Source organism: Treponema bryantii NK4A124, from assembly GCF_000421345.1.
Taxonomy (GTDB): domain Bacteria; phylum Spirochaetota; class Spirochaetia; order Treponematales; family Treponemataceae; genus Treponema_D; species Treponema_D bryantii_B.
The window spans coordinates 115,343-173,013 of sequence record NZ_ATWV01000004.1; the positions used below are offsets into that span (position 1 = coordinate 115,343).

Genomic DNA, 57,671 nt, shown 5'->3' on the forward strand with positions numbered 1-57,671 from the left:
TTCTGGCCCACGAATGGTTCGGCTACGGCCGCATGAAGACCTTAAAGATCATCGTAAACGACGGAAGCGGTACAGCAGAACTCATCTGCTTTAACAGGGCCTTTCTGGAAAAAAGTCTTGTACCCGGCACAATAATTACAGTTACCGGAAAGTTTGAAGTAAAATACGGAAAATTGCAGAGCACGGCCTTTGAGGTAATAAAACACACAGAAATCCCGGTGGTTGAGTGCCCGTCACAAGATTTATCTTCCATCCCTCCAAAGGAAAGCGGCATAATTCCGGTTTACCCGCTCACAGAAGGCCTTACCCAAAAGGCAGTTACAAAAGCCGTCTCACAGGCCCTTCAACAATATGCACTGGGAATAGAAGACGAGCTTCCGGCTGAACTAATCAAAGAGAGAGCCCTCCTTTCTAAACAGGAAGCCCTCCGCTTTATTCATCGGCCCACAGAAATGTCCCAGGTGGCGGCCGCCCGCCGTACACTTGTTTACGAGGAACTCTTTCAATTTCAGAAAATTATTGCAGAGCGGGTTTATAAGAGAAAAGGCCATACGGTGGTTGAGTGTTCGCGAAGCGAACGTATCGAAACCACCGCAGAACTCAACAAATCCACAGGCTCACAGAGTGGTTTCGATACGGCCTCCGGCCTACTCAACCACCCCATCATCGATATCTCTAACTTCACCGACAGCCTTTCACCCCTTCAGCTGGACTTTTTTAATTCTCTGCCCTTCCCGCTCACAGACGACCAGCGCAAGGTAATCTACGAAATGGATGCAGAAATAGACCGCAGCTACACAGAGCGCGAACGAGTCTTAAATCAGCTGGACCGCGGCATGCCGCCTCCAACTACGCCAACCTTTACAATGGCCCGCCTTTTGCAGGGCGACGTAGGTTCCGGTAAAACTCTTGTTTCGCTTTTTGTCTGCCTTAGAATAATCAGCTGGAAGGGACAGTGTGCCTTTATGGCTCCTACAGAAATTCTTGCCCGCCAGCACGCAGAAACCACCGCCCGCCTGCTTGCTCCGCTTGGAGTACGCACAGCCTTTCTTACGGGAAATCTAAAAGCCAAGGGGCGAAATCAGCTGCTGAAGGCCCTTAAGGAAGGCGAAATTGATATTATTGTCGGCACTCATGCACTTTTTTCAAGCAATGTAGAATACAAGGACATGGAGCTGGCTGTAATTGATGAGCAGCACCGCTTTGGAGTTTTGCAGCGTCAGGCAATTATTGAGAAGGGAAGACAAACCGTCGGTGGCTATACTTTTGAGCCTAACCTTTTAATGATGAGCGCAACACCTATTCCGCAGAGCCTGGCCCTCACAGTTTTTGGCGACCTGGATATTTCTTCCATTCATACAATGCCGGCCGGCCGAAAACCTATTACAACTTACCTCGTAAAAGAAGGCAACGAAATTAATGCTTACGAAGCTGTTCGCAAAGAGCTTGCAAAAGGCCATCAGGCTTACTTTGTTTATCCCGCAATAGACAGTGATGAAAATATAAAATCTGCAGAGCGCATTTTCGCCCACCTGCGCGACCATATCTACCCGCAATACAAATGCGCCCTTGTTCACAGTAAAATTGATGAAGAAGAACAGGTAAACATTCTGCGAGCCTTCCGTGACGGAACAATTCAGGTATTGGCCGCTACCACGGTAATTGAAGTTGGAGTTGATGTACCTAATGCTACCTGCATGGTAATAGAAGGTGCCGACCGCTTTGGAATGGCCCAGCTGCATCAGTTACGAGGTCGTGTCGGCCGCGGAGATGCCCAGTCTTACTGTTTTTTGATTTACAGCAAGGATATTACAGAAACAGGTATAGAACGCATGAAGGCCCTGCGCCAGTCCACAGACGGCTTTTTCATTGCAGAACAGGATCTTAAAACCAGAGGGCCTGGAGAACTCAACGGTACTGTTCAGGCAGGAGAACTTGGCTTCCGCATTGCAGACCTTTCCCGTGACATGGAAATTATGGAACAGGCGCGAAATGATGCAATTTCCTGCACCAGCAGTCAAAGTGCATCAAAATAACACAAAAAAGAGAGCTTTTCGTTCCACTGTGTCAAAATGATACAGCTTTTTCGGCTCATTTGGTGATTTCGATACGGCTTCGCCTACTCAATCACCTTTATTTCATTATTTTCAACATTTTTTCCTTGACGATTGCACTTGGCACGATACTTGCTATTATATTAATGTATAAGGAGATTATGCCATGACACGCGATGAAAACATTCTTGCTATGTATCTTAAAGAAATCAACAAAGTTCCTATGATTTCCCATGAAGAAGAAGTTGAGCTTGCTCAGAAAGCTCAGGCTGGTGATAAAGCCGCTAAAGATAAGCTTGTAAATGCTAATCTCCGCTTTGTAGTAAATGTTGCAAAGAAATATCAGAATCATGGTCTGGACCTTTCAGACTTAATCAGCGAAGGAAACCTTGGTCTTCTTACAGCAGTTGATAAGTTCGATGTAACAAAGGGCTATCATTTTATTTCTTATGCTGTATGGTGGATTCGCCAGAGCATTCTTAAAGCAATCTGCGAAAAGAGCCGCGCTATCCGCCTGCCTCTTAACCGCGCAAATGAACTCGTTCAGATTGAACACGCACGCAAGGTTGTTGGAACTAAGAAAACTGAACAGCAGGAATACGAAGAAATTGGTGCTATGCTCAACATGGAGCCTTCACACGTTCGCGATATGATTAACATCAGCCGTGAAATGATCAGTCTTGATGCAGAAACTAATGATTCTGAAAATGGACACACAAAGGTTGCAGATTTCTTCGAAGACAGCGCTTACGACCGTCCTGAAGAAAAGGCTATCGAAAAGTCTATGCACGAAGAAATTGATAACGTTATTAATACTCTCCGCCCTAACGAAGCCCGCGTAATCAGAATGCGCTACGGCCTCAACGGAGCAAAGCCAATGTCATTGAAGGAAGTTGGCGAAGAATGCTCTCTCACAAAGGAGCGTATCCGCCAGATTGAAAAGCATGCCATTGTACGCCTCCAGCATCCGACACGTGCCAGAAGACTGGAAGCATACGTAGCATAAATTATTTCATTGCTGCCAATTTAGCATTTACTTCAATAGTGTGTTTCTCAACATCGAACTTGTAGAGGTCGTCGAAGCCGAAGCCCTTAAGTTCTGTTACCATTTCGTCCCACATCTTGTCGAATGCTTTGTCGTCAGCTGCGAAAATCATACGCCATGAAGCGTCACAAACTGAGTGGTTTACGCTGTTGCGGATTACAGAAATATCTGCAGAATCAGATGGTAAGCTTACACTAACGCTTGGGCTTACAACAAGAGCATTGTTCTTAGACATGTAGTTTGTAGCATCTGTAGCATCATACTTCTTTTCCCAGTCGCGGCGCATCTGAGTCATGTTTCTTTCTTTATAAGACTTCCAGTACTGTGTGTTATAAAGTTCTCCAGTCTTAGGGTTTGTACAGATTGAAGAACCAATCCACTGGTTGATTGCGTTGTTACCATCGCTGTATCCGCCGCCACCAAATTCTGCTGGAACAGGAAGGTTATCCATCAAAGCATTGTCATTCTTAATGATGTATTTTCCATCAGCTCCAATGTCGTAGTTAAAGCCTTCGAGACCTGCATGCTGAATAACCAGAGATTCTGGACTTGCATACCAGTCGAGGAATTCCATGATTCTCTTATACTTAGCATCATCAACCTTTGAGCCTACACCGAATACACGGCCGCTTCCAAAGTAAGAGTCTGAATCTGCATAGTATTTCTGATCTTTAACAGGAATGAAACAGAATGCTGAACCGTCTGTATAGCGGTCTGTTGTGTTCCAGAAACCAATTTCCCATGTATACCAGATAAAGTCTACCTGACCATTAGAAATCTTAGCACAAACTGAGTTCCAGTCCTGAGTACCGGAATCAGGGTCAACAACCTTAAGTCTGTAAGCATCGTTAAGGAACTTAAGCATCTTATAATATGTTCCGCTCTTTTCTGTAAGTGGATAGAAAGTTTTTCCATCCTGTTTGAGGATTGCAGAACCCTTAATTTTTTCACCATACCATGTAGTAAGCTGTACAACGTTTGCAATACCAATCATACCGTCACCACCGTCCCAGTCAGGCCAGAGTGAAAGTGGATATGCAGGATCGCCCTTTTCATTTGTAGGGTGAATCTTTCTGATTTCTACAAATGCTTTAAGAAGGTCATCAAGATTCTTCAATTCAGGAGCGCCAATCTGGTTATACAAATTCCACTTAAGCTGTGGAAGAGAATAGATTCTTTCCTGTGTAACTGTTGTAGGAGAAGTATCTGTCATTTCTGTTGGAATACCATAGTATTTACCGGCAGAGTTTCCTGGCAGACCTTTATTGAAAGTTGTAATCTGATGATCAAATTTCATGATGTTTGGACAATTCTTGATTTCTGAAGAAATATCTTTAATCAAACCTGCCTCAAGACAATCATTGAACTGAGTTGCATCAAGAAGAACAATGTCTCCAAGATTTCCAGAGCTTGCACGCAACTGATAGATGCTGTCACCTGCAACCTGAGGTGCAATAATATTCAATTCAATATTGAATTTATCTTTTACAATTTTTGCAAACCAGCCGCTCTGCATACCCTGATAGTTTGCAGCAACATCATAAATTTCAAGAGTCATAGGTTTTGAACTGTCTGCTCCCGAAGCCTTTTTTCCGCCTCCACAGCTGCAAAGCATAGCGGCACAAAGAGCCATTGCTGCAACTGCAGAAACAATCATTCCTTTTTTCATTAGTTTCCTCCTAATTTTTATATAATCGAATCTAAGATTCGCATTAACCTTTTACCGCACCAATCATGATGCCTTTAGTAAAGTAACGCTGGAAGACCGGATAGACACATATAATTGGTAAAACAACAATAACCGAAACTGTCATTCGGATTGATGTTGCCGTTGACGCATGAGCCAGACTGGCCGCCATTGCAGCTGCAGAAGTAGAGTTATTTACAAGAGCTTTAAGCGAGCTTGCCTGGTTTATATACTGATACAAAGTGAACTGAAGTGTATAAAGCTTTGGATCTGTTACAAGAAGCAGAGTATCCTGGAAAGAATTCCACTGGGCTACAGAAGCAAAAATAGCAACAGTTGCAATAATCGGCTTAATTACCGGAACAATAATGCTGAAGAAAATTTTAAGAGTTCCTGCCCCATCAATTACTGCAGCTTCCTCAAGTTCTTTAGGCACACTTTCAACAAAGGTTTTACAAAGAACAATGTAGAAAGGCTGAACCGCTACCGGGAAAATATAACCCCAGAAAGAGTTTGTAAGGTGCAGGTTTTTCATTGTGATGAACCATGGAATGATTCCCGCATTAAAGTACATGGTTGCAACAGCGTAGCGGTACCAGAACTTACGCTTCCAGAGGCTCTCGCGTGTAAACATATAGCCCAGGAAGGCTGCAACAATTACAGTAAGCATTGTTCCAATTACAGTTCTCAAAATGGAAACTTTAAAGGCATTTAAAAGTCCGTTGATTTTCATAACCTGTGCATAGTTATGAAGATGAAAACCTAGCGGAACCAGAAGAACCTTACCACGTTCACTCAAATCGTTGGCACTCATTGAGTTGATGAAAATATAATAGAAAGGATAAACGCAGACAAAAGCAAAGATTGTATAAATTACATAGGTTGAAATATTTATGATATGATCTTCAAGTGTTAGTCTCTTCAAACTCATTTTTTTTCCTTAATTAATTTTGTCATTACCGGGCTTGACCCGGTAATCTTTTTTTCTAGATCCTCGGGTCAAGCCCGAGGATGACACATATTAGTTATATAAGGCTTTCTCCTCTTATTTTCTTAGAAACCCAGTTAGTAATACAAAGCAGCATAATACTTACAAAAGTCTTAAGGATACTTATGGCTGTTGAAAGTGAATATCCACCGCTACCCATTGCAAGGTTGTAAACATAAAGATCAAGAACTTCGATTTTTGACTTATTGAAAGAGTTTGCAAATACAAAGTACTGTTCCATTCCGTTTGAAAGGAAGTTTGCAAGATTCAGCATTACCAGAACAAAATAGGTTGGAAGAATGCTTGGAATTGTAATGTGCCAGATACACTGCATGCGGGAAGCACCATCAATCTTTGCAGCCTCCATCAGAGACTCATCAATTCCTGTAATGGCCGCAATGTACATAATGGCAGCCCAGCCGGCATTTTTCCAGGTAAGCCATACCCACTGCTTAAACCAGACATGGCTGGAAGACTGCAGGAACATAATCGGTTCATCAATAATTCCCATGTTCATAAGAACAGAGTTTACAGCACCGGTACTATTAAAAACGCTGAAGGCAATGGAATAAACCAGAACCCAGCTGATAAAGTTTGGAAGTGTTGTTACAGTCTGAACAAATTTCTTAAAAGGAACAGAATGAATCTCGTTTAAGAAGACTGCGAAAATCATAGGGAACCAGGAAAAAGCAAGGCTGAGACCGCTCATGGCAAAGGTGTTTGTAAGAACCTGTACAAGCTTTTTTACCTTTACAGGATTCTCTACCATTGAAATAAACCATTTAAAGCCTACGAACTTTTCCCAGGAAAGTGGAAAGGGCGGTTTATAATCGAAAAATGCATACACCCAGCCGTAAAGCGGATAGTATGAAAAAACGGCTATCAGAAGCAGAAAAGGAAGAACCATGAGAAAGTCTTTCATAGCGTTCTTCTGCTTAGCGGTCTTTATGAACTTCATAATCACCTCAAACTTTTAGTTTTAATGCCATAAGCGGCGTTTCGTAAATCGTTTTAGTAAAACGTTTTACTATTTATTAATTATACCACGCTTTTCCCATAAGTCAATTTTTTTCTAGGGGATTTTACTGATGGAAAAGTTTTTTTAATTTTTTTTCCGCAAAAACTTCCTGAAATGATAAAAGTGCATCTATTTATATGGTGTGAGGATTTTATGTTCTCAACATTATTTAAATAGGAGGCTCCAATGGGAGAAAAAGATATAACAGAAAAACATCTCGAAGCCTTTAATGATGTTTTTGCAGACATTGTTAATGTTCTTTTGTTCAAGGGCAACCAGCTCATGAAAGAACAAGATCTTGAGGCTGCTGCAAAAGACACAATGTTTAAGGCAGACGGTAAGCTTCATCAGCAGGAAAGAGATGTTTCGAAATTCTGGAAAAATGGTGAAGTAAGGATTTCTATTCTTGGATTTGAAAATCAAACAATTCAGGACATGGATATGCCGCTCCGTGTAATCAGCTATGATGGAGCGTCTTATAAACAGCAGCTGCTTGATAAAAAAGTTAAACAACGTTATCCGGTTGCTACTCTTGTGCTTTATTTTGGAACCAAACATAAATGGACAGCTCCAAAACATCTTCTGAACTGTTTTACTGTACCGGAAGAACTAAAGCCCTTTGTGAATGATTACAAAATAAATGTTTTCAACATTGCCTGGCTGAGCGATGAAACTATTGATATGTTTCAGAGCGATTTCAAAATTGTTGCAAAATATTTCCAGACTTTAAGACTAAAAAAAGATTATGAAGGTTCTAACGAAGAAATACGACATGTAGATGCTCTTCTTAAAATGTTATCTGCATTAACTGGTGACAAGGCAATTGAAGAGATATATAATGAATGTAACATAAATAAAGGAGGTGTTACTATGGGCGGATTTGTTGAGACGATTATGAACAAAGGTCGCGATGAAGGACGTAAAGAAGGACTTAATGAAGGCGTTCTTGCAGGTAAAGCAGAAGTAATTAACAATCTCATTGAATCGAAAGCAGGAAGCTTAGAACAGATTGCAGCATGGGTAAAACTTCCTGTAAAAGAAGTCAAAAAGCTTGCAGCTAAAAAACCTGCACAGGCCTAATTAATCCACAAAATAAATACGAATAAACTCGTCATTGCAAGGAGCGGCAGTTGCGCAGCTATCCACAGTCCATAAAGAGCCCGCAGATTCGATTTTCTTGTAATTTTGCAGGCACACAAATTTCCTTTCAGCCCAAATCCACAGTCCAACACGCCTTCCTATACTTGCAAGCAAGATTTACGCTGACTTTATCTATCGAGTAGAGGATGGCGCAAAGACGGAATTCTCATTGGCCGCCCTTGTTGATCTTTCAAAAAGGAAATCCGCTAGCGCGCGGACACCCTAGCCCCGCGCGCCGTCCATCCACTATCATTCGACGGCATGGCAAATTGCGTGACAATCATTGCGGAACAAAATATCCTGTATTATCGCCTCCTGCCTGAACCTTATAATTTTGCGTTCCATTTGGCGTAACCTTGAAATTGCTAATAGACCAGGTGAACTGGTCTTCATCCACGTCCTTTACGATTATCCAAGACGGAGAATATGTCGCCGGCGTAATAATGGCAGGCGGAGGATCAGCAGAAAAACCTGTAGTATTCCAACGAACTCCTATAAAAGCGCCAGATGGAACGTAAACGTCATTTGTAACATCGACATGCGCTTCATGAGACATGTTAAATTGGGATCCAGTTCCGCCGATATAGACACCGTTACCTTTTCCAGATCTCGTTTTAAAGTTTGGGTTTATACTGCCGTTTTCGTCTCTTCCTATCCATCCATATCTCATTTCAAAGATGCCGTTATTAGCCACATAAACGCCGCCGCCTCCTCCTGAGGTTGATCCATCAGATGATATATTGCCGTATATGTACATAGGTGAATTATTTTTAATTTCAAAACTGCTGTTAGCAGCCACGTAAACGCCGCCGCCGGATTTAGCCGTGTTTCCGGAAATAATATTTCCTTCATCATATACACCAGATTCAACAATTACAGAGGCGCCATTATCAACGTACATGCCTCCGCCCTGGCCACTATCACTTCTATTGGAAGAAATCGTTCCTCCACACAAGGTCATACTATTGCCTTCTGAAGTCTTTACATAAATTCCGGAGCCGTTAGGGGCTTTATTAATAGAAACCTTTCCCGCGCTCATTTTCATGCTGCCTACAGTACAGACTCCGCCACCTTTATTGTGACAATAGTTTTTTGTAACAAGCGGATTGAGGTCGCCATCCCAAGAAACATCCTCTGCAGTTCCGTTCGTAATATTATAAGTATAGCCCATATAGAAAGTTCCTTTGTTGTAAACGCCGGCGCCATAATCGTAGGCCTTGTTTATGCCACGAGTAAGAGCTGTGGTTGCGTCTATTTGATTTACAGTAAGGTTGTCATCAGAACTTCCGATACATCCGTAATCTTCAAAATAGAATGAACAACCGGACGCGACATAAACGCCGCCGCCGTTTATTGCATAATTTCCTTCAATCCAAGCACATTGCATGTCAACTATTGAAGCGCTTCCGCTGATACTAAGACCACCACCGTTTCCGCTTGCGTTATATCCGCCCTTAATTGTAATACGATTCAAAAACACAGGCGTACTTGTAGTAACTGTCAAGGTCGTGCCTGGAGACCCCGAATCAAAGCCACCGTTCAAAACGCTTGGTTTTGTATAATAAGAAGAGCTAGCCCCGATAACAATCACTCGCCGCGCGTTTATAGTTCCAGAGATTGTTTGGGCACCTTTGACCTCGCCATCAATTTTTATAGTTAAATCCGACTTCTTGCTTGTATCCCAAGCTTCGGACAAAGCCTTTGAAATGCTGGCATATGGTTTGGCTCGCGAGCCGTTTCCGTTTGTGTCATCTCCTGTACCTGTACATAAGTTAAGGCCATCCGTAGAGTTCGCGCAAGCCACATAAATCGGCGCGTTAATGACACCTTTTGCAGCGCTACTTCCCGACGCAGTGTTTAGAATTGTCCAGTCCTGATCCGAAAGCTTAAAGCAATTCAGTTTGTCATCGTCAATCGTTACTCCGGATCCTGCTGTAATCACAGCGCTTCCGCGCGTCCAGTTGTTTTGGGTAATCGTCATCTTTGAAGAAGAATTATTTGACCCAGTAGTAAATGCGCCTGCTATCGTAACAGTTCTAGTATTAGCCGTGCTAAGATAAACATCGTTTGACTTTTCGCTTCCAGGGTAAACATAGGCCGAAGCGCTTATGTTGAAGGTTCCGCCTTGGTAAATCGCGCCGCCGCTTGTTTCGGCTGTGTTCAAAGCGCCGTCTTCGCCGATTGTTCCCGCGGTCATTGTGAGCGTTCCTGCGTTATAAATCGCGCCGCCGCTATAATCTGACGCTTGATTTTTTGTAAAGATTGCAGAGCCATCTATAGTGACTGTTTTTGAAGCGTCAACATAAATCGCGCCGCCAGAGAGAGCTTTGTTAGCCGTAAAGGTTCCGCCGCTTATAGTTGCATCGGCAGTACATTTTATCGCTCCGCCAGTGTTGCCATTGTTATAAGAAATGCTTCCGCTGCCAATCTTTAGAGTTCCTGCATTATATATCGCGCCGCCGCCTTCATTTGTATTGTAATTACGTATTATTCCATAACCGTTATCAATTGAAGATTCAATCAATGTAGTTCCATCAGTGTCAAAGCCGCTGTAGCCAATATAAGCGGAGCCCCAATTGTAAATGCCGCCGCCGCCAGTTTGTTGAGCCCTATTAGCGTAGTCATCAAAGCCGCCAGTGCCGGCAACTTGAATTCCAGCATCAGTAGAAAGCTTGTCGCCAATAAGCGCCTTTCCGTACATAAAGAGAGTGGCGCCCGTATTAACATACACGCCGCCGCCAGAATTCGCAGCGTAGTTGTCGTTAATCTTTGCGTAGTCGCCAAGTTTGACGGTTCCCGCTGTAATGTAGATGCCCGCTCCAGAAAGCGCGGCTCCATAAGTGATTGTCAAGTCTGTGATTGTCACATTTTTTCCGCTTGCATCCACCTTGAGCGCAGAACCATCGGTCTTATTTGTAGTGTACCTGGTAGAGAAGCGTTGTATCTTGGCGCTGCTTGTTTCGGCGCCCACAGCCTTGTAGCCCTTAAGCGTTATGTCAACGCTTGGAGAAGAGATTACCTGCTGCGCGCCCACAAGGGTTCCCGCAATAGTTATCGTGTTTGGCTCGGTTGCCAGGGCCAAGTCGTCGGCGGCCAAAGCGGCGGCAACGCTGGCGTATGGGCTGGTCTTGGTGCCGTTTGCGCCGCTTGTTGTTCCGTATTCAAAGCCGTCCGGTTTTGTTGAGCCAGTGCCAGAAGCGCCGACTACGTAAATCGGAGAAGTGATGTAAACGTATTTGGTTGTAGAAGCGGTATTATCTTTTCTTTCCCAGCTGGCATCGTCTTTTGTTAGGCTAAACCGGGCTTTTACTGCATCCGAAAGAGCCGAAGATGAACTTAAAATATTTGTTCCACGCGACCATGAAGCAGGGGTAATTGACGCAACTGTTCCGCTGCCTGAAAGACTTCCTACAGCAATAGTTCTTTCGGCAGTACCAAGACAAACATCGTTTACAGTTTCGCTTCCTGCGTATACGACAGCGCTGCCGCTAATAGAAAAACTGCCGTCCTGGAAAATCGCGCCGCCTTTAGCGCCTGAATCTACAGTATTTTGAAGTCCGCTTGTGCTGCCACCTATCTGGCCTGCGCTCATTGATAAATTACTTTTATTAAAAATAGCGCCACCGTTTCCTTTTGCATGATTTCCTTCAAATACAACTTTGTTTGCCGCATTTTGAGGCTCTTCTATAAGCACCTCACCCGCGTCGTTGTTATTATACAAACCGCCGCCATGTGTCGTGCTGAAATTGTAAGAAATGCTTCCACTCGCAATTCTGACTGTTCCGCCATTGCGATTCAGAATTCCGCCGGCGTGATACTCTCTGGTAGTGGAAATGTTTCTTCTGACTCCACCGCCGTTAGTCATATCACTCTTTACAGGATTTCCACCAGAAAACCCGCTGTAACCGATATAAACAGCGCCGCCATTATTATAAATTCCGCCGCCATGCTTAACTGCTTTATTGGCAAAAGTTGCTGGGCCCGCGCTTGTTCCGTCTGTTGCAATTGTCGTAGACGTCGCATCATCTCCAATTAAAGAGGAGTCGTACATAAAAAGTTTTGCGTCACCACCAGAAAGATACACTCCGCCGCCAAACTCACTGGCAATATTACCGGTAACCTTAGCTCCTGTGCCGAGCGCAACGCTGCCCTTTGTTATGTTAATTCCGCCGCCGTTTGTCGCTCTTCCACCTGTAATCGTAAGGTCCTGGATTGTAACGGTCTTTCCATCTGCGTTTACTGTAAGCGCACTTCCCGCTCCAGACGTTCCACCCGCGTCAATCTTTGCGCTTGAAGATGTGGCTCCTGCAGCCTTATATCCTTTGATTGCAACAGCAGAAAGACTGCCTGTTCCGCTTATAGACTGAGCGCCACTTACTGTACCGTCTACAATAATTGTGTCGTGGCTTGCGTCCAGTAAGCCGAGAGCAACTGAAATTGAAGCAAATGGATGAGCCCAGTTACCGATTGTATTATCATCTGTTGGATCGATGGCTCCGTCTGATCTTTTACATTTTGCAGGATTGCTTCCTGCAACGTAAATGTCCGCGTCGATTTTTGCGGCGTCGTTAGTTGCTGTCTTCGTATATTTTTTCTTATCCCAGCCTTTATCGGTAAAATCGAATTTTCCTATTATTGTATCATCAAGGGCTGTCAGGGCCCCATCAACACCCAGAAATTGAAGTCCTCTTCTCCAATGCTCAAGTGTTATAGCAGCAACGTTACCACTTGCTGTAAGATTGCTTCCAACTTTTAATACAGCATAAGAACTAATTGAATCACCACTACCATACATTGAAGCTAGATGTACGTCGTTTTTACATGGCGCTTTAACAAGAGTACCTGACTCTGTAACACCGTATGGAACCGATGCTGATCCTGATATGATAAAGCTGGTGTTGCTGGAATCACTAACGGTAATACCTCCACCCCAACTGGCAGCTTTATTTTCCTTTACAGTTCCCCCAGAGAAAACCGCAGAAACATTTGCTGTGACAGAGACTCCTCCACCTGAATTAGCTTCGTTATAGCTAATTTCACCTCCAGAAATCTCTATATTAGACTGATAATTCTGTATTCCTCCACCTGGACTTCCTGAACTTTCTGAACTATCAGTAACACAGGAAGCCTTGTTATAGGAAATATAACCTGAATTTATTTTAAGATTTGATTTTTCACTGCTAGAACTTCCTTTATTATTTATTCCACCACCACCATAATATGAAGCATTTCTCTTTACACCACCAGTGAGTGTTTCTGGCACCGGATTTCCTTCTTCAATTCCTTTATAACCAAGATATATAGAACCAGCATTATAAATTCCCCCGCCATCAGCACTTGAATAGTTTGCACATCCAGTTTCTCCTGTTGCAGGAGTATCAAGAGAATCACCAATTAAAGCACTTCCGTACATAAAAAGTTTGGTATCTTTTTTAACATAGACACCGCCACCGTACTTAGCTCTGTTTCCAGTAACCTGAACACCATCACCCAATTTAAGAGTTCCCGTCTGCAGGTATATTCCACCACCGTAAGAGCTGGAACTTTCTTCTGTACCCAGCCCGCCAGTAATCTTCAGATTTTCGATAGTTACAGGAACTGATGTACTCAAGGTCAAGGCGCTGGTGTTAGCACCATTTGCATCAATTTCAGGAGCAGCAGACGGGTCAGATTCATCAACTGTACCCTTAATGGTAAGTGCCGAACATTTGTCTGAAGTGAGAGTCGATGAAACAACTTGTGCAGGAACACTTCCTATTATCAAAATTGTATCTTCTTCTCCACCTGCTAAACTTGCAGTTGCATGCTGGAGAGTTCTATAAGGTGCGCTCTTTGTACCACTTGCACCTGGGCTGTCACTTCCATCTGCTTTTATATAAATAGGAGCCTTAAGCTTTGCAAACAAGACATTGCTGCCAGACTTACTAAAATTAAAATCTCCATCTGTCAGCTGAAAATAGTCTTTGTAACTTTCTATAGTTCCACTTTCTGCTTCAAGGATTTCGAGACCTCGCTGCCAGCCTTCTGGAGTAAGGGCTATTTTAGAACTTGCCTGAAGATTAAGCCCGCTTGTTTCAATATAAACAGGAGAATACTTTCCGCCTCCATCCGGGCCAGCATGTTTTACAAAAACATCATTCTTCTGCTGGCTTGCAGTTCCGCTTACTCCGTAAGGAATTGAAGCGCTTCCTCCGATTTTCAATTTTGACTGTATATAAGTACTTGTGCCAGCATCATAATCTGAATCAACATAAAAAGCACCGCCGTCGTTATTGGCTACACTTCCGCCGGTCATGGTAAACTCTGCGGCTCCAGTAAGACGTACTGCTCCGTACTGGGCGCCGGCTTTGCTGTTGCCGGAAATCTCGCCGCCTGTCATTTCTACTTCGGCACAGTCGGCGTAAATTGCCATACCGCCGGTACCGCCATTATCAATTGAGTTTGATTTTATTTCTGCACCGGCTTTAATAATCAGCTTTGGTTTGTGGCTTGCATCTGTTCCCTGAATATAAATACCGCCGCCCTGATCGCTCGCTGAGTTACCTGAGATTACAGTTCCGGATTCAAGTGTTACGTTTGCACTATCTTTTGTAATGCTGATTGCACCGCCATTTCCACCGCTGCCCTTTCCGCCTGCAAGCTTAATATTTCTAAGTGTTACAGGAACCGTGGTGTTTACTGTAAGAATTGTCCCTGCACTATTTCCCGCTGCAGGCTCGAGCACAGCCAGATTTGTTCCAGAGCCTTGCCCTATAATTTCAATTGATCTTGCCTCTGTAGAAGTAATGCCGGCAGGAATCTCAAGATTTGCTTTTTGAGGCTGAGCTGCTTTTTCTGCAGTAGGTTTTGCTGTAGTAACTAATATCCGGTAGTCTCTTGTATTTCCATCTCCACTTGTATTTGCCTTAATGATTTCGAAGGCCCGGTTAAGTGTTTTTACCGGAGCATAAGGACTTCCAACTCTGGAATCATCCGGCTCAACAGTAACTCCTTCCGGAGCGCCTACATAAATTGTAGAAGAAGCAAACTTCTGCACAAGCGATGTTGTAAGCTGAAAACTGCCCCCGCTTATAATCGACTCTGTTCCGGGAGCATTTCCACTTTCCCAGACTTTTGTTTCCATATTATCAAATACATTTATGGTCTGATATGAAATATAGGCCTGGAAATCTTTATTAAGACTTGTGTCATGCTTGTAGAAAATCATTGTGACATCATAGGAACCCGATGCTATTGTCATGTTTTCTTTTGTTTTAATTTGAGTGAGAGATACATCCAGATTTGGAGATTCCCCTTCTGCCCAGGGCTGCCACGGTTGTAAAAGACCGTTTGCTCCAGATGTGAAGAGCTTAAGCTCTGTTATTCCAGCACCAGATTCTGGAGCTGTCATATTAAGATTAATAGTTCCCCTACCAGTGCTGGTCTGCAGTGGACTTAAAATGAAAGTTTTTTGAGTTGCAGGCTGAAGCGTTGTTTCCGAAAGAGTGAGTGTATATGGATGGCCTGAAGAAGTATTAATATCAATCAAAAGATCTTTTGGAGCAACGTAAGAATCTGTGCCCGGTGTACCGCTTGCATTTTTGCGAAAACCTGCCGTAAAGGTCCAGGTTTTATTGATTTCCAGCTGCAGGGTATAATCTTTACTTACACTTGAAACAGGTATTACATCTTCTTTGACAATACCATCATTTGAAGTTGCAGTTACGTAATATTCATAATCACTTCCGGTAGGAAGCTGAGCATTTGCCGAGCGGCTATTTTGATTTACCGGCTCCGGCTCTTTGGGTTCAACGAATTCTACCGGCACGGCTCCTTTTAATTTAAGGGAACCGCCGAACTCTATTGTTACAGGCTGATTTGATTTAGAAGTATTGCCGGCAGCAGGGCTTTCTTCAGCCGGAGTTTTTTTGGCTGCCTGTGCGCTTGCAGTCTGCACTTCATCATCTGAACTTACTGTATTTTCAAAAACGTTATTGCAGGAATTAAAAGTTAAAAGAAATGAAAGAGAAATAAGGAGAAAAAGCTTAGAGACCTTACGCATAGCGGCCTCCTGCCCCCCCCTAGAAGTTAGTATAGTGTTTTTCATATAGAACAAACTCCCCAAATATTGATGTAAAATTATACATTATATAGTTAGAATTGTCATCTTTTTAATAAAGTGCTAAAATAGCGAAGCATTTTCATTATTAGACGGCCGGCGACGGCCAGATTTCAAGGAGGGTACATTATGGTACCAGTATTAATTAAAGATTTACTGTCTTCTAAGCCAGAGGGGCAGAAGGTTACAGTATGTGGTTGGGTTCGCACAGTCCGCGACTCAAAGGGTCTTGTTTTTATTCAGGTGAACGATGGAAGCTGTTTTTCTAATATCCAGCTCACCTTTGACCGCAATAATCCTTCTAATAATGCAAATGTAAATGAAATCGAAACTGAACTCAAAAAGCTCAACACCGGAGCAAGTCTCCGCGCTGAAGGTCTTCTCATTGAATCTCCTGCAAGCGGCCAGGCTGTTGAAGTAACTCTCGAAAGCCTCAAGTGTCTTGGTCAGGCAAATCCTGATGAATATCCATTGCAGAAGAACAAGATGTCTATGGAGTACCTGCGCGACAATGCCCACCTCCGCGCACGTACAAATACTTTCGGTGCTGTTTACCGTATGCGTAACCAGATGGCTTTTGCTGTACACAGCTTCTTTCAGGAGCGCGGCTTCCAGTACATCAACGCGCCGGAAATTACCTGCAGCGACTGTGAGGGTGCCGGCGAAATGTTCCAGGTAACAACCCTCAGCCTCGAAAAAATTGCTGAGATGGGTGTTAAGGCCGGTGCCGGTGGAATGAAGATTGAAGACGCTCATAAAATTGTTGATTATAACAAGGACTTTTTTGGAAAGAAGGCAAGCCTCACAGTAAGCGGCCAGCTCGAAGCAGAAACTCTTGCAACTGCTCTTAGCCGTGTTTACACCTTTGGACCTACTTTCCGTGCAGAAAACTCTAACACTCCACGTCACCTTGCTGAGTTCTGGATGATTGAACCGGAAATGGCTTTCTACGACCTCAACGACGACATGGACATTCAGGAAGACTTTGTAAAATATCTTTTGAACTGGGCTCTCACTAAGTGCCGCGAAGACCTTGCCTTCTTTGACAAGAGAATTCAGCCGGGCCTTATCGAAAGTCTTGAAAAGGTTGCAAAGGCTAAGTTTACAAGAATCAGCTATACACAGGCTATTGAAGATCTGGAAAAGGCAGCTGCTAACGGCGCTAAGTTTGAGTTTAAGCCTTACTGGGGCTGCGACATTGCAACAGAGCACGAGCGCTATCTTACAGAAAAAATCTACAACGGCCCTGTAATGGTTTTCAACTATCCAAAGGAAATCAAGTCTTTCTATATGAAGCAGAATGACGACGGCAAAACTGTAAAAGCTGTTGATGTTCTTGTTCCTGGAATCGGCGAGCTTATCGGCGGTTCTGAACGCGAGGAAGATTACGGCAAGCTTAAGGCAGAAATCGAACGCCGCGGCATGGATGAGTCTATTTACGACTGGTACCTCGACCTCCGCAAGTTCGGTACAGTTCCACACTCAGGCTTTGGCCTTGGTTTCGAACGCCTTCTGCGCTACGTAACCGGTATGGAAAACATCCGTGATGTTATCCCTTACCCACGCGCTCCAAAACTGGCAGACTTCTAATCATATTCGTCATTGCGAGCGTAGCGAAGCAATCTATATAAACGAACCCCGGTTTTCTAAAGAAATCCGGGGTTTTATTTTCCCTATTCCCAAAAATCACTTATAGGACTATTATATAAATATGACCTCTTTAAAGGCATACTTCAAAAAGATTTTTTCTCGCTTTGGGCAGATGCTGTACTTGACTATTTCGAACTTCACCAAAAATGCTTTGTGGGAAAGTGCTGCAGCTTGTGCCTTTGGTTTTATTTTTTCTTTTATTCCGGTTACCATGATTATCTTTACGGTACTGGTCGGAATCCTTCGTATTTACCCGAACATCTACAACTTTATAATCAGTTTTACCGAGCAGTTTGACTCTGTTGTAAAAATTACTCCTGTGCTAGACAGGCTGCTGAAAATCAGGTCTTTCAGTTCCTTTAATATTTTTCTTGCTGTGTGGGTTATATGGATGGCCCGCAAGCTTTTTAATTCTATCATCATCGCCATGAATAAGGTTTTTCGCTCGGTTTCGCGTCGTAAGTCATGGTTTAATCAGATTCTTACTTTTATCATTGAATTTTCTATTACACTGATTATTGCAGTTGTAATTATTGCAGCCTTTGTTTTTTCACAGATTATTTCGCTGCCATTTTTCCAGACTGTCCTTGCATATTTTCCTCTGCTTGAAAAACAGAGTTCCTCTAATCTTGCAACTTTTGTACTCTACTTTATTCTTTTTTTAAGCACAGTGATTGCCTACCGTGTAATTCCTGGAACAAAGCCGCTGCTCCGCCGCTGTATATTTTATTCAGCTTTAAGTACTGCGGCTTTCTTTATTGTTTCCTGGTTCCTCAACATGTTCATGAACGTAACAAACTACAACGCTGTTTATGGAACCATCAGTTCGCTGGTTGTTTTAATGATGAAGGTTTATCTCTTCTTCATCATCTTCCTTTTCTGTGCTCAGATGATTTATGTATCTCAATTCTTTGAAACACTTTTACGTTCAGAAATCTACCAGCTGCCCGGCTACGACTCAAAGGGTATGGGAAATTATCTGCGCCGTTTCCTCTTCATCAACCCGTCTGAAATTCAGACAGAAATGAATACTGTTTATCTTAAGGCCGGCCAGGTTCTCTATACCAGAGACCAGAAGGTTTCTTTCGTTTACTTTATAAAAATTGGTGCTGTTTCAGAAGAGTCGGATAAGGGCTTTACTCTGCGTTCTCAGGGAAGTTTTTTGGGAGACGTTCAGTGCATCTTAAACCAGAATTACCAATGCACCGCAACAGCCCTTGCAGACTGCGAGCTTATCAGTTTTACCTCAGAAGAATTTATGCAGATTATTGAAAAGAGTCACCACGCTGCCCGCAAAGCCATTTCGAAAATCTCGGAATACACTGCCACAGCGTATGATGAAGATTAAAAAACAAGGCGCCATGAATGGCGCCTTTGTGTATCTATAACAGTCGGCAGACACAGCCTGCCTCTGAGCCGGAACGATGGATGAACCTAAAATGGCCCGTTGTCGCAGCCCATTTTTTTAACGGTTCTTCCATTTTAGGCTTATTCCCATCCGAAAGTTGCTGGCGGTTTGTTAGTTGCATCAAAGTAGAGTGCATCGACAAACGGAAGTTCCGCAATCTTATGAACAATTGTATCAAGCAAATCTTTTGGCAGCATTGCAAAGCGGGCTGTCATTACATCTTCTGAAATTACAGGGCGCAGTACAAAGGTTGCGTGATCAGCGCTGCTTGCGTATGGAAGGTCAATTGTAAGATGCTGGAAGATTTTGTCGTACCAGCCGCTTGCATGGAGCTCTGTAAGCACGATGTTGTCTACTTCGCGGAGCTGATCTAGACGGCGGCGGTCGCAGTAGCCTTCCTGAATCTTCAGGTCGCTGTCTGCAATCTTTGGATTCTGATAAAGCTTAATACAGGTACGGTTAATATATTTTGCAGCATTTGTAATTGTTGATGAACATTCTTCAATCTTTTCACGCTTGCCAGGGAAGTGATAGAAGCCATCTCCTTCATCAGCAAAAGTAAGAAGAGCTGGAAATCTGTATGTGCGGAAATCTCCCTGAACACCAACAGAGCGAACTGGAAGAATGCTACGCTTAAGGCTGGCAGTACAATTCTCGCAGAACATATCAAGTTTAATTTCATCGAGTTCTTTCTGTGCAAGAGGAAGCTCTTCTTCATTCTTAGCATCTGGCTTTCCGTCGTTACAAAGAACGTTGATAGAAAGTCCAGGACCTGGGAAAGGATGGCGCATAACAAGTTCATCTGAGAGTCCGAGTTTCTTTCCGATAGCACGAACTTCGTCTTTGTAAAGATCGCGGATAGGCTCAATAATCAGGCCCTTAGCAATGAGCTCCTGAATACCTGCAACGCGGTTATGATGGGTTTTGATTGTGTGAGAGTTCTTTGTTCCACCCGATTCAATAATATCAGGATAAAGAGTTCCCTGAGCAAGGAGCCAGCTGTCATCAAGATTCTGGCGGGCTGTTACCTCATTACGAACGGTGATAAAGTTTTCACCAACTGCCATACGCTTTTTCTGTGGATCTGTAAGCCCGGCAATTGCCTTAAGGAAGCTCTCGCTCGCATCTTCTACGATGAAGTTTGTAAAACCGAACTTGCGGTAAGCTTCTGCAACGTTATGACTTTCATTTTTGCGCATAAAGCCGTTATCAATATGAAGTCCAAGAACGCGGTCCTGGCCAAGGGCTTTATTCAAAAGTGCAAAGGTGATTGTTGAATCAACTCCACCGCTGAGGAAGAGAAGAACGTTACGGCCGTCTGCATCCTTTTTGATATTTTCAAGAATGATATTTAATACAGTGTCCTGATCCCAGTTCTTTTCCATACCACAGAAATCTGCAAAGTTCTGGAAAATCTGATTTCCGCAAGGAGTATCTTTTACCTCGCAGTGGAACTGGAGTGAAAAGCGTTTTTTAGCAAGATTCTGAGTTGCAGCAAAAGGACAATCTTTTGTGTTACCAACCATTTCAAAACCGTCTCCCATCTGGAAAACAGTATCCTGGTGGCTCATCCAAACCTGCTGGTCGCCTTCAATTCCCTTGAAGAGTGGGCACTTGCTGTTTGCTCCACCAACGCCGTCGGCAAAACGGAGAGTTGCAAAACCAAACTCGCCAACCTCACCTTTTCCAACTTTTCCGTTATAGCCAAGCTGAACAATGTAGTGACCGTAGCAAAGTCCCAGAATAGGAATATCAAGATTTAAGATTTCAGAATTGAATTCCGGAGTTTTCTCATCATAAACTGAAGAAGGACCTCCAGAAAAAACAATACCCTTCGCACCGGCGAGCGAACTTACGTCTGCCGAAGGAAGGGCAATCTCAGAATAATAGCCAAGCATACGGAAACGCTTAGCAATCAAATGTGCATACTGCGAACCAAAATCTAATACAACAATCTTTTCACGTGACATAGAAAGATTATAATGATTTTTACTGTGAATTGGAATATGTATATAATGCCAGTTCCGGATACAACCCCTGGATTAATCTGAAATGACCATCCTGTGTCCAGAGCGGAACATCATATTTCATTGCACAAAAAGCTATCATTACATCAGTTATAAGAATATATATAATTAGGTGTATAAAAAGAACAAGGCGTCATCTCTGACGCCTTGTTTACATTTAAACACCCTTTTATTTATTTACAAATGTTAGATTGAGTTTATCCACAAAGGTAGAAATATTCTCCTATAGCAGCATTTCCATTCGACTTATAAACCAGATATTGTTTTCCTGCTGTTCCTAAATCAATTTCAATTATCCCCTGATTGCATGTGTAAGTTCCTGTTATTGTATCTGAATCATCATCGTGCTTGTAGCTAAATGATACTGCTCCATTGTTTCCAAGAGTATATTTGATATAATCATTCTCATCTCCAACTAAATAAACACCCTGCAAACCAGTTGTTGTTGTAGTTTTGGATAACGTCATACTTTCAACAAAAACTCGTGTTTCATTTCCAAAAGTCAATAAATAAACTGGATAGTTATCCCAATCCTTTGTTGTTCCATTATTTTTTGTAAGGGTTGCAAGACAGGTATTGCTTGAATTAGCAGGTGGCATAATGACAACTGTTATATCATCATGATACCACACTTTATCACTATACACTTTACCATCTGTTTTTGAATCTTGAAATTCAATTGTATACGAAGGATCTGCTGTCATATCCCTATCAGTACTAATAGTTTTTCCCAAAAAATCTTCGACTGTTGTCGTGCTAAGGCGAGCAAAATCATCAAGTGTAATAGCCGGAATATCCGCACCTCGGCCTACATCCCATTCATAAGAAGTCTTGTAGTCGGCGCTCTTCAATTTGAACTTGAAATTTACAAACTCCATAGTTTTTCCAAGATGTTTGTTGAAGACCCAATCATGAACCTCACCTGTAGAATCATCTCCAAGTCTATAGGTGCAGATAGTGTCATAGGTTTCGTCTGCAGTCTTAAAGAGTAAGTCAATTACAAGATTTGGATAACCGCCAACTTTTGACTGAGTATAAGAAAATGTAGGTTTTGTAGTAAATTTAAATTTTCTTGTACCTGAGTTATATGTTGCTTTTGGAACATTTGTTACTACAGGAGAATCCAATCCTTTTACAGAAGAATTGATTTCTACCGAATCCGATTTGTTAAGTTTGTTCCAATCTGCATCATAGAATTGGGCATAGTAAATATAAGTTTTATTTGCTTCAGTAAAATAGTCTGTTGCAGTATTTGCTCCTGCGCTGGCATTTTCTGTACAATACCAATAATCTTCAAGAGTAGAACCCGGTTCTGAACGAATAAAGTAAATAACCGAACAACCTTCCGGTGCCTGAACGGTAACTTCAATTCCATTATCTCCCTGAGTGGCCGAAATATTCTTGCCGTCTCCATCATCTGAACCATTGCTACAGCCAACTACGAGAAAAGATAAAACTAAAAAGGGAATAAAAACTTTTTGTGATAAGAGTTTGAATGATTTTCTAAGCATAGAATCATCCTCCTTATCAAGTTTAGGTATGTTAAAAAAGATTAAAGGAGGTAAATGAATCTGTCAAAAACATTTTGTTATAAATTTTCTGGTAACAGGTAGCTTAAAACAAATTATACAGAGCCAGTTCTGGATACAGGCCCTGAATTAATCTGAAGTGGCCGTCCTGGGTCCAGACTGGCACATCGTACTTCATCGCACAAAAGGCAATCATAACATCAGTCAGGGGAACGGTTACTCCATTTGCTCGAAGATTTTGAAGAATAAGACCGACACCTTCGAAGTCATATTCATCTGTATGCAGAAGATTAAAAGAATTAAAGAAGTGCAGCATTTTGTCTATTTCTGCATTGTTTCTTGCTCCATGTAATAATTCAGATTTTACAAGTCCGCAAATTGCAAATTTATCCGGAGATATATTTAACTTAAGAAGTTCCTCTGGCTTTCGCCAGTAGTCAATCAGAACATTTGTATCAAATAAAATCATATCATGCTCATCCTTCGCAATTCCCAAACTGCGTCTTTATCAACATCAATAGGACCAACTTCTTCTATAACATCCTTCAACTTTCTGGTCGGCGGCAGCGGAGGCGCAACATTCTTTCTGATTCTTGCAATAAATTCTTTTCGGGCTTTTTCCTGTTCCAGAGTCTGCGGCGGATTCACAATTCTGTTAGATTCCTGGACAAGTTTATCGTAGGCTTCAACAGTAATCATTACACATTCCGGCGCATTGTTCTTAACAATTACCTTAATTCCATCGCGTTTTACTTCTTCAATAATCTTTCCAGCTTCGCCCTTATTAAAGCGGCTGATAGGAACAAAGGAATTAAGCATTTTCGTTGCGGTTAAAGCATCATACATATTGACCTCCTCGTTAATCGATATTTTTATCGTTATTTTTAATGATATTTTAATAGATTATATTTGTCAATAAAATTACTGATAAGAAGATATCTGACTCATTATTCTATTTCTTTTTGGACCTGCCCGTGTTATAATTTAAATAACATCAAAGGAGGTTTTCTGATGAAGAAAATTATTATTTCAATTCTTGCTGCGGCACTGGCATTTGGTTTTGTTGCCTGTAAATCAACAAACCAGGTTCAGGACCTCAGCGAATCATTTAACAAAGTTTACGGAAATTATCTTGATGTTCTGGATCTTACAGATGCAGGCACTTATACGGTTAAGCAGGGCGACACCCTCACTTCAATTACAAAAGCTCAGTATGGCGATACTAACGGTTACTACTTCCCTTTGATTATGCTGGCTTCAAAGAATGTAGTTCAGGATCCTGAAATGATTCGTCCCGGTATGCAGCTTACAATTCCTTCTCTGGAACGCAACATCAACAATGTTGAAAAAGCAAAGGTTTTGAGCCCTTACTTCAAAGACATTGCAGGCGTTTACAAGCAGAAGAGAACTAAGGCTGCTCCAGATATCCGCGAGCACCTTACAGACATTTCTACAGAACTGGGAAATAAATAGATAAGATCGTCGGGTCAAGCCCGACGATGACACTTTCACAAGGTCCGCGATAACAAACTCTGTCTGTTACCCCGACTGCATAATGTCATTCCCCGGCTTGACCGGGGAATCTTTTTTTTACACGCTGTAATTCAAAACCTGTTCGGTGATTAAAGGAATCAACTGCTTCTTGCGGCTCACTACGTCCTTAAGGTAGTAAACACCATCTTCCTGCTTTGGGAAGGTGATGAACTGGGTGAACTTTGGATCGCAGTCTATGAGGAGTACGCTCGAAAGTTTTGTGATATCTGTAACCAGCAGGCAGGCAAAAAGCCCTTTGTTGGCTCGTCGCTCAACTGCAAGCTCTTCCATAAACTCTGCCTTGCGGTCCAGGATTTCCTGAGGGTTTCCAACTTCAATCTGACTGGCAGTATAAGTAAGCTTACCTTCAGTGTATTCCTTCATATCCTGATGGATGATTTCGCTGGCAGGGCGACCGCCAACTTTACTTCCTGCCATAAGAATCTCGTTTCCAAGTTCCTTGATGTCCAGGTCGGTGATGCTGGAAAGATACTCTGCCATGTCGCGGTCGGTGTCTGTAACTGTAGCCGACTGAAGAATGAGAGTATCCGAAAGAATACCGCAGAGCAGGAGGCTTGCAACATCCTTTGGAATCGGAATGCGGTACTCTTTGTAAAGACCTGCAATCTGAGTTGAGGTTGAACCAACCGGGCGGTTAATAAAGGTAATAGGATTTTTAGTCGGAATTGAACCGATGCGGTGATGGTCAATTACTTCCTGAATCTTATAGTGCTCAATGCCTTCAACAGCCTGAGTAATTTCGTTGTGGTCTACAAGAATTACTTCTACGTTTGGTTCCTTCATCAGGTCGTGCTCAGAAATAATTCCGATAACCTTGTTTTCATCATCAACTACAGGCAGATATTTGCAGTGGGCGTTTTTGAGGATGTCTTTGATTTTTGCGATTGTATCATTCTGATGAACAGTTACAATTTCCTTATCGCCCATAACAGAAACCGGCATGGAATAAGCAATGAGCATTGAAGTTGGAGAAGTAGAATAAGGCGAAACAATTACAGAAACGCCGTTCTTTTCTGCAAGCTCTCGCAAGCCCTTATCAATTACACAGTTGGAGGTTGTGATGAGAAGCTTTACCTTATGTTCAATACAGATTCGCTGAATGTCCTCTCGGTCAGAAGAGATTACTACAATGTCCTCGCTGGCGTGAGCTTCCAGACGTTTCGCAAAGCTTTCTGTAGAAGAAGAACCAACGTGAATAGAAGCGTTGAAAGTTTTATCTGCATCGCCGGCAATGTAAATCGGCTGGGCGTTGAGGGTTTTCTGAATCAGGCTGATGCTTGTTGAAAAGCGGTGCTTTTTTTCCGGATTTAAGATAGTGAGAACTCCGCGGGCAAAGCCGGAATAATGCAGGAGGGACTGGTAATGACCTTCTGCGTCCACAACAGGCAGAACACGAATTTCCGTTTTTTCCATCTGCCCGATTGCCGCCCAGACAGAAACATCCGAAGTTACAGTTTCTACCTTGTCCTGCATAAAATATTTTACCTTTGGAACCAGGTCCGGCAAATACTCCGGGCGAGGGATTCCGAACTTTTCAAAAATATATGCAGTCTGCGGGTTGAGATGTCCCGCACGGGCAGCCTTGTATTCAGGATGTCCTAAAAGATTTTTCAATGTTGCATAACCGACCGCAGAAACAACCGCGTCAGTATCCGGGTTACGATGCCCGATGATGTAAACTGTTTTGTCCATAAGCTGATTATAACTGAATGCTTAAGAAGGGGGAAGTCACCTCAGAATTAAATATCTCAAGACTAATAAAGGCGTAAGTTCAGGATTATGATGTTTTTTTTGAAAAACTTTTCGAAAAACTTCCTTTTTTGACATATTAAAGCAATATTATATGTGGAGATTTTTGAGAAATCGGTATTTTCCGACAAAACAGGTCGCGAGGAGACGTTTTGTCGGAATGGGCGGGCGCTTTTGCGCTGGGAATCCGATGATTCTTTAATAAGGAGATTTATTATGTCTGTAGATTTACTAAAACCCACGGAAATTGGTAAGGAACTGGAAGAGAGGCTTTTTGAATTGAAACAAGCCCTGCTCAAAGTAAAAAAGCGTCTCGAAAATGCGCCTTCTGGTCACCTTAAACTTTCGCGAAAGAAAACTCATACGGAGTTTTACCACATTACACAGCGCGGCGCATCTCGGGGTACCTACATTGCCAAAAAGAACCGCCCCCTTGCCGCACAGCTTGCTCAAAAAGAATACGACCGCCGCCTGCTTACAGAAATCCCTAAAGAAATCCGCGCCCTTGAAAATTTTCTTAAACAAACTGACAATCTTTCTCATCTGCCGAAAATCTACGAATCACTTTGCACGGAACGTCGCGGCCTCACCACCCCACTTACGCTCACAAAAGAACAGTTTGCCGCCCAATGGAAAGCCGTCACCTGGAAGGGCCGCGACTTCCAGGATGAAGACAAAAAACTTCTTACTGCCAATGGCGAAACTGTACGCTCAAAATCAGAAGTTATTATTGCAGACACCTTACACCACATGGGCATTCCCTACAGATATGAGTTCCCTCTGAAAATCAAAAAGTCGCCTTCTGAAACGCGAACCTTTTATCCTGATTTTTTATGTTTGAATCTTCGCACGCGGCAGGAGTTTTATTGGGAACACTTTGGGTTAATGAGTTCCCCCGGATACGCAAATAATGCAATTGGGAAAATTAACCTCTATGCCTATAACGGATTTTTTCCCGGACAAAACCTGATTATTACATTTGAGGCCGGAGACGAAAAATTTGATACTCAAATAGTTGAAAAAATGATTCAGACTTATTTAATTTAGTGCTATACTGTTTCTATTATGAAAACATACAAATACGAAACTCACCTGCATACCTGCGAGGCCAGCAAATGCGGCTCTTCTTCCGGCGCAGAATATATTTCAGTTTATAAAAAACTTGGTTACGACGGTATTTTTGTAACAGATCACTTTTTTGGCGGCAACACGGCTGTTTCTCATGAGCTGGACTGGCATACCCGTATAGAACAGTACTGCGCCGGCTACGAGGCTGCCCTGGCCGAGGCAAAAAAGCAGAATGCAACAGATGGCGGAGATTTTAAGGTTTTCTTTGGAATTGAACAGACTTTCCAGGGCGACGACTATCTTGTTTACGGGCTGGATAAAAACTGGCTTTTTGACCACCCTGATGTTGAAACTATGAATCATGCCCAGCTTTTTGATGCCGTAAACCGCGAGGGCGGTCTTATGATTCAGGCTCACCCTTTCAGACTGCGCGGCTACATCAACGCGATTCATCTGCACCCGCGAGAGGTTCACGGAGTTGAAGTTTACAATGGCGGCAACACCCCGGACCAGAATGAGCTTGCCCTTCACTACGCCCAGCTCTATAACTTTCCTATGACCAGCGGCTCTGATATTCACAACATTAATTTTGCCCTGGAAGAAAAAGGCGAAGGCTCTATGGCAGTTGGCGGCATGGAGTTTGACAGCCCGCTCAAGAGCATTGAGGATTATATTGAACGAATAAAAAATAAACAGGGTAAGATAATAAAATAAATATTGCCACACGGATTTGAAATGCCTAACGGCATTTCTGGTTAATTAATATAATATGATTTTGCGTTAGCAAAATCGAATCCGTGTGGTACCTTTCCTTTTTTGACAAATAGTCCTTTCGGGTTTAGAATTAAAATAATATGCAGAACAATGCTTTTGCAAAGCAGCTTGCCATAATTCTTGGAATTTTTGGCATATCTGCGAACTTTTTGGGGACGTTAATTTCGCTTTTTACAGGACTTGCTCACGTTAGTGGTGCCGAGAATTTTATTCTGGATACTGCTGTCTGCTTTGCATGTACGCTTGTTCTTGCCTTAATTTTCTATTTATTATGCTTCCGACATAAGAGTTACAGCAAGTTTAATATCCTTTCCATAACTTTTTGCGGCTTTGTAACCTTTACTGCTATGTACATTACTACGGGAAATGTTATCTGCGGCTTTCCTTTTTACATGATGATTATTCCTATGTACTACGGATTTTCACTGCCTGTAAGGAAAAGAAGTTTTTCTCTGCCTATTCTCAACCTGATTTTTTATAACGCTTTATTTGTACTCACTTTTAAGGCACCTTATTTTCCGGGACGAACAGTGCTCTCCAATACAAGCATGATTCAGCACTGTACTGCCTTTTCTTCGGCCTACCTCTTTTTGTTCTTTGTCTGCTTCCTTGTTTCCAAACAGTTTATGAAGCAGAATCAGAAGCTGGAAGATTCAGAGAAAAGCTACCGCGAGCTTTCCAGCCGCGATGAGCTCACAGGTCTTTACAACCGCCGCGCTCTGGATAACCGCGCCGAGCTTGGTTTTAAAAGCCTGATTATTTATGACATTGATTTCTTCAAAAATATTAACGACACCTATGGTCACCAGGTTGGCGATGTTGCCCTGCAGAATCTTTCGCAGATTGTTTTAAAATACTGCTCAAATGAGTTTGAGCTTTTCCGCTATGGCGGCGAAGAGTTTGTTATTCTTTCCCGCCTGCCGGATGATATTACTCTGGAGCTCTTTCAGCATGTTATGCACGATGTAAGAATGCTCTTTGTGGTTGAAGGAAATCCGGTTACTATTTCTGCGGGTATTGCTTCTTTCTGTAAGGATTATCAGAGAACTCTGAAAATTGCTGATGAAAACCTTTACCTTGCGAAGACTGATGGTCGTAATAAGATTTATATGAATGGGGAAGAAGTCTAGTAGTTATGGTGGTTTCGATACGCCCTTCGGGCTACTCAACCACCATGCAGGGGCGTTTAATTACAAAGTCGGATACTTATCGAAGTATGCCTTTGTCTCTTTAGCTACTACGCCAGAGAGAACTATGAGGGCGATACAGTTAGGAATTGCCATGAGACCGTTGAAGATGTCGGCAATTGTGAAAACTGCATTTACTGTAAAGTATGGTCCGATTGCTACTGCAAGAATGTAGAGCCAGCGGTAAACCTTAACTGGTCCCATATTTCCCTTTGTCAAATACTCAAGACATTTTTCTGAGTAGTAGTCCCAGCCGAGAATTGTTGTGAAAGCAAAGAAAGCAAGACAAAGCATGAGAAGGAACTGAACACTGTGTCCGTCACCACCGAGAACCTTTGAGAAGGCTGTTGCTGTAAGTACGGCACCCTGAGCACCTGCGTTCCATTCTGCTACTCCACCAATGATGTCGCCGTAGAATGCGATAACAATTGCAAGACCTGTCATTGTACAGATTATCAGTGTATCGATGATTGTACCTGTCATGTTTACAAGGCCCTGCTCTACAGGCTCATTTGTCTGTACGGCAGAAGCTGCGATTGGAGCAGAACCAAGGCCGGCCTCGTTAGAGAAGATACCGCGGGCAATACCCTTCTGCATTGAGTCTGTAATCTGCTTGAATACGAAGCCCATTGCACCGGCTCCAACTGCACGCCATCCGAAGGCTGACTTGAAGATGAGGGCGAAGGCTCCTGGAATCTTCATTGCATTCATGATGAGGATTGAAAGTCCGAGGAATACGTAGATTATTGCCATTGCAGGAACTACTTTTTCTGCTACCTTAGAAATACGTTTGATACCGCCGATTACTACGAGGGCTGTACAAACTGTTACTACTGCTCCGGAAATTACTGTTGCCCATGTGTAGTCGTTTCCGAAAAGTGTGAAAGCGATGTGTGAGTTTGTTGGGTCGAAGGCATTGTTTACGGCTGATGTAATACCGTTGATCTGTGTCATTGTACCAATACCCATGATACCGGCAAGGGCTCCGAATACTGCAAAGAGAACTGCGAGCCACTTCCACTTTGGTCCCATTCCTTTTTCGATTGTGTAGAAAGGTCCGCCGAGTACGTGTCCATCAGGACTTACTTCGCGGTACTTGATTGCCAGCATACATTCTGCATATTTTGTTGCTGTTCCAAGGATTGCGGCAATCCACATCCAGAAGAGGGCTCCAGGGCCACCGGCTACGAGAGCTGTCGCAACACCGACAATATTACCTGTACCGATTGTTGCTGAAAGGGCTGTACAAAGTGCTGCAAAACCGGAAAGCTCGCCTTTACCTTCGTTCTCTTTGAAGATAGAACGGAAGGCACGTCCAAATTTTGTGAACTGAATGCCACGTGCACTGATAGTCATGATAAGACCTGTGGCAAGAATTAAAACGATTGTAGGGATTCCCCACACGATTCCGTCAATGGAATCCAGGATAGAAGTGAATGTCATGTTTCCACCTTTTATTGATTTGTTTCTATTATAATATCGGATTTTTTGTTTCTATTCATCAATACATATGAAAATTTCACAAAAAAAATGAGCAAAATATATATAGAATTTTACTATTATAAGTAGTTGCAAAATGCTAAATTACCGCTATGGATAAGAAATCTCGTGGCGCCCTGCCAATGCTTAAGCTTACTCTCCCTATTGCTATGGAGCAGTTTTTCCGTATTCTTGTATCTTCTGTTGATACTATGATGCTCAGCTCCTACAGTAACGATGCGGTTGCGGCTGTAGGTCTTGTTTCTCAGTACTCTTTCTTTTTGACTATTCTTTTTTCGGTAATTGGAACCGGATGTTCTATTGTCCTTGCCCAGTATCTTGGTGCAGATAAATCTGAGGGCGAGTTGAACCATATTGCCCAGGCCGGTGCAATTATGGTTTTCTTTATGTCGATTTTTATGACTGCCCTGGTAATTTTTGGAACAGGCTGGCTGCTGGACCGCTATACTCTGGACCCGACCGTCCGCCGCTATGCATGGCAGTATTTCATAATTTTTGGCGGAATCTGCTGTTTCTTTAACGCCTTCAGCCTCTTGCAGGGCGCGATTTTGAGAAGCTACGGCTACACAAGCGAAGCTATGATTGTTTCTATCGTTGCTAACCTTACTAACGTACTTGGAAATGCCTTGTCTCTTTACGGCTGGTTTGGTCTGCCGGTTCTGGGAGTGCCTGGTGTTGCGGGTGCTTCGGGACTTTCTATGCTTGTTTCCTGCATTCTCTTCCGCGTATTTATTAAGCGCCGCAAGGATGTTGTTTTCCATATGCACGGAATTACCAAGGTGCCGCGCGAAGCCTTCCGCCTTGTTCTTAAGGTTGGTGTGCCTACTGCCGGTGAAAGCCTTTCTTACAACGTGAGTCAGATTACCATCATGGCAATGATTTCTACGCTTGGAACTTATGCTATGTCGGCCCAGGTTTATACAATGACGATTCTGCGCTTTGTATTTGTTGCGGCAATTGCGATTGGCCAGGCCACTCAGATTAAGGCCGGATATTTTGTTGGTGCAAAACAGAATGATATTGTTTACAAAAAGGTCTTCCGCTATCAGTTAGTGGCAACTACCTTCTCCATGGTTATGATGGTGGTTGTAAACCTGATAAAGCGACCGGTAATCGGAATCTTTACAGACATCCCCGAGGTCTACGGCTTTGTAAGCACCCTTTTGATTTACTCTGCTTACATTGAGTTCGGCCGTTCTTTGAACCTGATTTACGTTGGTGCTTTAAAGGGGGCCGGTGATGTCCGCTTCCCTGTTCTCTACGGCATTTTCTCTAACTGGACCTTTATGGTTTTGGGCTCTTATATTCTTGGTCTTAAATGCGGGCTTGGCCTCGTTGGCTTCTGGCTTGGTATTGGAACTGATGAAACCACACGCGGGCTTGTAATGCTTTTGCGATGGAAGAGCCGCCGCTGGCAAAAGCATGCCCTTGTAAAATAATCTTGTAAAAAAGTCTGAAAGCGATATAAAATATAATATAGAAAAATATAAGCGGAGTTCTCTATGCAATATAGAAAGAATAAAAAGGGAGAGGATATTTCTATTCTAGGCTACGGCTGTATGCGCTTTTCCACAAAGGCCGGCCGTATTGATTTAGAAAAAGCCGAAAAAGAAATTCTTGCCGCTGTTGAAGCTGGTGTAAATTATTTTGACACAGCCTACATTTACACCGGCAGCGAAGCCGCCCTTGGCGAAATTGTTGAACGCAACGGTCTCCGCCAGAAAATCAATATTGCGACTAAGCTTCCTCAATACCTGATTTCCAACAGAACTTCAATTGATAAATATTTTTCTGAAGAGCTTTCCCGCCTCCGCACTGACTATGTTGATTATTACCTCATGCATCACCTTACCGATTATTCTCAGTGGGCAAGGCTTAAGTCTCTTGGCATTGAAGAATGGATTGCTTCAAAAAAGGCAAGCGGTGAAATCAGGAACATCGGTTTTTCTTTCCATGGCACTACAGAAATGTTCAAAAAGATTCTTGATGATTACGACTGGGACTTCTGTCTTGTTCAGTATAATTATCTTGATAAGGTTTCTCAGGCCGGAGAAGATGGCGTAAAGGCGGCCGCGGCCAAGGGCATTTCAGTTATGATTATGGAACCTTTGCGCGGTGGCAAACTTGTTGGCCTTCTTCCGGAAGGTGCAAAAAAACTGATTGCTTCGAATGCCCGCGGCTGGTCTGCCGCAGAATGGGGCTTCCGCTGGCTTTACAATCAGAGCGAAGTTACCTGCGTTCTTTCCGGCATGAACAGTCTTGAGATGGTAGAAGAAAACTGCCGCATTGCCGCAGACGCAAGTGCCGGTCACTTTACAGACCAGGACTTTGCTTTTATTGACCAGATAATTGCCGAGATAAAAAGAACAGAAAAGGTTGGTTGTACCGGCTGCAAATACTGCATGCCTTGTCCTAAGGGAATTGATATTCCGGGCCTTTTCCGCGCCTGGAATCTTATGTATTCTGAATCGCGCTATTCCGGCCGTTATGATTATTTCCAGACTACAGGACTTAGAAAAGAATCTGCTTTTGCTACTGCCTGCATTGGCTGCGGTAAATGCGAAAAACACTGTCCTCAGGAAATACAAATTCGCGACATGATTAAAAAAGCTGATAAAGAAGTCAGTCCATGGTATATGAAGGCAGCGATTAGCGTGGCCAAGAAATTCCTCCTGCGAGGAAAAAAATAGGCTGTCTTGTATAAACTGGTTAATCGTTTTACAATAGCACATCATGAAACTCTTCCAGAAAGATCCTGCTTTTTATAAGGGTGTATTTTCACTCGCCCTTCCTATTGCTTTACAGAGCCTTATCAGCATCGGCGTAAACATGCTGGACACAATCATGGTAGGAAGCCTTGGGGAAACTGCCCTTTCTGCTACTTCACTGGCAAACTCTTTTATCAGTATTTATCATATTTTCTGCATGGGCCTTGGAATGGGAGCCTCTGTTCTTGTTTCCCGCTATTGGGGAATGAAAAAGGCCGCAGAAAATGATGAAGAAAAATCGTCTGACACGGCAGAGGCGACTGCCGGGGCAGCAACCGCGGCTGCAGAAGCCGACCGCGCCCTCAAACAAACAGTTTGTCTCATGCTTAGAATTACTTTGGGACTTGCGGCAATTTTCGCCCTGCTCACTTTGTTTATCCCCAGCGCCATCATGAAAACCTACACCAGCGACATCGAGATTATAAAACTTGGCGATGTTTACTTCCGCTGGTCAGTTATAACCTACTTTTTCCTGGGCACAGGCTTAGTCTCAACTATCGTGCTGCGAAGTGTGGGCCAGGTAAAACTGCCTCTTTACGTCTCTATTGGAGTCTTCTTTGTAAACCTGGGAGCAAACTACGCTTTTATTTTCGGTAAGTTTGGGGCGCCAAGAATGGAGGTTGCAGGAGCCGCTCTGGGAACTTTGATTGCCCGCCTTTTCGAAGCCGCAATGATTCTGGGCTACCTTTTTGGGGTTGATAAAAAAATCCATTTCCGCATCCGTGACCTCTTTATGAAAACTGGCTCCCTGCTTGGGGAGTACATAAGAATCAGCATTCCGGTTCTAGTGAGCGATGCAATTCTTGCAATCGGCAATAATTCTGTTGCAATGGTAATCGGTCACCTGGGAGCGGCCTTTGTTGCGGCTAACGCAATCACAAGCGTAACCCAGCAGCTGAGTACGGTTGTAATCCAGGGCGTTTCGCAGGCCGGCGCGATTGTTACCGGTCAGACTCTGGGTCTTGGAAACCGCCACAAAACCATGGATCAGGGCTGGATGTTCTTTGGTCTGGGTCTGGCACTTGGAGCAGTATCTGCCGCCTTTATTATGGCAGCCAGTCACCCAATCATCTCAACCTATAAAGTAAGCGAAGAAACCGTAAAAATCGCAGAACAGCTCATGGCCGCCATCAGCATCATCATAATTTTCCGCGCTACAAACTCCATCATGACCAAGGGCGTTCTCCGCGGTGGCGGCGACACAAAAATGCTCATGATAGCCGACAATATCTTTCTCTGGGTCCTCGCAATTCCTTTCGGTATTCTCGCCGGCTTCGTCTTCCACTGGCCGGCCTTCTGGATTTACATCGCCCTAAAATCAGACGACATCGTCAAAACCTTCTGGTGCCTCGGCCGCCTCAAAAGCGAGAAGTGGATTAAGAAGATAAGTACAGGGAAATATAAAACTATTTGATTTTCTATTTTGACAATAATCACATATTATATTATACTTAGTATATAATGTGGAGGTTATTATGGCTTTAGCAGATTTGGGTAGAAATGTCAGAAGGTATATGAAACTTCAAAAGCTTTCTATTCCTCAACTGGCAGAAAAAAGCGGATTGGGAACGGCGACTCTTTCTAATATTCTTAATGAAAAAGCGTCTCCAAATTCTTCGACATTAATAAAAATCTCAACAGCACTTGGAGTTTCTTTTCCTGAATTACTTGCTGAAACTCCAAAATTAAAGACATTAAGATTCAGAACTAATACAAAGCTGACAGCAAGAGAAGTTGCTGAAAGAGATCAGCTGGAAATAGATTCTGCTATCTGGCTTAAGAATTATGTTTCTCTTGAAGAATTAACCGGGAAGAAATCAAATTACAAACTCAAGAAAGTTGTTTCTAAAGATCCTAAAGAGGCTGCAAAAGAAGTCAGAAAAATCTTTAATATCAAAGAAGAAGCACCTGTGTATGATATAGTTTCTCTTATAGAAAATGCTGGAATAAAACTATATCTTCATGATTTTAACTTTCAGAAAACTTTTGGTCTTTCTGTAAATGAAGAAGATGGTGGTCCTGCAATAATAGTAAATAACAATGAGAATATAAGTGTTGAACGCAAGATATTTACTATAGCTCATGAATTAGGACATCTGATACTTCATAAAACTTCTTTTAATGGTGAGTTTGCAGAAGAAAACGAAACTGAAGAAAAAGAAGCTGACACCTTTGCCGCAGAATTCTTGATGCCGGAAAAAGCATTTATAAAACAATGGGAAGCTCATAGCGGTATCTCCTGGGTTGATGCTGTATTACAGATAAAGCAATATTTTGGTGTAAGCTATAAAACAGTTTTGTATCGTTTGAATTCTCTTATAGGAGATCGTTTTAAGCCTGGTTATTTGTATATAGAGTTTGCAAAACTATATCGCCAGAAATATGGTCATGATTTGAAAAACAATTATGAGCCTAAATCTATATCTGAAATGGTTCCTGCAACTGATGAGCCGGCAGAACTTTCTTCTTTCAGCTTTACAGAAGAAAGATTTGAAAGACTGGTTCGTCTAGCCTATGAACAGGAAAAAATTACAATAAGTCGTGCAGCTGAAATCTTGAATCTTTCCGCAACAGAGATGAGGGAGAGAGTTGCTGAATGGCTGTAATTGCAATTTGTGATGCAAACATACTTATAGATTACTCAAAATCTGATATCTCTATCATAAAGAAAATATCAGAATACTATGAACAAGTTTGTGTCCCAGATATTATTCTTCAGGAAGTTGGAATTATTTCTGATGAACAAGCAAAAGCTCTAGGAATTACTATTGTTGAAACTCCGCTTGAATTAGAAGAAGTTCCTTCGCTTTCTTATCAGGATAGAACCTGTTTGTATTATGTAAAACAGAATAAATGGGAATGTCTTACTAATGACAAAGCTCTGCGTAAACATTGTGAAGCAGCAGGTGGAACTGTAGTCTGGGGATTACAAATGCTTTTAAAACTTGTTGAAGCAGATTTGATTACAGTTACTTATGCTGAAAAGATTGCAAGAAAGATTAATCAAGTGAATCCGGAAATTAATGAAAAAGTATTGAATGGGTTCCTGAATAAATTGAAGAAGATTTAAGAATCTTTCCAATTAAAATAGAGTAATGTTATACTAATTCTAGTAAAACGATTTACTATTATAGTATAGGAGTAAAAAATGTCAAAAAAAGCCAGAATTACTGTTCATCCGAAATTTAAGATTGGGGAGATTTCTCCACGTTTGTTTTCGGCTTTTATGGAACCGATTGGAACTATTGTAAACGGCACTATGTATAACCCGAAACATCCGACTGCGGACGAGCAGGGCTTCCGCACAGACTTTATTGAGGCGCTGCGGGGAACTGGGCTGCCGGCGGTTCGTATGCCTGGAGGTAATTTTGTTTCTGCCTGGCAGTGGAAGGATTCTATCGGACCGATGGAAGGACGCAAGGCTCATCTGGACCCGGCGTGGCATCAGTATATTCCAAATGATGTTGGACACGATGAATATCTGCAGTGGGCGGAAAAGGTTGGCACCGCGCCGATTTATACTGTGAACCTTGGAACCGGAAATCTGCAGGACGCGATGGATTGTGTTGAATACACAAATCACGAGGGCGGAACTTACTGGTCTAACCTTCGCCGTAAGTACGGCCACGAAAAGCCTTATGGCGTAAAAACCTGGTGTCTTGGTAACGAGATGGACGGCCACTGGCAGCTTGGTTCATGGGAGAAAAATCCGTCTGGTTACGGAATTCTATGCCACGAAGCTTCAAAAGCCATGAAGTGGATTGATGAAACAATTGAAACTGTTGCCTGCGGTTCTTCTGCTTCGTTCATGGACCACTATCCTGAGTGGGAAGCAAAGGTGATGGACCAGTGTTACGACACAGTTGATTATCTTGCGCTGCACCACTACCACATTGCAAAGCCGGGCGATACTTTGTCGCTGCTCGGCGGTTCTCTTTATTATGAAGATTTTATAAATACTGAGGCAGCTATGCTCGACTACATTCAGGCTAAGCACCACTCGCCTCGTAAGGTAAATATTTCTTTTGATGAATATGGTGCTTTTCCGCGCCCGTTCAGCGAGCTGCATCCTGGATATGGTCCTTACAACATGGCTCGCGTTCACTACAAATTTGACCCGGAGCGCAAGTATGTTCGCCATGACCCGGACAAAATGCCGGAGCGCGAATTCCCGGGCGGAGATATGCTTAAGGTTTTGAGCATGACTTCCATTCAGCTCGCTCTCCTACGCCACGCAGACAGAGTTAAAATTGGCTGTATGACAGGAGGGCTTGCTGCTTTAGCCGCAGCTAACCACGACACTGTCTGGCGCCCGGCAACATACTTTGCCTTCCGTCAGCTGATTGACTACGCCCGCGGTACATCACTGCAAACAATTATAGACAGCGAAACCTTCAATATGCCGGGCTACGCAATTGATGACACTTCTCAGTACACGGGCAAGAACAATGTGAACTATATTGACAGCGCCTGTGCCTGGGACGAAAAGGCTGGCCGCCTTACAGTCTTTGTAATCAACCGCAGCGAAAAAGAAAACTATCCACTGGACCTGGACGTTCGCGGATTTGAAGGATTAAAAAACTGCACAAACTACGAAATGTACAGCAAAGACTTCGATGCAAGGAGCAGCGCTGGTCATGACTGGAAGGCTCCTTCAAAAAAATCAGTAACAATAAAAGAAGGAATTGCTTCTGTAAAGCTTCAGCCGCTTTCCTGGAACGTAATAATATTTGAATAATCGTCATTGCGAGCGCAGCGAAGCAATCCATATGGATAGATTGCCACGTCGCTACGCTCCTCGCAATGACGTGGAGGAAAAATGTACCTAACTTTTACCGTTTACGCGCTGCTTGTTGCGCTTTTTATCTGGGGCGGAAAATTCGCCGGTTTTAAAAAAGAGAACTTTCATGAAGATTCAGCCTCGCTGGATTCCTTTATGTCTCTGCGGGGCTTTGCTGCCATTGGTGTAATTCTGCATCACATCTCACAGGAGCAGGCCTTTCAGATGGCGAACCACTACGGCACAAAGCCGGGAGAACTCAGCATTTTTGTAAATGCCGGTTATCTTTTTGTAGCAATCTTCTTTTTCTGCTCGGGCTTTGGTCTTATCAAAAGTCTCGAAACAAAGCCGGACTACTTTAACGGCTTTATGAAAAAGCGCGTTGTAAAAACTCTCGTAATTCCATATTACGTAAGCATTCTGATTTATGGAATTCTGCGCTTTGCTACAGGAGAACGCTTTGCACCAGTCCAGTGGGTAACACACATTCTGGGCTTTACAATGATGAACGAATATGCCTGGTATCCGATTATTGCCGCCATTCTTTACACTGCCTTTTATCTGATTTTCAAAAATATCAAAAACCGAAGAATCAGCTATCTTCTTATGGCCCTGGTCATTGTTCTGCTTGGAATGATTTTCTGTGTAAACGGACACTTTACCTGGTGGGCCGGTCCAAAGAACTGGTGGTTGGGAGCTTCTCCTCTTCATGAAAAATGGTGGGCCCAGCAGAAGGTCTTCTGGATTTCCGGCGAATGGTGGATTAATTCCTGTCCTGCCTTTTTCATCGGTATGCTCTTTGCTCAGTTTGAAGACCAGATTCGCAGCTGGTTCAAAAAGTTCTACTGGGGCAAACTGCTTCTTGTACTTGTAATTACTGTTGCTGCCTATATGCTTTCCGGCTTCGGCCAGTGGAAGTTCGGCTGGTGGTCAGAGTTCAACGGTAACGGCCCTGACATCGGCAAAAAGATTGCAACTTACTTCTGTGTAATTCCATACAGCATGGTCTTCCCTATTATGATTTTTACAATCATGCTCAAGTACAAGGTGTCAAATCCGGTAAGCCGCTTCTTTGGAAAACTTTCTCTGGAAACCTACATGATGAATCTGATTGCCATTACTGCCTTCCGCTTCCTTATGTATAAACCGCATCCTCAGTACGGCTCAATTCCTTTCTACAAAGCAGGCCACTACAATCTCGCAATTTATTTTGCCGCAGTTTTTGCCCTGACAATTCTGCTTGGCCTGCTTTACAAGTTCCTCTGCGGACTTATCACAAAAAGAATTAAGTAAAAAAACATATTGTCATCCTGAACTTGTTTCAGGATCTATAAAAAAGACCCCGAAACAAGTTCGGGGTGACAGAAAAATAAAGGTAACAAAAATCTCCTGCTCAGTTGTCTAATTAGCAGGAGATTAAAATGCATCTTAGTAAACAAATCAAGAGTGCCCTTTCAATCGGGGCACTCAGTCTTTTCTGCGCTGCAAGTCTTAGCGCATATCAAATCAATATTACAGTAAATGACAAAGAGCTTGACTTTCCTCTCGAGGGAGTAAAAGTTACTGTCGCTAATTCCGGCGACCTTGCGACCTTCACAAATGAAGATGGTCTTGCAAGTCTTGAAATTCCAGATTCTGTAAAGACCGGAAAAGTAATCCTTACCTACCCCGGCTACAAAACAGAAGAAGTTAATTTTAAGGAATCACAAACTGAAATTACCACTTCCCTTTCTATGGCAGATGTAATCGAAGGAAAGGAACTTGTTGTAGAACGCTCGGCTCCCGGAGTCAGCGATGAACAGTCTGGTGTTTCTGTTGTAATCGAAAAGGAAACTTTTGAATCTACAGCCCGCATGGGTCTTATAGAAGATGTAATGTCTTCTGTAAACACATTGCCAGGAATTTCTTACGGAGGAACTCAGCCTTCTGTCCGCGGTGGTTACCCCCGCGACACAACTGCCGTTATGGACGGAGTTTATCTTTTGTTTCCATGGCAGTGGGGAGGCATCTGTTCCATCTTTGATCCAGGAATGGTAGACAGTGTTAAAATGTCTAACGGTGTTTTTTCTGCCCGCTATGGCCGGGCTCTTGCAGGACTTCTGGAAGTTAATACAATTACGCCAAAAGAACAGAAGCTTTCTTTTACAATTTCTACTTCAGATATTTCTACAAACGCTTACCTTCAGCTTCCGTTCGGAGAGAAGGCCGGAATGTTTGCAGCAGGAAAAGTAACATATCTGGATCCTCTTTTTGCACTTTATAAACAAATTATTACAGAAGGTGAAATTGCAGATGCCCTCAACATGATTAAGGTTTGTCCTTACATCCGCAACGGCTATACCAAGTTCTATTACAATCCTACAGAAAAACTTAACTTCACTTTGAGCGGATTTATTGGCGGAGACGGAATCGGTTATGAAGGAATCAATGAAGAGAATGAGCAGAAATCAACTTTAAGTCTGGATTATTCAATGCTTCAGGCTTTTACTCAGCTTAATGCAAAATGGCTGCCAACAGAAAAGCTTCAGTTTAAGGGCTTCCTTTCTTATGCATTTACAAATGAAGATGTTGCCCAGAATCAGACTCTGTCAGGAAAATATAAATACAATGATGACTTTATAAATCAGTATGGCTTCCTTCTTTCACCAGAGGCCATTGCTTCAAAGTCTTATAATCTTCCGGAACTCAAAAACTCTTTCTCAGAAGTTATTAAAGAACACTCAATTGAAGGTAAGCTTGAAGGTGAATACGAACTCAACAAAACTATTACTCTTGCAGCAGGTGCCGATGTTATGTGGTCAAAGAGCATTTCAAAAGACACTTTTAATACCTGGGTTGAACGGCCTTCTTCAAATCCTTATCTTCCAGGATTTAATCATTATGATGCAGTAATTCAGGCAGAAGGAAATAACATGGTAAACTCAGCTGCCTATGCCCTTATGAGTTTTGGAAGTGAGAGTTCCCTCGTCAATGGAGAGCTTGGTCTTCGTACAGATCACTTCTTCATTTCAAATAAGGATGATGATTTATTCCTCAATTCAAAACCAGCCTTCAGCCCTCGCGGTACAATCCGCTATACCCCATGGAGAAATCAGGGTATCTTCGACAGAGTTTCATTCTCAGGCGGTGTAGGACTCTTCTCTACAATTCCTGTTGAAATGGGCCTTGTTACTAATGCCGCCGGCGTTGATAACTGTGAAATGAATAAGGCTGTATTCTCTGTTCTTGGAACTGACATTCAGCTTGCTGATGACTGGAACTTTAAGCTTGAAGGTTATTACAGATATTACTATTCACGTCTTTATATGATCGAACAGTACAATGCAAATACAGGAAACGTTTTGTACAAGAATGATGGAATCGGTTATTCTTACGGCTTCGACCTCATGCTTCAGAAAAAGACTGGAAAGTGGTACGACGGATATATTTCTTACTCTTTCATCAACGCAAAGTTTAAGAACCCGACTACTCCGGAATTTGACAATCAGGTAACCATGAGAGGCGAACCTTTGAATGAATGGTACTATCCGGAATACCACCGCTTCCACACCGTAAACCTTGTTGTAAACTTCCACCCCACAAGTCACTGGGACATTATGGTAAAAGGAACCTTTGCTTCTGGAACACCTCTTCGCGAGACCGGAGACGTTTTCTGCTACCCTGTAGTTATGGAAGACGGAACTGTAATTCAGCGTTACTCTCAGCATTCATGGTACAGCGACACTCTCAGATCTCAGATTTCCTGCCCGGTAGATTTGCGCGTTGCCTACAAGTTTGAGACAAGAGGCGGAAAACTCAAATGGGAAATCTACGGTGGAGCACAGGATATCTTTGTTAATCTTTATTCACCAAAAGCCGGCAGTACCTTTGATGCCTACACAGGAGAAACTTCAGACGTTCCTTCATCAGCCGGCTTCAACATTGGAATCCCACTCATCAACATAGGATTTAAATTGACATACTAAAACAAAAGGAGAAAATTTATTATGGAAAGCAAATGGAGCTTAATCGAACTTTTTAATCTTGGCGGACCTTTTATGTGGATTCTGCTTGTATTCTCAATTGCAACACTTACAATCATCATTGAGCGTTGTATTTATATCGGCTGGCACGACTGCAAGGTTACCCCGCTTTCAAACAAAGTAAAGCAGCTGCTTCGCGAAGGCAAAAAAGACGAAGCAGAAAAAATGCTTTCAGAGCTGAGTCACAAAAAAACAGCCGCAACAATTCTCTACGCTCTTTTAAGCAATGCAAGATTCGGTGAAGCCCGAATGGAAAATGCCGCTGAATGCGAAGCTCAGGAAAGAATCCGCAGAATGGAAAACGGTTTTAATTATCTCACTGCCCTTTCTTCAATTGCGCCGCTTACAGGCTTCCTTGGAACTGTTTCCGGAATGATTGGCGCCTTTAAGTCTATTGCCGCCGCAACTGATGTAAATGCCCAGCTGGTTGCAAACGGAATTTACGAAGCCCTTATTACAACAGTCTTTGGTCTTATTATTGCGATTGCGGCTCTTGTTGCTTACAACCTGCTTGTTCAGCGCGTAGATACCTTTGCCGCAGAAACATCAAAATGCATAAATGATTTGATTCCGGAATTGCTCGAAGACAAGCCTGCAGATGATTTTGATAACAGACTGGAACGCAGAGCTTAGGAGAGCCAGAAGATTTTATGATTAAGCGTTTTATGAAACATGCTCCGGACGACTCTTCCAGCTCCGGAGCCTTGAATGATCTTTCTTTTCTGCTGATTATTTTCTTTATCGTAATCGCGGGCTTTAATGTAAACAAGGGTTTTCTTTTGAATCTTCCGGTAAAGGATAAGCCCCGTATTGTAAAAACTGATGATTTGATGAAGTGCCGCCTGGTGGCAGACGGTTCGATCATGCTGGACAATAAACGGCTCACACTGGAGGAGCTTCGCACAGCAATTGCAGAAAAAAAAGCCGAGTGGCCCAACATGACCTTTCTGCTTTTGATTGACGGAAACACAGAATATCAGCAGGTAGTCGACATCATCTACGAAATCAAGCAGCAGAAGATTGAAAACTTTTCATTTAAGCTGGATGGAGAATAAGCAATGTTTACAATACAACGTCGAAAGCGCAAGGCCAGCATAGCAACCGCTTCCATGTCTGATATCGGCTTTCTGCTTTTGATTTTCATCATGCTGATTTCACTTATAAATCAGCGTCACGAAGAAAAAATTGAATACTCAGAGGCAAAGATTCTTGAGAAAACTCAGGAAGAAAAAAATCTTGAAATCTGGATAAAAAAAGACGGCGGAATTTTTGTCGAAGGCAATCAGCTTAGTCCTGAAAATCTTGAACTTCTGATTGCCGGAAAAATTGCAGAAGAACCGACTGCCCGCATTCATATTATCGCAGACAGAAACACCCCTTACAGATACATAAATGATGTTGTTTCTGTTCTTCAATTGCTGCAGCACAGAGTTGTAAGCTTTGTTGTAAAAGAGGAATTATCATGAGAGTTGAAGCTTTACAAAAATTTAAGCCACTTGCCCGCCCTATTCTTTTTTCACTTGTAATTGCAATTCATGTGATTGTACTTATCTGCGTAAAGTTTTCTGTAAGCGCGGCTGCCGTAGAAGAGGAAAAGAATGCAGAGATTTTTAAGCTGGTAGATGTAGAAGAATTTGTTCCGCCTCCACCACCTCCTCCTGTAATCGAAAAAAAAGAGGTCGTTGTTAACACAGTAAAGACCTCTGAAAATATTCAGGAAACAGAAAAAGAAGTTGTAGAGGTTGAAGAAGAAATTGATTATGTTCCTCAACATAAGATTTCTGTAGTCCCTGAAATTCCTACAAAGCAGATTTTGTCAAAAATTGAATATCCGAAAATGGCGATGAAACAGGGAATTGAAGGTGTTGTATATCTTGAGCTTTATATTGATGAAGCAGGAAATATCAGACGAATAAATGTTTTGAAGGATCCTGGCTACGGCTTTGCAGATGCCGCTGTTGCCGCTCTGGAAGGAATTACCTGCAAGCCTGCTATGATGAATGACAAGCCTGTAGCAGTCCGCTTCCGCTACCCGGTAAGATTTGTCTTAAGCTAGCCCCGGTGGTTGAGTAGGCCGAAGGCCGTATCGAAACCACCATTACAAATATTTGAACAGCAGATATCCTACTACGAAACCGGCAGGAATTGCGAGTATAAGAAGAATTGCCTTAAGGACTGGATTAATTTTTTTGTTTTCAGTCTGAGAGTCGAGTTTTACTTCGTAAAGAGTCTTGTCGCTTTCGTCTTTAATTTTGATTTTTCTGTTTTCTGGCATATTTATAATATAAATCAGAAACGAGGATATTTCAACGGCCCGCATCTCTCATTTCGCCAACCAGCATCTCTCATTTCCTCACCCCCGCCTTGCAATTCGTGTACGATTTTTAACAATTAAAGCACATCTTTATAGAAAAGGCTTAAAACATAGTGTAAAATCTAAACATTATTTTTCGGAGAAAAATATGAAAGAAAAAAAGTTTAAATCAAGAATAAGGGCTGTGCAAAATAATTTCTTCGCCCTGCGTCTCGTCTGGAAAATGTGTCCCGGCCCGGTTGTCCACATGGCAATTGCAAGACTTCTCTATTATTTCGGCTGGCTTTTTTACAGCGCCTTTTTTATGCGTTATGTAATCAATGCCCTGCAGACCGGAGAAACTTTTAAGGCAATTATGATTTTCATCGGTATCACAGTTGCAGTGTTTGCTTCCATGGCACTCTATAACAGCTTCATTCAGGGCTATGTTGCTCCTCTTGCAAATGCATCTCTGAACAAGCAGCTCTATCAAAAGCTTTTCAAGAAGGCCCGCAATGTAGAGCTTGAATGTTTTGAAAATTCTGATTTTTATGACAAATATACCCTGGCCATGAAAAATGCGGATACAAATCTTTACAATACAGTAGATCAGCTTTTCGGGCTTTTGTTCGGCTTTGTTGCCAGCATCTGTGCCTTTATTTTCATGTTTAAGGTAGACAGTTTTTCTGTTGCTTTTATTCTCCTGCCTATAATCGGTAACTTTTATTTCAGGATTTTGAACAGCCGGATTGATTACCAGCGCAACAAAGAAATGGCTCCACACAACCGCCGCATAGATTACATAAACCGCATAATGTACCTGAAAGATTATGCCAAGGAAATCCGCCTTACAAATATTTTTAATCTCTTAAAGCGACAGTACACAGAGGCCATTACAGGCGTTGCAGATGTAACTAAAAAGTTTGTTCTTAAATCAGCTTTTCTCCACTGGTTTTATGTTATGTTCACCTTCACTTTTATTTTCGAAGGACTTTTAATTTACGGCGCTTATCGAACCTTAGTCAGTAATACCATGACACTTCCACAGCTTGCAGTTCTTACCAGCATGATGGTTTCTACAACCTGGATTCTCATTGGCTTTACAGACAGTGTAACAGCCAGTTTTAAAAACGGACTCTTTGTTGATTACCTGCGCACCTTCCTCGAATACGAAGAAAAAATCCCGGAAGACTATGATGGAACAGATCCCGGAAAAACTATTGATTCCATTGAATTCCGCAATGTATGTTTTGCCTATAAAGACGCTCCTGTTCTTTCAAATCTCAACATGAAGTTTGAGGGCGGCAAAACCTATGCTCTTGTCGGCCATAACGGAGCCGGTAAATCTACAATCATAAAACTCCTTCTCCGCTTTTACGACCCGACTCAGGGCGAAATCCTTCTCAACGGTCATAACATCAAAGAATATAATCTCCAGAAATACCGGGCCTTGTTTGCAACTGCCTTCCAGGACAACCGAATGTTTTCCATGAGCGTTGCAGACAACGTTACCCTTGGAGAAGATATTCCTGCTGAAAAGCGGGAAGCAATTGTAACTGAGGCCCTCAAGCTTTCAGGTGTCTACGAAAAAGTAATGTCGCTGCCGCAGGGAATAAACACTACCCTCACCCGCGAGTTTGATGACCAGGGTGCCGTTCTTTCCGGCGGTGAGTTCCAGAAGATTGTTGTTTCCCGTGCCTTTGCCCGCACCTGCCCTGTAAAGGTTTTCGATGAACCTTCCAGCGCCCTGGACCCGATTGCAGAATATCAGCTTTTTGACAACATCTTAAAGGCCTGTAAAGAAAACACTCTGCTTTTCATTTCACACCGTCTTTCTTCTGTCCAGAATGCTGACCATGTATTTTTGCTTGAACATGGCCAGGTAAAAGAAGAAGGCAGCCACAGGGAGCTTATGGACCGCCATGGTCTTTACGCAGACATGTATCAAAAGCAGGCAGAAAACTATCTTGCCGATAAATCAAAACAAAAGGAGGGAATCTGGGCATGAAAAACGAAATGAAAACAACCGGCTCCACAAGAAAAGCAAAAGCCCGCAAGAGCAGCACTGTCCTCAAAAATCAAATCTTCCTCTGGAAGCTTTGTTTCAAAACCTGTCCTCTTTATATGATTTATCATCTCTACGATGCCTTCCGCTATCAGGGAGTAATCTTTCTGGAGCACGTGCTTGGTATCCGCTATGTGCTTCGTTGTGCAGAATTTCACGAGCCCTTTAGCAAGGCCCTTTTTTACATAGGCCTTATTCTCCTTTTGAATATCCTTCAGATTATCCCGGACGGATTTTTCATTTACGGCTGGCAGTTTAAGTATAAACCCCGTCTCTACAGGGCCCTTAAAGAGCAGATGTTCAAAAAGGCTTCTGAAATTGATTTATACTGCTACGATGACCCGGCCTACTACAACGACTTTGTTTTAAGTGTATCCCAGTCTGAAGCAGCAATTGACCGTTTTCTCGAACTGCTTAATATGGCAATGCAGGCAATTACCGTCCTCTTCACAACAGGTATTTTCTATCTGATGACTGACCCTATTGGTATTGCCTTTGTATTTGTTTCTTTTATACTCCGCTTTGTGGTTTCGAAAAAACTCAACAAAGTTAATTATGAAAACCGTCTTGCTGTAAATCCTCATATGAGAAAGCGTGATTATGTCAGCCGTGTTTTTTATCTTAAGGATTATGCAAAGGAGCTTAGACTTCACCCGAATGCAGGAAAAGAACTTGAAAATGAGTTTGCTGAGGCTAACGACAATATTATTGAAGAACACAAAAAGGTTGCTGCAAAACGCGTATGGTTTCAGTTCCTCAAAGACTATGGTGTCGGAGACTTTTTGATTGATGGTCTTTACATCTCCTACCTTGTTTACAAGGCAGCAGTTCTTCACACTGTAAACTACAGCGATGCAGTAATTCTTTTTAACCGCACAGGGAGTCTCCGCGGCAGCATGAGCCGTTTTGCAGATCTTGGTCCTAAGGCCCACGAGAACTCAATGTTTGTTGATAAAATCCGGGCCTTCCTCAACTACGAGCCTCGTCTTAAGGATGATGTTGGTGATGCAGTACCGGAAGGCGCCGGCGAACTCAAACTGGAGCATGTAACTTTTAAGTATTCAGAAAGCGGTCGCACGGTTCTTGATGATATTTCCCTCACAGTAAAGCCTGGCGAGCATATTGCCATTGTAGGCTATAACGGTGCCGGAAAGACTACCCTCATCAAACTGCTTATGCGTCTTTACGACCCGACCAGCGGAAGCATAAGCTATCACGACCGGAACATCACTAAACTTTGTCCACACGAATATCACAAACGCATTGGAGTTGTTTTCCAGGACTTCCAGATGTTCGGTGCAAAGCTTGCTGAAAATGTTGTAATGGATAATATGACAAAAGATGAACTGAAGGCCAGTGCCCCAGAAATTACAGCAGCCCTCACAGCCGCAGGCTTCGGCGAAAAACTTGCCCGCCTGCCGGATGGACTTTTTACTCAGGTAACCACCGAGTTCGACAAGTCCGGAGTAGACTTTTCCGGCGGTGAAAGCCAGAAGGTTGCAATTTCGCGAGCCTTCTACAAACATGCCGACATCTTAATTATGGACGAGCCATCTAGTGCCCTGGACCCTATTGCAGAGTACGAGCTCAACAAGGCTATGGAAAGTGCCGCAAAGGGCAAGACCGTCTTTTATATTTCTCACCGTCTTTCCACTACCCGCGATGCCGACCGCATCATCATGCTGGAACGCGGCCGGATTATAGAAGAAGGCACCCACGCCCAGCTCCTGGCCCGCAATGGCAAGTACGCCGAAATGTGGAACGCACAAGCAGGAAAGTATAATTAAAACCACAAGTTAAACAAAAAAGCACCCGTGAAAGCGGGTGCCTATGATTTGTGCCGCTGGCGGCTTGACCGCCTGTCGGCACGAAATTAATTTGACACGCAAAGTGCGAAAGCACTTTGTCGTACTCATAGCGTGTTTGACTGCAGCGGGCTTGACCCGCTGTCAGTCAAATTATTTTTTCAGCAATTTAGCCAGATTCTTAGCAGTAAATCCAAGATATTCAGCTACCTTATTAGCTGGACCTGATGTACCGAATGTGTCGATGCAGAAGCAGTTCTCTTTTGAAGTGAACTGGAGCCATTCCATAGAAATGCCGGCTTCTGTACAAACTATGCGCTTTGTATCACCAATGATAGCGTCCTGCTTAGCCTTTGTAAGACCTTCGAACTTCTTCAAATCTGGAACAGATACAACGCGGATCTTCTTCTCAGGAACCATTTCAGCAGCCTGGAGAGCCATATTAACTTCAGAACCACTTGCAAGAATTGTGATATCAGGCTTAGCAGCTCCTTCTTTTACGATGTAAGCACCGCAGTTTGCCATGTTCTTCTTCCAAGACTTGTCATCCTTTGCATAAACAGGAAGTGCCTGGCGTGTGAATGCCATACAAACCGGATGATCTTTAGAAGCGTAAGCAATCTTCCATGCTTCCATAGATTCTTCAGGGTCACCTGGGCGGATAGCCTGAACACCAGGAATAGCGCGGAGAGAAGTCATAGTCTCGATTGGCTGATGTGTTGGACCATCTTCACCTACGTAAATTGAGTCGTGTGTGAATACGTAGATTACAGGCTGCTTCATCAAAGAAACAACGCGGAGAGATGGGCGGAGGTAATCAGCGAATACAAGGAATGTAGCACAGAATGGGCGGAGACCACCGTGGAGAGAAATACCTGCTGCAACAGCAGACATTGCAAACTCACGGATACCGTACTCGATTGTACGGCCAGCACGGTTAGTTGGGCTGAAGGTTCCGTTATCTGTTGCCTTGAATGCAGTCTTGTTTGGCCCCATAAGGTCAGCAGAACCACCAACAAGGTTAGCATAGCGGGCAGCAATTACGTTCAAAGCCTTTCCAGAAGCATCACGAGTAGCACAAGCGTCGCCTACTTTATAAGTAACATCTTTTACAGTTTCATCAGTTACAGCGTCGCTGTGGTAAGCATCCCAGAGCTTCTTGAGTTCAGGATTTTCTTTTGCCCATGCAGCAAAATCAGCATTCCAGTCTGCTTCTGCCTTAGCAAATGCAGCCTTCTTATCTTCGAAATATTTCTTAGCTTCCGGTACAACATAGAAGTCCTGATCAACAGGAAGTCCGAGCTTTTTCTTTGCAGCGATAATTCCTTCTGCACCAAGTGGAGCACCGTGAACATCAGCAGTTCCCTGCTTTGGAGCACCCTTACCGATTACAGACTTGAGCATAATCAAAGTTGGCTGATCCTTGCACTTCTTAGCTTCTTTTACGAGCTCTACGATGCCTTCAACATCATACATGCTTCCTTTAAGAACCTGCCAGCCGTATGCCTTGTAGCGGGCTGCAATATTATCAGTGAAAGTAATATCAGTATTACCATCAATAGAAATCTTATTCTGATCGTAGAATACGATGAGTTTACCAAGCTTAAGATTACCAGCGAGAGAAGAAGCTTCAGAAGCAACACCTTCCTGAAGACATCCTTCTCCTACAAGAGAGTATGTGTAGTGGTCTACAATCTTGTGACCCTTTGTGTTGAATTTTGCAGCGAGCATCTGTTCTGCAATAGCCATACCAACAGCCATTGAAACGCCCTGTCCGAGTGGACCACCAGTACATTCAACACCATCAGTTTCACCATATTCCGGGTGACCAGGACACTTAGAACCAACCTGGCGGAAGTTCTTAATATCGTCCAGACTTACCTTGTATCCTGCAAGATGAAGGATAGAGTAAAGAAGCATAGAACCATGTCCTGCTGAAAGTACAAAACGGTCTCTGTCAGCCCATTTTGAGTTTGCAGGATTGTGCTTCATTACTTCGCCATACAATACTGCTGCAGCTTCTGCTGCTCCGAGTGGAAGTCCTGGGTGACCAGAATTTGCCTTCTGAATTGCGTCCATAGACAAGCTGCGGATTGAAAGTGCAACTGCCTCAACACCTTTCTTGTTCATAGTTTATAACTCCTGTTCAGTAAGGCAATCGGTTGCCTTACAATTTATATATTATTTTCAAAAAAAATAATCTGGTTTAATCCAATTCTTTAATAATTGAAGAAAGTGTAGCCTCGTCTGAACGAAGCTCAAGAGCCTTCTTGAATTTAGAATCTCTGAAAAGAGCAGCAAGAGAAGAAAGAACCTTAAGATGTATCTGCGAATTGTGGGCAAGCAGGATGAACATAACAAATACTTCGCGCTCATCTGGCGCTTTCATATCAATAGGATTTTTAAGGTAAACTACACAAATACGCTGCTCGCTTGCATCTCGCATAATTGGAGCGCGGGCATGTGGAAGTGCAATTCCGTTTCCTACAGCAGTACTCAAAACTGCTTCACGATCACATAAAGCATTATATACAGTTTCAGAAGTCATTCCATCAGGCAAATCAATCATCTTGCAAACTTTAGCATAAATTTCCTGAGGTGTATTTCCTTCTACGTTTTTAAAAACTCCGCCTCTGTGAATAAGCTGTGCCAAGTCTACTTCTACTTCGTTTTCCATAATTTTTTATCTCCCTTTTTCACCTATTTTACTATTTCAAAACCTTTAAAGCGATTACATTCCAAAGCTGAAAAAAGTGTTCCGCTTATATCCTCAAATGTTTCTTCCATTCCTTCGAGCGAAAGAGAAACATCTTCTGTTGGAAATTGAGGCCTCATATAAACATTTTCAACCTCTTCCAGTAAACGAACCGCATGGCTGTATAACTGTGAAAGAATAACCAGTTCCTGCTGAGGAAAATTATCAGCCGCAACACCTGACCCGCCAATCTCGCAAAACAATTCGCTTACTCTTGTAAACAGCCCAAGAATTCTTTTACGCAAATCGGCAATCGGATAATCAGAAAACTGATTATACATCTTCTCAAGTATATCATTACGCTTTTCTATATTCAATAATACAAGCCGACGCTCAGCAGAAGAAATCATTGCCATATTCGGGAAGATTTTCTGGATGACATCTTCAAAATCATCTGCGATATCTTTTTTTCCGCGTCGTTTATCGTAAATGCGGTCTTCAAGAATTGCATCTATAACCTTTGGGGTAAGCGTCAAAGCCATGTCAGTCAAAAGCATTCCCCGGTCCAGATCAAGCCCGTTCCACTTTCCTGTATAAGGAACTGATTCACCCTTTCTCCAGATTCGCGATTCTACACCGTAAGGCTCAAAGCCAATTTTTGTTGTATGAGCAAGAAACTCTTCTGTAGAACCACAGCAACGGGTACAAAGTTCTTCCTGATTTTCAAGAAACAAAAATGAAAGCTGCTCTTCAATTGAAGATGCAGGCCCATGACGGTCAAAGCTTTCGAGCAGACCGTTTTCAAAATGTGTGTACCATTCCTCGCGCTGAACAGCTTCATCAGAAATAACAAATTCTGAAAGCCCGCTCGGCTGCGCCCTCATTTCAACAACCCCATCGCTCCAGCTGAGCACACGGCACAAAATTCTGTCGCCGTATTTAAAATCCTCAGCCCCGCTGATTTTACCAAGAGGCCAGGCAGTAAGAGTAATTTCCTGAGGCATAGAATACTGAACCGAACTCAAAGGCAGGGAAGTATTGTTTTTATCATTAAAAATATATGGAAGGATGTAGCCCTCGCCGTAAAGAGCAAAGGTGTCCATTGCAAGATTCATTGTAAAGGTATGAGCTTCGCTTTCTATAATCTGTCCTTCAGACATAATGGAAATGCCATCCGGTGGCACTTCGGTATTTACAAAAGGCATGCAGCGGTGGCCGATTATGATATAACCTTTTTCTACCTCTTCGCGGCTTGGCTTAAAGCTGAACCAGCGACCGGTAAAAACGCCTGCCTTTGTAACAAACTCATTATTTACAAGAGAAAAAACATATTCTGAAACGTGAAGAATTTCTGAGGCATCTGCCTTTGTAACTTTTACACCATGAGCTTTAAGATGTTTATAAAAATCGTCCGTTGTAAAAACATCAAGCTGTTCTGTCAAATATTCTTCTATAATATTATTCGTCTTAAAATCCACAGTCGCTATTTTAATCTAAAACAAAGAAACTGTAAATTAGTATAATTCCGTCATTGTGAGGCTCTTCAGCGATATACGTCATTGCGAGGAGCGAAGCGACGTGGCAATCAATACTACAATCTGATATACTATCCCTATGAAAATAACCTTCTTAGGAACCGGCACCAGCCATGGAGTTCCGGTCATCGCCTGCGACTGCGCAGTATGCAAATCTACAGATCCACGCGACAAGCGTCTGCGAAGTTCTGTATACATTCAGACAGAAGATAAGAAACATATACTAATTGATATTGGACCTGATTTCCGCACCCAGGCTTTGCGGGAAAACATCCGCGAAATAGACACAGTTCTTCTAACTCACAGTCATGCAGACCATTTATTTGGAATTGATGACCTGCGCAATTTTTCCTGCATCATGTCTAAAAAGCCGGAAAATCCTCAGAACGAAAAATACGACAAGCCGCCGATTCCAATCTATACAAATCACTCTGCCGCAGAACATTTAAAGCATTGCTTCGGCTACCTCTTCAGCGAGCACGCAGAAGGCGGAGGTCATGCAAAAATCAGCCTGCATGAAGTTCAGACGGGTCAGCTTCTGACAATCGGCAATACCACCATCACACCTATTCCAATGATGCATGGCTCTCTCGAAACAACCGGCTGGGTGCTTACAGAAAAAAAGACAGGGGCTGATGCGACTGCCACAATCAACTCCATTGCCTACCTTACCGACTGCAACTTTATAAGCGACCAGTCCATTCAGCTGATTCGTGACACTGCCTCAGCAAGCGACAAGGGATGCCTTACTCACCTTGTAATAGACGGGCTCCGTATAAAAGAACATTCCACTCACTTCAACTTTTTACAGGCACTGGAAGCTTCTTCAAAAATCGGGGCAGAACACATCTGGTTTACCCACCTTACCCACAACAGTTCTCATGAAGAAACTGCTGCCTATCTTGCAGAACACCGCGCCGAGTTCCCGGGCCTCGAATCCGCCGCATCCATTCTTCCGGCCTACGACGGTCTTTCGTTATCAACGGTGGTTGAGTAGGCCGAAGGCCGTATCGAAACCACAAAAAAAATAACCCCGTCGGTCAATCCAACGGGGTTTTCGCGGTTCAAAGGTAATCTTAGTTCTGAGCTACTTCTGCAGTCTTTGGAACTCTTACTTTCTTCTCAACGTAACCGCTGCTAAGACAGCTTGAGCAAACCTTAATTGTTCTAACTGTTCCGTTAGGAAGAACAGCCTTTACACTGTGAAGGTTTGGTCTCCATGTTCTGCGAGTATGGTTCATAGACTTACTTACTTTATTACCAGACATAACGCCCTTTCCGCAAACATCACACATTCTAGACATTTTCTTTATCCTTCCTTATATAAAAACAAATTTCCCACGCAAATTACAATAGTTTAGAAAGAATATACAAATTTATAAAAAAAGTCAATCGTCAAATCTTGAATTTATAAAAAAAAGGCCTGAGGCAGCTCATCTATATCACATAGCTACCACAGGCCAAAAAAATTTACAAGGAGGACTTTTTTCCTATTACTTATCCCTTACTTACGCTTCAAATACTTAACGCTATCAAGAGCAACAGCTGCAATCAAAATCAGCCCCTTGAAAACGAACTGAAGGTTTGTATCAATTCCAAGGAAGGTAAGACAGTAGGTAAGACCTGTAAAGATGATTACACCAATTACCGCACCACGGATTCTACCAATACCTCCGTTGAAAGAAATACCTCCAACTACACAGGCTGCAATAGCATCAAGCTCAAAGCCCTGTCCGGTTCCCGCACTTGCATTTGCACGGAAGGCTTCAAGGAAGGCACCGCAGCCATAGAAGATACCTGCCATAATAAAGATGCCCATTGTAACGCCAAATACGTTAATGCCACTTACTGCAGCCGCTTCGGCATTGCCACCAACTGCGTACATATTTTTTCCAAAGGTTGTTTTGTTCCAGATAAACCAGGCAACAAAAATCGCTATGACCGCAGGTATAATCAGCTTAGGGAAGGTTATCAAATCTCCGTCGAACTCAAAAAGAATCCAGCGACCACCAATCAAATCCTTAATTCCAGGATCAATAGAACCAACCGGAGTACCACTTGTTCCAAAGAAGAGAAGTCCGTAAATAATCAGCTGGGCAGAAAGAGTTGAAATAAATGGATGAATCTTAAACTTTGCAGAGAAGAAGCCCGAGAAGCTGGAGAACAGTACACAAAGAGAGATTGAAAGGAAGAGTGCCATTACAAGGCGCAGTCCCATAGGAAGACCTGTAAAATCCCAAGGTTCCATTCCAAAGAAAGAAACAATATTCTTTGAAGGATGAAGAATCAAACCTGTTGTTACCGCACCAAGAGCAACCATTCGGCAGACACTAAGGTCGGTACCGGCAATAAGAATCAGGCCGGCAACACCAAGTGCGTAGAACATACGGGTTGAAGACTGCTCAAGAATTGTAAGAATATTTGGAAGCGAAAGAAGAGCTCCATTTCCCATAAGAGGTGCAATAATTACACAGACAATGAAGAAAACAAGAATTGCAATGTAGAGACCGTTGTCGAGCATGAACTTAGACATCTTAAAATTGTTGATGTAGTTCTTCCAGTTCATTGTCATGTTTTCTTTGAAGTTTGTTCGGCCATCGCGGAGGGCACGGTTAAACATTACATGATCGATATATGCCTGATTTTTTGCACTTCGGCATTTTGCAACCTCATTCTGGAACTTATTCTTTGCATCAAAGAGAGCAGAGTTTCCTTCGTACTTTGCAACATTGATTTCTTCTTTTTTAGAAAGCTGAGCAACACGAGCTGCTGTAGCTCCCTTTATTTCAAGAAGGCGGGCTGCATATTTTTCCCTGATTTCTTTTTCCTTTGCAGACTCTTCTTCGTTTACCTGCCTGATATAAGCATCAGAAAGAATATTCGCAAAAGCAACCGCTTTTTTTGCAAGGGCCGAAGCTTCTGCTTTTTTTGAAGAATCTGCACGGAGTTCTGCAAGCTTCTCCTGATATTTTTTCAAGACCTCATTTTCTTCAAGAGGCTTTACGCTTTTTGAAGCAATATCTGCTTCCAGCTGCTTAAGGCTTTCTGCCTCTAATTTTTCTATCTCTGTATTAAAATCTGCCATATATTACCTCTTTTACAAATATTTAGCGGAAAGGCGCAAAAGCTCTTCCTGATTAGTTTCTTTTGTATTTACAATTCCTGCCAGTCTGTGATTAGACATAACGGCAATGCGGTTTGTAATACCCAGGATTTCCGGCATTTCGCTCGAAACAACAATAACGGTTTTACCCTCTTTTGCCATTTTAATAATCAGCTGGTAGATTTCGTATTTTGCACCAACGTCAATACCGCGGGTCGGTTCATCCATAAGGAAAACATCAGGCTTACGCTCCAGCCATTTTCCTATGATAACCTTCTGCTGATTTCCGCCGGAAAGTGCCGAAATGTTTTCTTCTATTGATGTACATTTTGTATGCATAAGGGCAACTTCGCGGGTTGCGGCATCTGCCATCTTTCTCTCTGACAGAATACCATGTGTTTTATACTGTTCAAGATTTGTAATTACAGTATTGTATTTGATGGTATCCTTTCCAAACATTCCGTTCAGCTTTCGCTCTTCGGTAACAAGGGCAAAGTTATGAGCCATTGCATCCTTACTGCTTGTAAAACGGAGTGGCTTTCCATCCAGAAGCATTTCGCCCGAAGCAATAGTTCGTACACCAAAGAGAGATTCCAGAAGCTCACTGCGGCCGGCACCTACAAGACCATAAAGCCCGAAGATTTCTCCCTTGCGTACAGAGAAGGAAATATCTTCAAGAATCGGTTCAAATTTTGTTGTAAGATTTTTAACTTCAAAATATATATCGCCCGGCGCATTATCAACATCCGGGAAACGCTTATCCAGAGAACGTCCAACCATGGCCGAGATAAGCTCATTCATATTCGTATCTTTAATGGCTTTTGTTAAAACCATATTTCCGTCACGAAGCACAGAAACTTCATCACAGATTTCGAAAATTTCATCCATCTTGTGTGAAATATAAACAAAGGAAACTCCCTTTGCCTTTAAGTCATTTACAATGGAAAATAATTTTTTGATTTCGTTTTCTGTCAGAGAAGAAGTCGGCTCGTCCAGAACAATCAGCTTGGCATCATAAGAAACTGCCTTTGCAATTTCAACCATCTGACGCTGAGAAACAGACATTGTCCTCATAACTGTTTTACAGTTGATATTCATGTTGAGGGAAGCAAAAAGTCTGTTAGCCTCTTTTTCCATTTTTGCCTCATCAATAACTCCGAACTTTGTCGGGTAGCGGCCAAGAAAAAGATTGTCTGTAACAGTTCTATCCAGACACTGGTTCAATTCCTGATGAACCATTGCAATACCATTTTCGAGAGCCTCTTTAGGACTCTTAAAATCAATAGGCTTTCCCTGAAGAGAAAGCTGTCCTTCATCCTTTGCGTAAATACCAAAGAGACATTTCATCATTGTAGATTTACCGGCACCGTTTTCTCCCATCAATCCCATTACAGAACCTTTTTTAATGGAGAGATTGATACCGTTAAGTACAGTATTTTTCGCAAATGATTTAGAGAGATTCTTTATTTCAAGTACTGTATCACTCATAATAATTCCATTATACTGCAGATTTTTTAATAAACATAACAAAAAAAAGGGTGTCCGAAAGTATCGTCATGCTGGGCTAATGTGACGTTTACCTTCAGGCACCCCCTTAAGCCTGAACTTCAGGCGAGTTTTTTAGTACTTAAGCTTGTCTGTATAGTCTGCAGCAGAGTTTGTCTTAACCATGTTTACAGCAAAAGCATCAAAGTTCTTAAGGTTTGTAAACTTGTCGAGACAGCTTGCTTCTGACTGACCATCACCCTGTACTACAGTAAGATCAATACCCATAAGTGGAGCATAGTATCTCAAAGCAGGAAGATAGCTTGATGAAAGGAAGTTATCTGCTGAGTTGTAGATTGTAAGAAGAACCTTCTTCTTAGGAGCATTTGTCTTCTTGATTCCAGCATCGCGGTTACCTTCTGTGTAGCTCTTCCAGTTAGATGGATCTACTGGTCCGTTAAGAGCGAAAAGTCCGCGCTGGTCAGCTTTGTACTGAACTTCTGGAGTAATCTTGTTTCCGTACTGATCTGGTACTGAGAAACCTTTTGTATATACATCTGCACCTGTAAGACCATCGAGGAGGTTGCGGATAACCTGAAGAGTACCAGCAGCCTGTGCATCTACGTTCTGTGAAACTGTTCCGA

At 42.7% G+C, this 57,671-nt stretch carries 42 protein-coding genes (2 of these 42 running past the window's edge); 24 read left to right on the top strand and 18 right to left on the bottom strand.

The genetic code is table 11. The features are described from left to right. Together G626_RS0105120 and G626_RS0105125 are read left to right on the top strand one after the other, a co-directional pair. Positions 1-2,036: the 3' portion of an ATP-dependent DNA helicase RecG gene (locus G626_RS0105120; RefSeq protein ID WP_022931716.1), read on the top strand. It extends 202 nt beyond the left edge of the window; the window shows 2,036 of its 2,238 coding nt (coding positions 203-2,238); the start codon falls outside the window, past its left edge; the stop codon is at positions 2,034-2,036. Between the two features lie 184 nt (positions 2,037-2,220). After that, positions 2,221-3,060 carry a sigma-70 family RNA polymerase sigma factor gene (locus G626_RS0105125; protein WP_022931717.1) on the top strand — a complete coding sequence of 280 codons (840 nt, stop codon included), beginning with the start codon at positions 2,221-2,223 and terminating at the stop codon, positions 3,058-3,060. 1 nt (position 3,061) lies between these two features. On the opposite strand, the gene G626_RS0105130 is transcribed toward G626_RS0105125, so the two are convergent. The 3 genes from G626_RS0105130 to G626_RS0105140 form a co-directional block, all read right to left on the bottom strand. Then, entirely contained in the window at positions 3,062-4,768 is a 1,707-nt protein-coding gene (locus G626_RS0105130; RefSeq protein WP_022931718.1) for a type 2 periplasmic-binding domain-containing protein, read from the bottom strand. Positions 4,769-4,811: 43 nt separating this feature from the next. Continuing rightward, a complete protein-coding gene (locus G626_RS0105135; RefSeq protein ID WP_022931719.1) occupies positions 4,812-5,717 on the bottom strand; it encodes a carbohydrate ABC transporter permease in 906 nt (301 codons plus the stop codon). A gap of 94 nt (positions 5,718-5,811) precedes the next feature. Further along, positions 5,812-6,732 (bottom strand): ABC transporter permease subunit, encoded by a 921-nt coding sequence (locus tag G626_RS0105140; RefSeq protein ID WP_022931720.1) that lies wholly within the window; start codon positions 6,730-6,732, stop codon positions 5,812-5,814. 246 nt (positions 6,733-6,978) lie between these two features. On the opposite strand from G626_RS0105140, the gene G626_RS15485 reads away from it, so the two are divergent. After that, positions 6,979-7,872: an Rpn family recombination-promoting nuclease/putative transposase gene (locus G626_RS15485; RefSeq protein WP_022931721.1), complete on the top strand. Its 894-nt coding sequence runs from the start codon at positions 6,979-6,981 to the stop codon at positions 7,870-7,872. A 340-nt stretch (positions 7,873-8,212) separates the two neighbouring features. Here G626_RS15485 and G626_RS0105150 read toward each other — a convergent pair whose 3' ends face one another. Next, on the bottom strand, positions 8,213-15,973 hold the full coding sequence (locus G626_RS0105150; protein ID WP_022931722.1) for a beta strand repeat-containing protein: 7,761 nt from the start codon (positions 15,971-15,973) through the stop codon (positions 8,213-8,215). A gap of 186 nt (positions 15,974-16,159) precedes the next feature. Here G626_RS0105150 and asnS point away from each other — a divergent pair, with 186 nt between their 5' ends. Together asnS and G626_RS0105160 are read left to right on the top strand one after the other, a co-directional pair. After that, positions 16,160-17,620 (top strand): asparagine--tRNA ligase, encoded by a 1,461-nt coding sequence (asnS, locus tag G626_RS0105155; protein WP_022931723.1) that lies wholly within the window; start codon positions 16,160-16,162, stop codon positions 17,618-17,620. A 121-nt stretch (positions 17,621-17,741) separates the two neighbouring features. Beyond that, a complete protein-coding gene (locus G626_RS0105160; protein WP_022931724.1) occupies positions 17,742-19,028 on the top strand; it encodes a YhjD/YihY/BrkB family envelope integrity protein in 1,287 nt (428 codons plus the stop codon). A gap of 140 nt (positions 19,029-19,168) precedes the next feature. Here G626_RS0105160 and guaA read toward each other — a convergent pair whose 3' ends face one another. The 4 genes from guaA to G626_RS18025 form a co-directional block, all read right to left on the bottom strand. After that, positions 19,169-21,058 (bottom strand): glutamine-hydrolyzing GMP synthase, encoded by a 1,890-nt coding sequence (gene guaA, locus G626_RS0105165; RefSeq protein WP_022931725.1) that lies wholly within the window; start codon positions 21,056-21,058, stop codon positions 19,169-19,171. A 254-nt stretch (positions 21,059-21,312) separates the two neighbouring features. Further along, entirely contained in the window at positions 21,313-22,626 is a 1,314-nt protein-coding gene (locus G626_RS0105170; protein ID WP_022931726.1) for a hypothetical protein, read from the bottom strand. A gap of 103 nt (positions 22,627-22,729) precedes the next feature. Beyond that, positions 22,730-23,113: a PIN domain-containing protein gene (locus G626_RS0105175; RefSeq protein ID WP_022931727.1), complete on the bottom strand. Its 384-nt coding sequence runs from the start codon at positions 23,111-23,113 to the stop codon at positions 22,730-22,732. Then, positions 23,110-23,490, bottom strand: coding sequence for a prevent-host-death protein (locus G626_RS18025; protein ID WP_022931728.1), 381 nt, complete (start codon positions 23,488-23,490; stop codon positions 23,110-23,112). The genes G626_RS0105175 and G626_RS18025 overlap by 4 nt, the downstream gene beginning before the upstream one ends. Before the next feature lie 165 nt (positions 23,491-23,655). Here G626_RS18025 and G626_RS17300 point away from each other — a divergent pair, with 165 nt between their 5' ends. Then, the gene (locus G626_RS17300; protein ID WP_022931729.1) at positions 23,656-24,117 is read left to right on the top strand and encodes a LysM peptidoglycan-binding domain-containing protein; all 462 of its coding nucleotides are present in this window, start codon (positions 23,656-23,658) and stop codon (positions 24,115-24,117) included. Between the two features lie 117 nt (positions 24,118-24,234). Here G626_RS17300 and G626_RS0105190 read toward each other — a convergent pair whose 3' ends face one another. Further along, complete coding sequence (locus tag G626_RS0105190) at positions 24,235-25,890, bottom strand: putative manganese-dependent inorganic diphosphatase (protein ID WP_022931730.1); 1,656 nt, start codon at positions 25,888-25,890, stop codon at positions 24,235-24,237. Between the two features lie 273 nt (positions 25,891-26,163). Between G626_RS0105190 and G626_RS15500 the strand changes: the two genes are divergently transcribed. The 3 genes from G626_RS15500 to G626_RS17305 all read left to right on the top strand — a co-directional run bounded on the left by G626_RS15500 (position 26,164) and on the right by G626_RS17305 (position 28,919). Next, positions 26,164-26,994: a PDDEXK family nuclease gene (locus G626_RS15500; RefSeq protein ID WP_051142197.1), complete on the top strand. Its 831-nt coding sequence runs from the start codon at positions 26,164-26,166 to the stop codon at positions 26,992-26,994. A gap of 18 nt (positions 26,995-27,012) precedes the next feature. Continuing rightward, positions 27,013-27,729, top strand: a complete 717-nt coding sequence (locus tag G626_RS0105200; protein ID WP_022931732.1) for a PHP domain-containing protein — start codon at positions 27,013-27,015, stop codon at positions 27,727-27,729. A gap of 140 nt (positions 27,730-27,869) precedes the next feature. Then, complete coding sequence (locus G626_RS17305) at positions 27,870-28,919, top strand: GGDEF domain-containing protein (RefSeq protein WP_022931733.1); 1,050 nt, start codon at positions 27,870-27,872, stop codon at positions 28,917-28,919. Positions 28,920-28,979: 60 nt separating this feature from the next. Here the strand turns inward: G626_RS17305 and G626_RS0105210 are convergent, their stop codons facing one another. Then, entirely contained in the window at positions 28,980-30,419 is a 1,440-nt protein-coding gene (locus G626_RS0105210; protein WP_022931734.1) for an alanine/glycine:cation symporter family protein, read from the bottom strand. Between the two features lie 149 nt (positions 30,420-30,568). Here G626_RS0105210 and G626_RS15510 point away from each other — a divergent pair, with 149 nt between their 5' ends. The 12 genes from G626_RS15510 (at position 30,569) to G626_RS15520 (ending at position 44,102) form a co-directional block, all read left to right on the top strand. Beyond that, positions 30,569-31,915, top strand: coding sequence for an MATE family efflux transporter (locus G626_RS15510; protein ID WP_022931735.1), 1,347 nt, complete (start codon positions 30,569-30,571; stop codon positions 31,913-31,915). A gap of 63 nt (positions 31,916-31,978) precedes the next feature. Continuing rightward, positions 31,979-33,166: an aldo/keto reductase gene (locus G626_RS0105220; protein ID WP_022931736.1), complete on the top strand. Its 1,188-nt coding sequence runs from the start codon at positions 31,979-31,981 to the stop codon at positions 33,164-33,166. Between the two features lie 43 nt (positions 33,167-33,209). Beyond that, positions 33,210-34,658, top strand: a complete 1,449-nt coding sequence (locus tag G626_RS0105225) for an MATE family efflux transporter (RefSeq protein ID WP_022931737.1) — start codon at positions 33,210-33,212, stop codon at positions 34,656-34,658. A gap of 61 nt (positions 34,659-34,719) precedes the next feature. Then, entirely contained in the window at positions 34,720-35,850 is a 1,131-nt protein-coding gene (locus G626_RS0105230) for an ImmA/IrrE family metallo-endopeptidase (RefSeq protein WP_051142198.1), read from the top strand. Beyond that, on the top strand, positions 35,841-36,314 hold the full coding sequence (locus tag G626_RS15515) for a hypothetical protein (RefSeq protein WP_022931738.1): 474 nt from the start codon (positions 35,841-35,843) through the stop codon (positions 36,312-36,314). Before G626_RS0105230 ends, G626_RS15515 begins: the two co-directional genes overlap by 10 nt. Positions 36,315-36,392: 78 nt before the next feature. After that, complete coding sequence (locus G626_RS0105240; protein WP_022931739.1) at positions 36,393-37,982, top strand: alpha-L-arabinofuranosidase C-terminal domain-containing protein; 1,590 nt, start codon at positions 36,393-36,395, stop codon at positions 37,980-37,982. 81 nt (positions 37,983-38,063) lie between these two features. Beyond that, the gene (locus tag G626_RS0105245; RefSeq protein WP_022931740.1) at positions 38,064-39,317 is read left to right on the top strand and encodes an acyltransferase family protein; all 1,254 of its coding nucleotides are present in this window, start codon (positions 38,064-38,066) and stop codon (positions 39,315-39,317) included. A gap of 128 nt (positions 39,318-39,445) precedes the next feature. After that, positions 39,446-41,989 (top strand): peptidase associated domain and porin domain-containing protein, encoded by a 2,544-nt coding sequence (locus G626_RS0105250; protein ID WP_022931741.1) that lies wholly within the window; start codon positions 39,446-39,448, stop codon positions 41,987-41,989. A gap of 21 nt (positions 41,990-42,010) precedes the next feature. After that, the gene (locus tag G626_RS0105255; RefSeq protein WP_022931742.1) at positions 42,011-42,679 is read left to right on the top strand and encodes a MotA/TolQ/ExbB proton channel family protein; all 669 of its coding nucleotides are present in this window, start codon (positions 42,011-42,013) and stop codon (positions 42,677-42,679) included. A gap of 17 nt (positions 42,680-42,696) precedes the next feature. Beyond that, positions 42,697-43,101: an ExbD/TolR family protein gene (locus tag G626_RS0105260; RefSeq protein ID WP_022931743.1), complete on the top strand. Its 405-nt coding sequence runs from the start codon at positions 42,697-42,699 to the stop codon at positions 43,099-43,101. A gap of 3 nt (positions 43,102-43,104) precedes the next feature. Next, the gene (locus G626_RS0105265; protein WP_022931744.1) at positions 43,105-43,512 is read left to right on the top strand and encodes an ExbD/TolR family protein; all 408 of its coding nucleotides are present in this window, start codon (positions 43,105-43,107) and stop codon (positions 43,510-43,512) included. Beyond that, positions 43,509-44,102, top strand: a complete 594-nt coding sequence (locus G626_RS15520) for an energy transducer TonB (RefSeq protein ID WP_022931745.1) — start codon at positions 43,509-43,511, stop codon at positions 44,100-44,102. The genes G626_RS0105265 and G626_RS15520 overlap by 4 nt, the downstream gene beginning before the upstream one ends. Positions 44,103-44,144: 42 nt before the next feature. Here G626_RS15520 and G626_RS0105275 read toward each other — a convergent pair whose 3' ends face one another. Next, a complete protein-coding gene (locus G626_RS0105275; protein ID WP_156003183.1) occupies positions 44,145-44,321 on the bottom strand; it encodes a hypothetical protein in 177 nt (58 codons plus the stop codon). A gap of 187 nt (positions 44,322-44,508) precedes the next feature. Here G626_RS0105275 and G626_RS0105280 point away from each other — a divergent pair, with 187 nt between their 5' ends. Further along, on the top strand, positions 44,509-46,347 hold the full coding sequence (locus tag G626_RS0105280) for an ABC transporter ATP-binding protein (protein ID WP_022931747.1): 1,839 nt from the start codon (positions 44,509-44,511) through the stop codon (positions 46,345-46,347). Then, on the top strand, positions 46,344-48,191 hold the full coding sequence (locus G626_RS0105285; RefSeq protein ID WP_022931748.1) for an ABC transporter ATP-binding protein: 1,848 nt from the start codon (positions 46,344-46,346) through the stop codon (positions 48,189-48,191). Before G626_RS0105280 ends, G626_RS0105285 begins: the two co-directional genes overlap by 4 nt. 171 nt (positions 48,192-48,362) lie before the next feature. On the opposite strand, the gene tkt is transcribed toward G626_RS0105285, so the two are convergent. The 3 genes from tkt to G626_RS0105300 all read right to left on the bottom strand — a co-directional run bounded on the left by tkt (position 48,363) and on the right by G626_RS0105300 (position 52,382). Further along, positions 48,363-50,339, bottom strand: coding sequence for a transketolase (gene tkt, locus G626_RS0105290; RefSeq protein WP_022931749.1), 1,977 nt, complete (start codon positions 50,337-50,339; stop codon positions 48,363-48,365). A gap of 76 nt (positions 50,340-50,415) precedes the next feature. Further along, the gene (locus G626_RS0105295; RefSeq protein ID WP_022931750.1) at positions 50,416-50,886 is read right to left on the bottom strand and encodes a PTS sugar transporter subunit IIA; all 471 of its coding nucleotides are present in this window, start codon (positions 50,884-50,886) and stop codon (positions 50,416-50,418) included. A 23-nt stretch (positions 50,887-50,909) separates the two neighbouring features. After that, on the bottom strand, positions 50,910-52,382 hold the full coding sequence (locus G626_RS0105300; protein ID WP_156003186.1) for a hypothetical protein: 1,473 nt from the start codon (positions 52,380-52,382) through the stop codon (positions 50,910-50,912). 136 nt (positions 52,383-52,518) lie between these two features. On the opposite strand from G626_RS0105300, the gene G626_RS15525 reads away from it, so the two are divergent. Next, positions 52,519-53,436: an MBL fold metallo-hydrolase gene (locus G626_RS15525; RefSeq protein WP_022931752.1), complete on the top strand. Its 918-nt coding sequence runs from the start codon at positions 52,519-52,521 to the stop codon at positions 53,434-53,436. Positions 53,437-53,515: 79 nt separating this feature from the next. Here the strand turns inward: G626_RS15525 and rpmB are convergent, their stop codons facing one another. From rpmB to G626_RS0105325, 4 genes are all read right to left on the bottom strand, one after another. Continuing rightward, the gene (gene rpmB / locus G626_RS0105310) at positions 53,516-53,743 is read right to left on the bottom strand and encodes a 50S ribosomal protein L28 (RefSeq protein ID WP_022931753.1); all 228 of its coding nucleotides are present in this window, start codon (positions 53,741-53,743) and stop codon (positions 53,516-53,518) included. 200 nt (positions 53,744-53,943) lie between these two features. Further along, positions 53,944-55,524 carry an ABC transporter permease subunit gene (locus G626_RS15530; RefSeq protein ID WP_022931754.1) on the bottom strand — a complete coding sequence of 527 codons (1,581 nt, stop codon included), beginning with the start codon at positions 55,522-55,524 and terminating at the stop codon, positions 53,944-53,946. A 12-nt stretch (positions 55,525-55,536) separates the two neighbouring features. Further along, a complete protein-coding gene (locus tag G626_RS0105320) occupies positions 55,537-57,030 on the bottom strand; it encodes a sugar ABC transporter ATP-binding protein (protein WP_022931755.1) in 1,494 nt (497 codons plus the stop codon). Between the two features lie 132 nt (positions 57,031-57,162). Beyond that, a protein-coding gene (locus G626_RS0105325) for a substrate-binding domain-containing protein (RefSeq protein WP_231365105.1) crosses the window boundary here: on the bottom strand, positions 57,163-57,671 show its end. The gene runs 652 nt beyond the window's last position; the window shows 509 of its 1,161 coding nt (coding positions 653-1,161); the start codon falls outside the window, past its right edge — the gene reads right to left on this strand; its stop codon occupies positions 57,163-57,165.

Bases quoted from the DNA above. Each gene is read 5' to 3' on its own strand.
- G626_RS18025 (WP_022931728.1), bottom strand. From the start codon at position 23,490: ATGTATGATGCTTTAACCGCAACGAAAATGCTTAATTCCTTTGTTCCT.
- G626_RS0105285 (WP_022931748.1), top strand. From the start codon at position 46,344: ATGAAAAACGAAATGAAAACAACCGGCTCCACAAGAAAAGCAAAAGCC.
- G626_RS0105220 (WP_022931736.1), top strand. From the start codon at position 31,979: ATGCAATATAGAAAGAATAAAAAGGGAGAGGATATTTCTATTCTAGGC.
- G626_RS0105260 (WP_022931743.1), top strand. From the start codon at position 42,697: ATGATTAAGCGTTTTATGAAACATGCTCCGGACGACTCTTCCAGCTCC.
- G626_RS0105320 (WP_022931755.1), bottom strand. From the start codon at position 57,030: ATGAGTGATACAGTACTTGAAATAAAGAATCTCTCTAAATCATTTGCG.
- G626_RS0105225 (WP_022931737.1), top strand. From the start codon at position 33,210: ATGAAACTCTTCCAGAAAGATCCTGCTTTTTATAAGGGTGTATTTTCA.
- guaA (WP_022931725.1), bottom strand. From the start codon at position 21,058: ATGTCACGTGAAAAGATTGTTGTATTAGATTTTGGTTCGCAGTATGCA.
- G626_RS0105240 (WP_022931739.1), top strand. From the start codon at position 36,393: ATGTCAAAAAAAGCCAGAATTACTGTTCATCCGAAATTTAAGATTGGG.
- G626_RS15500 (WP_051142197.1), top strand. From the start codon at position 26,164: ATGTCTGTAGATTTACTAAAACCCACGGAAATTGGTAAGGAACTGGAA.
- tkt (WP_022931749.1), bottom strand. From the start codon at position 50,339: ATGAACAAGAAAGGTGTTGAGGCAGTTGCACTTTCAATCCGCAGCTTG.
- G626_RS0105125 (WP_022931717.1), top strand. From the start codon at position 2,221: ATGACACGCGATGAAAACATTCTTGCTATGTATCTTAAAGAAATCAAC.
- G626_RS15525 (WP_022931752.1), top strand. From the start codon at position 52,519: ATGAAAATAACCTTCTTAGGAACCGGCACCAGCCATGGAGTTCCGGTC.
- G626_RS15520 (WP_022931745.1), top strand. From the start codon at position 43,509: ATGAGAGTTGAAGCTTTACAAAAATTTAAGCCACTTGCCCGCCCTATT.
- G626_RS0105255 (WP_022931742.1), top strand. From the start codon at position 42,011: ATGGAAAGCAAATGGAGCTTAATCGAACTTTTTAATCTTGGCGGACCT.
- G626_RS17305 (WP_022931733.1), top strand. From the start codon at position 27,870: ATGCAGAACAATGCTTTTGCAAAGCAGCTTGCCATAATTCTTGGAATT.
- G626_RS0105150 (WP_022931722.1), bottom strand. From the start codon at position 15,973: ATGCGTAAGGTCTCTAAGCTTTTTCTCCTTATTTCTCTTTCATTTCTT.
- G626_RS0105275 (WP_156003183.1), bottom strand. From the start codon at position 44,321: ATGCCAGAAAACAGAAAAATCAAAATTAAAGACGAAAGCGACAAGACT.
- G626_RS0105210 (WP_022931734.1), bottom strand. From the start codon at position 30,419: ATGACATTCACTTCTATCCTGGATTCCATTGACGGAATCGTGTGGGGA.
- G626_RS0105130 (WP_022931718.1), bottom strand. From the start codon at position 4,768: ATGAAAAAAGGAATGATTGTTTCTGCAGTTGCAGCAATGGCTCTTTGT.
- G626_RS0105245 (WP_022931740.1), top strand. From the start codon at position 38,064: ATGTACCTAACTTTTACCGTTTACGCGCTGCTTGTTGCGCTTTTTATC.
- G626_RS0105170 (WP_022931726.1), bottom strand. From the start codon at position 22,626: ATGCTTAGAAAATCATTCAAACTCTTATCACAAAAAGTTTTTATTCCC.
- G626_RS0105250 (WP_022931741.1), top strand. From the start codon at position 39,446: ATGCATCTTAGTAAACAAATCAAGAGTGCCCTTTCAATCGGGGCACTC.
- G626_RS0105160 (WP_022931724.1), top strand. From the start codon at position 17,742: ATGACCTCTTTAAAGGCATACTTCAAAAAGATTTTTTCTCGCTTTGGG.
- G626_RS0105230 (WP_051142198.1), top strand. From the start codon at position 34,720: ATGGCTTTAGCAGATTTGGGTAGAAATGTCAGAAGGTATATGAAACTT.
- G626_RS17300 (WP_022931729.1), top strand. From the start codon at position 23,656: ATGAAGAAAATTATTATTTCAATTCTTGCTGCGGCACTGGCATTTGGT.
- G626_RS0105190 (WP_022931730.1), bottom strand. From the start codon at position 25,890: ATGGACAAAACAGTTTACATCATCGGGCATCGTAACCCGGATACTGAC.
- G626_RS0105135 (WP_022931719.1), bottom strand. From the start codon at position 5,717: ATGAGTTTGAAGAGACTAACACTTGAAGATCATATCATAAATATTTCA.
- G626_RS15485 (WP_022931721.1), top strand. From the start codon at position 6,979: ATGGGAGAAAAAGATATAACAGAAAAACATCTCGAAGCCTTTAATGAT.
- G626_RS15510 (WP_022931735.1), top strand. From the start codon at position 30,569: ATGGATAAGAAATCTCGTGGCGCCCTGCCAATGCTTAAGCTTACTCTC.
- G626_RS0105265 (WP_022931744.1), top strand. From the start codon at position 43,105: ATGTTTACAATACAACGTCGAAAGCGCAAGGCCAGCATAGCAACCGCT.
- G626_RS0105280 (WP_022931747.1), top strand. From the start codon at position 44,509: ATGAAAGAAAAAAAGTTTAAATCAAGAATAAGGGCTGTGCAAAATAAT.
- asnS (WP_022931723.1), top strand. From the start codon at position 16,160: ATGGTACCAGTATTAATTAAAGATTTACTGTCTTCTAAGCCAGAGGGG.
- G626_RS0105200 (WP_022931732.1), top strand. From the start codon at position 27,013: ATGAAAACATACAAATACGAAACTCACCTGCATACCTGCGAGGCCAGC.
- G626_RS0105140 (WP_022931720.1), bottom strand. From the start codon at position 6,732: ATGAAGTTCATAAAGACCGCTAAGCAGAAGAACGCTATGAAAGACTTT.
- G626_RS0105295 (WP_022931750.1), bottom strand. From the start codon at position 50,886: ATGGAAAACGAAGTAGAAGTAGACTTGGCACAGCTTATTCACAGAGGC.
- rpmB (WP_022931753.1), bottom strand. From the start codon at position 53,743: ATGTCTAGAATGTGTGATGTTTGCGGAAAGGGCGTTATGTCTGGTAAT.
- G626_RS15530 (WP_022931754.1), bottom strand. From the start codon at position 55,524: ATGGCAGATTTTAATACAGAGATAGAAAAATTAGAGGCAGAAAGCCTT.
- G626_RS15515 (WP_022931738.1), top strand. From the start codon at position 35,841: ATGGCTGTAATTGCAATTTGTGATGCAAACATACTTATAGATTACTCA.
- G626_RS0105175 (WP_022931727.1), bottom strand. From the start codon at position 23,113: ATGATTTTATTTGATACAAATGTTCTGATTGACTACTGGCGAAAGCCA.